The organism is Streptomyces sp. NBC_00464, assembly GCF_036013915.1.
Classification (GTDB): Bacteria; Actinomycetota; Actinomycetes; order Streptomycetales; family Streptomycetaceae; genus Streptomyces.
Window position 1 is genome coordinate 745635 of sequence record NZ_CP107899.1, and the last position, 57671, is coordinate 803305.

The following is a 57671-nucleotide window of genomic DNA, read 5'->3' on the forward strand; positions in this document are numbered from 1 at the left end:
GGTTGGCGCTGACGTTGACGGACGGCTCGAAGCTGAGATAGCCCTCGACGTTCGCGGAGGCCTGCCGGTACGTCTTGCCGTACAGCGCCACCGGGAAGGGGAACTTGACCGCGGCCGAGCCCTCGTAGTCGCTGCTGGTGCTCAGCTTGGTGGCACCGGAGGGGAACGCGGTGTCGTGCGTGGTCCGGCATACGGTGCCGAACCGGTCACCGCGGTTGGGCAGGGTGAGGTCCTTGCCGGCCTCGCCCGCGACGACCTGGACGCCGAACGATCCGATAGTGGCGCAGCGGGAGACCGGGGTGACCGTCAGCTGGTAGGCACCGGCGGGGAGCCGGAGCGCGTACGTACCGTCGGCCGCCGTCGTGGTGGTGGTGTCGGCGGGGGCGCCCGCCACCACGATCTTCGCGCCGGCCTCGGGGCCGGACAGAGTGGTCACGGTGCCGGTGAGCGTGCCGATGGGCGCGAGGGCGAGGGTCAGGTCGCGCGTGGCGGTGGCGTCCTCGATGACGGTGGCGGTCGACTCGGCGGTCGTGTAACCGAACTTGGTGACCTTGACCTTGTAGTCGCCGACCATGAGCTTCGGCAGGCTGTACGTGCCGTCGGCGCGGGTGTCGGCGAGGGCGTTCATCGGTCCGTCGAGTTCCACGGTGGCGCCGGCCAGCGGTGCGCCGTCGGAGGTGACGGTGCCGGTGAGGCCGCCCAGCGGGCCCCGGGGCACGGCTGCGACGGCCTCGTAGGCGTCGAGCCGGCCCTCGCCGTAGACGTTGTTGTTCTCGGCGCTGCCACCGCAGGTGGTGTCGTCCACGTCGTGGGCGGTGCGGTCGAGGAGGCGTTCGGTGGCCGCGACGTCACCCCGGATCGCCGGGGAAGCCGCCCACATCAGGGCGACGGTGGCGGCAGTGTGCGGTGACGCCATCGACGTACCGGACATGACGGCGAATCCGCCACCGGGCGCGGCCGAACGGACGTCGACACCGGGGGCGGCGATGTCAGGCTTGACGGCACCGTCCTCGCCGGTACCGCGGGACGAGAAGTACGCGATGTCGCCGTCACTGTCGAAGGCGCCGGTGGCGTAGCTGTTGGTGTAGGCGCCCGGGGAACCGGCGGTGACGCAGTCGGGACCGTCGTTGCCGTTGGAGAACGCGGGGAAGATCCCCGCGTCGGTCCATGACTGGACCATGTCCTTGTACCAGGTGTCGATGACGCCGGCACCCCAGGAGTTGTTGACGACGTCGGGGGCCAGGTCCGGGCGCGGGTTGTCGCCGTTGCGGTCGGTGGGCGCGAGGATCCACTGGCCGGCGGCCATCAGCGCGTCCTGCGCGCAGCCGATCGGGGTGCACGCCTTGGCGGCGATCCACTGGGCGCCCGGTGCGACACCGATCTTGTTGCCGTCGCGGTCGTCCCCGACCATGGTGCCCATGGTGTGGGTGCCGTGGCCGTGGTCGTCGCAGGGTGCGTCGCCCGGGCAGCTGGCAGTGGCGTCGAACCAGTTGTACTCGTGCTGGTACGTGCCGTCGGCCTTCAGACCGCGGTACTTGTTCATCAGCGTCGAGTGCTGGTAGTCGACGCCGGTGTCGATGTTGGCAACGACCGTGTCGCTTCCGTTGACGCCCAATTCGTCCCAGACCTTGGGCGCGTTGATGCTGTCGAGGTTCCACTCGACGCCGTTGACCGTCGGTTCCTGCTCGGCGGGCAGTTCCTCGGGCAGCTGGAGGAGCTTGTCGGCCGCGATGGAGGCGACCTCCGGGCGGGCGGCGATCTTCTCGGCGAGGGCCTTGTCGCCCGTGATCTTGAGGGTGTTGCTGATCCAGTACGACGTGGCGTGCGCGCCCGCCTTCTTCACCAAGGCCTCGATGCCGGCCTGAGTGGTGGTGGCGTGCTGCTTCTTGGCCGCGATGACGGCCTTGTCCCGGCCCACCCGGGTCTTCGCCCGCTTCGCGGCCGAGGTGTCGGCCTTGGAGCCGAGCTGCACCCAGAAGGTCGTAGTGTCCTTCTTGTCCAGCTGCCGGACGACCTCGGTGTCGGCCTTGCCCAGCAGCTGGGCCGCGGGGGTCGGTGCCGGGTCTGCGGAGGCGGGCACCGCCGCGAGGAGCGGCGCCCCCATGGCCAGGGTGAGCGCGGCGGCCAGAAGGCCTTGCCGTCGCGCGAGTTGCTGTCTCACGTACACACTCTCTTTCCGGAGGGTTCACTCATGCAGGGCCGGGCGGGTACGGACCGGGCCCGGAGGCCGGTCCGCACCGCGCCGGGGTTCGGGGTCAGCCCAGGTCGGGCCGGTGGGTGACGCGGATGGAGTTGACGAGCGGCTGGTCGGAGGGGCTCGCGAACCGCAGGTTGAGCTGTCCGTCGCCGACGTGGACGGTGAACGTCCGGGCCAGTGCGCGATAGGTGCCGCCCGCCTCCAGGGCGATGTCGACGTCCGGGAGTTCCTGGACGCCTTCGGCGAGGACGTCGAACACCCGCTTGCCGGGCTGGGTGCTGCTCAGTTCGGCGAAGCCGAGCTCCACCTGGTAGGTGCCGTCCGGGAGACCGTCGAAGCGGTACTCGTAGGCGCCCTTCGCGGCGCTGGAGTACAGCGCCTGGTCGTCGGTGCCGGCAATGGACTTACGGGTGGTGACGGTGCCGGTGCGGCCGAGGTAGCCGTACGAGCCCTCGGTGTAGGCCCGGTCCGGGGCCCAGAGGTCACCGGCCGAGTCGGCCACCGGTCCCGCGGCGCCGGACCCCGCGTCGATCGCGGTGCGGTAGGCGGGCACGGCGACGGTGACGGGGATGTCGAGGACCGGCGCACGGCCGCTCTCGGAGGCCACCCGCAGGGTGCCGCGCAGGACGGAGCCGGGCGTGGCGCCCGAGGCGTCGAAGGTGACGGTCACCTTCTGCGGGGCGTCGGTGGCGAGCCGGCCGGCGGCGGGGTCGGCCGTCAGCCAGCCGGCACCGTCCTTCTCGGCGACGGTGTAGTCGGCGGCGAGTCCGGAGTCGGTGAGGGTGAAGGTGCGGGTGCGGCGCTCCCCCGCCGGGACGACGAGCTGCCAGCCGTCGTCGGGCGACGCCGTCACCCGGCCGGTACGCAGGGCGCTGTCGCCGCGCGAGACCTCGCCGCCGGAGAGCGTCGCCGTGCGAGTGGCGGCCTCGTAGTGGGGTGCGTCGACGCGGATCCCGTACGCGCCCGCGTCCTTGGCCGGGACCTGCACGAGGTACTGGCCGTCGGCGCCCGAGGTTCCGGTGCCCACCGTCGCCCCGTCGCGGCTGACGGTCACACGGGCGCCGACGAGTGCCTTGCCGTCGTTGGCGTCGGTGACCGTGCCGGCGAGGGACGCGCTCCTCTCGGGCCGGAACGCGAGGGTCATGCCGTCACGCAGGGCGGCCTCGTTGCAGGAGTACTGGAAGGCGTCGGTGCCGTCGTGGTTCTCGGCGCCGACGGTGGCGCTGGAGCCGCGTTCGGCGGCGCCGTCCTCGATGTCCTTGTAGTGGAAGGTGTAGCCGCCGTCCTCGTTCATGACGGCGGCGAAGCTCACGCGCTGGGGCTTGTTGTCGCTCAGGAGCACGTTGCGCCACTCGACGACGAGTTCACGATGCGGCGCGGTGCCCCGGAACGCGGTGTAGACGCCGGAGGAGGAGTCCATCAGGAAGTTGTCCCAGAACGGGTAGAGAGCGCCGTTCGGGGTGCCGGTGAACGGCAGTTCCTCGTTGATGCTGGTCGTGCTGCTCGGGCCGAAGGCGAGGACGCCCTCGACCGTGACGTTGGCCGAGGTGTACGTGTGGCCGTACAGCGCGACGGGGAAGGGCAGTTCGACGGGGGCGCTGCCCGCCGCCCCGCTGAGCGGCAGCTTGGTGTCGCCGGTCGGGTAGGGGGCACCGGCGACGACTTGGCAGGTGGTGCCGTGACCGTCCGTGCGTACGGGCAGGTCGAGGTCCTTGCTGCTCGTGCCGTCCCCGACGGTGATCTGGAACGCCATGGCCTTGGCGCACTTGTCGCCGGGTGTGACGGCCACCTGGTACGTGCCGACGGGCAGGTGGAGCGCGTACGCGCCGTCGTCGCCCGTCGTCATGGAGACGGGTGTGTCGGACACCGCGAGTCCGGCGCCCGCCTCGGGGCCGCCCTTGACGCGTACGGTGCCGGTCACTGCGCCGGTGGGCGCGGTCTTCAGATCGGCGTTCCGGGTCACCGTGCCGTTGGCGACGACGGTGACGGCGGAGGTGTCGGTGAGGTAGCCGTACTGCGAGACGGACACGGTGTAGTCGCCGGCCATCGTCCTGCTGAGCGCGTAGGTGCCGTCGTCGGCGGTGCGGACGCTCGCCTGCATGGGGCCGTCCAGGCGCACGGTCGCCCCGGCGAGGGGCTTGCCGTCCGCGGTGACGGTGCCGGTCAGCGCGCCGAGCGGGCCGCGCGGGGTGGACATCACGGCCGCGTAGGCGTCCAGCTTGCCCTCGCCCCAGACGTTGTTGTTGGCCACGGTCCCACCACAGCTCGGGTCGAACGTGTCGACGGCCGTGCTGTCGAGCAGACGTTCCGTCTCGTCGACGTTGCCGCGGATGTCGGGCGAGGCGGACCACATCAGGGCGACGGTCGCGGCGGTGTGCGGAGCCGCCATCGATGTGCCGTTGAGGGACTGGTATCCACCGCCCGGCCAGGCGGAGCGGATGTCCACGCCCGGTGCGGCCAGATTGGGCTTGATGCCGCTGCCCTCGCCGGCGCCGCGCGAGGAGAAGTCGGCGATGTCGCCGTTGCTGTCGAAGGCGCCGGAGGAGTAGGCGTTGTCGTAGCCGCCGGGCGAGCCGGTCGTCAGACAGTTCGGCCCGGCGTTGCCGTTGGAGAACGAGGCGAAGATTCCCGCGTCGTGCCAGGCCTGGACGGTGGCCTTGTACCAGAGGTCGAGTGTGGTGGTGCCCCAGGAGTTGTTGACGACGTCCGGGGCCAGGTCGGGTCGGGGGTCGGCGCCGGTCCTGTCGGTCGGGGCGAGGATCCACTGTCCGGCGGCGAGCAGCGCGTCGCGCGGGCAGGCGTTGTTCTCACAGGCCTTGGCCGCGATCCAGGTCGCTGCGGGGGCGACACCGACGGCGTTGGCGGTGCCGTCGTCGCCGACCATCGTGCCCATGGTGTGGGTGCCGTGCCCGTCGTTGTCGCACGGGCTGTCCCCCGTACAGTCGTCGGCGGGGTCGAACCAGTTGTAGTTGTGGTCGTACGTGCCGTCGGCACGGTGGCCCCGGTAGCTTCCGGTCAGGGCGGGGTGACGGTAGTCGACTCCGGAGTCGATGTTGGCGACGACGATGCCCTCGCCGTGCTTGCCCAGGTCGTTCCAGACCTTGGGAGCGCCGATCCGGTCGACGTTCCATTCCACGCCCTCGACCGTGTTCACCCGGCCGCCGGTGGTGGCGTGCGGGAGGACGAGCGGTTCGTCCTCCTCGATCGCGGCGACCTCCGGCCGCGCCGCGATCCTGACGGCGAGCGCCTTGTCGGCCGTCACCTTCAGCGTGTTGGCGATCCAGTACGACGTGTGGGGCGCACCGGCCTTCTTGAGAAGGGCGGCAAGGCCGGCCTGGCTCCGGTCGGCCTCGGCCTTCTTCGCCTTGATGACGGCACGGCCGCGGTCGGCCTTGATCTTCACCTTGCGGGCGGCGGAGGTGTCGGCCTGCTCACCGAGCTGGATCCAGAAGGTGGCCCGGTCCTTCGCGGCGAGCTCCTCGCGTACCGCGCTGTCCGTCTTCTGTATGTACGGGCTCGGCTCGGACGGGGCGGCCGCCGCCGCGGGCAGCAACCCCAGCATTGGCAGGCCCATGACACCCACGAGCAGGAGGGCGACGCTGCCGCGTCGCCGTGAGGGAACTTGCCTCAACACGCACTCTCCTTCACAGGAAGTCCACACTGGAGCCGTGGGACGTTCGCAAGGTGGTGACCACAGCAGTATGGGTTCGACACAGCAGGTCACCGGGGTTGCAGAGATGGCGAGTTGGCGACATGACGCGCTCTCGCCAACCGACCGTCCGGACGGTGGGCGGTACGGCCCCGCCCAGACGTCGAGCACCCCCGGACGGGGCCGTCCGGGGGTGCTCGACGGGGCCGGCCGGTTCCGTCACTTCACGGCGTAGGCCCGGGTGATGGTCTGCTGCACCGTGTTGCCGTCGGCGTCCTCGGCGCCGATGCGCAACGAGACGAAGCCAGGGCCCTCGGGGTGGTGGGTGGACACGGTGAACCGGCCGTCGGCACTGCCGGTCACCCCCGCCCTGTGCCAGGTCGTTCCGTCGTCGTACGAGACGTCCGCCGTCAGCGTCCTGGCCCGCACGGGGCCGGCCGTGCCCGGCTCCTCGGTACGCACATCGAAGCTGAACTTCCTTCCTGCGGGAGCACGGTTGAGCAGATCCAGCGGCAGGTCGTAGTAGAGCTGCAGCAGTGGAAGCGGCGTGGTGCCGGAGGCCGGGCGGGCCGAGGTGAAGCGCCACTCCGAGTGTGTTTTCGTGGACATCTTCCAGTACTCGGCGGTGCGGGCACTGTCCATGACCAGGGTGTACTCGGTCGGCTCGGCGTAGGGGGCGGGGAACGATCCGGTGGCCGTGATGCGTTTGGCCAGCACCTCACCGTGCGCGGAGAGCTGGGTGGTGAACTTGTCGGTGACGTAGGAGTACACACCGTCGTGCCCGGCCTCGGAGTCGGTCCAGGGAGTGATGGCCAGGTTCATCTGGGTGGCGCCGCGTACCGGCACGTACTCGGGGTCGTTCTCGGGAACGGCCGGACGGGACACCTGCTTGAGCCAGCCCTCCTCGAGGACCTGCCCGGGGCTGTAGTCGGTCATCGGCCCGCTGTAATGGCTGCCCCATTCCTTGTCCAGATAGACGAGGTGGCGCCAGGTGACGCCGTTCGCCGACACCCACTCGGTGCGGTGGATGGGCGCGGGCAGGGGACGCGGTGTGGTCCAGACCGTGGCGGTGGGGGCACCCGGACGGTAGGCCCAGCGCAGGTCCTGCGCGTCCGGGTGCGCGGTCTGCGCGTGGTAATCGGCCTCAATCCGTGCGGAGTTGCCGCTGTCGACCGTCAGCGTGGTGTCGTCGGGAATCCGACCGTCCCACGGAAAGAGCAGGTCGTACGCGTAACGGCTGGCCGCTTCCGCGGCGATCAGCAGGACCTGGTGTCCGGACGCGGCCTCTGCGGCGAGCTTCTGCCCCGGCCCGGCGTCGAGGGTGAGGGCGGGTATGGCGAGGGTGGCCGTGCCGGCCGACGCGAGATAGCGGCCGGGCTCGCTGGTGTAGAGGAGCACCGCCTTCGCGCCCGCCTTCGCCACTGCAGCGACCTGGTCGGCGAGGGCCGTGTCCGCGGATGCGCGGATCAGGGCGATCCTCCCGGACAGATCCACTCCGGTGAGGTCCGCAGGCGATGCGGTGCCGACCGGGACGACCCTGCGCAGGGAGACGCCGTCGAGCCTCGGGGACCCGGTCACGTACTCAGGACTCCGTACCGTCCCGTGCCCGACCGCTTCGATCCGGATCTCGGGGGTGTACATCACCCACTGGGTGAACAGCGTGAACTGCTCACGGGTGGTCTGCTCGGTCGGCAGCGCGTACACGCGGTCGACGTACTGGTCGAGCTGCGCGATCTGTGTCACCGAGCGGGATCCGCTGGAGCGTTCGTACCCCACCATCAAGCCGCGGTGCTCGGCCGGGGTCGGGGTCTTGACCTTGATCTCCTTCGCGGCCGTGCCGTCGAGGGTGATCGTTCGGTCGCTGTCGACCACCATCTGCGGATCGCCGGCGAGCGTGAAGTCGACGACCTGCTTGCCCGCCTCGTCGAGCCCGGCCAGGAAGCCCATCAGGCTGTAGTTGCCCGGCTGTACGCGGAAGATCGCGTCCCCCTTGGAGTTGAGGGGCAGGGTGGTGAGCGCGCCGGTGTCCAGGTTGTACAGGCTCACGTCGCTGTTGCGGTAGGCGACCTGCCCGGCGTGGTTGACGGCATGCACGGTGAGGACGGCCACCTGGGCCTCCTTCACCAGGCCGAACTCGGTGTGCACGGCAACCGATCCGTCACGCGCGATCGCGGTGAGCGCACCGCTGATCCGGCCACGCGGGCCGGTCCCTGGGGAAGCCGTCAACTGCACCTCGGCGGTGCCGTGGGCGGGAACCGTCACGGTGTCCGCGGAGGCGGCGACCATGCCGGCGGGCAGCGGGGCCCCCAGGCCGTTGTCGCCGCGGACGGACAGGTCGAGGACCTGCGCGGTGTCCCCGTCGTTGCGGTACTCGACGGTGCGGGTCACCGGGTCGTGGTCGACGCCGTACTTGAAGAAGCCGTAGCCGACCGAACCCGTCGCGGTGAGGGTCTGGCGGGTGGCCCTCGCCACGTCCACACGGCCCGCGCCCTGCTCGTAACCGGTCGCCCCGTCCACCGACTTGGAGGTGGACATCAGCGCGTCCTTCAGACGCCGCGGCGACCAGTCCGGATGCTCCTGGACCAGGATCGCGGCAGCACCCGACACGTGCGGCGTGGCCATGGAGGTGCCGCTGAGCGCCGTGTAGTGGTCGTCGACGACCTGCCCCTTGGACGTTCCCGCGGCCCGCGCGGCGACGATCCCGACGCCGGGCGCGGAGATGTCCGGCTTGAGCGTGGTGTTGGCGAGGGGGCCGCGGCTGGAGAAGGACGCGGTGACGTCGTTGTGGTCCACGGCCGCGACGGCCAGGGCGGAGGGCGCGGCGGCGGGGTTGGAGACGGTGTTGGGGGCGGGCCCCTCGTTGCCGGCCGCGATGACGAACAGTGCGCCGGTCTCCTCCGTCAGCCTCTCCACGGCGAGGCTGGAGGGGTCGTCGCCGTTGCCCGGACCGCTGCCCAGGCTCATGCTGATCACCTTGGCACCGGTGTGCGCGGCCCACTCCATGGCGCCGATCACGGCGGACGAAGTGCCCTGGCCGTTCTTGTCGAGCACCTTGCCGATGACGAGCTGCGCGCCCGGAGCGACGCCCTTGTACTTGCCGCCGGAGGCGGCGCCGCTGCCGACGACGGTGTCGGCGACATGAGTGCCGTGGCCGTTGTTGTCGACCACCGATGCGGCGTCGCCCTCGGTGGTGAAGTTACGGGACTCGACGACCTTGCCGCTCAGGTCGGGGTGGGTCGCGTCGATGCCACTGTCGAGCACGGCGACCTTCACGCCCTCGCCGTCGTAGCCGGCCTGCCAGGCGGCCGGGGCACCGATCTGCGGGACACTCCGGTCGAGGGAGGCCGTGACCTTGGCGTCGAGCCAGATCCGGGTCATGCCCCCGTCGAGCGCGGACCGCCTGTTGTTGCCGCCGGGGCGCACCGCCTCGTCCCAGAACGTCCTTGCCTGCTTCTTGTGCGTACGGAGCGCGGCGGCGCCGAGGCTCTTGAGGGTCCTGGTGCGGGCGGTACCGTCGGGCACCGTGGCGCGGGCGGCGCGGGCTCCTGATCCGTACGAGACGATCAGCGGCAGGTCCGCGGCGTGCGCATCGTCGTACCCCTGCTCGACCAGGGCGCTGACGTTGAACAGCTGAGCGTCGACCTGGCCGGCATCGACCAGCTCCCGCGCCTGTTCGGGAATGACGAACAGGCCGTCGGACGATTCGCTGATGAACGCGTTGTGGCGGACGGTGCCGCCCTCGGCGGGGACGAGCATCGCCGAGCGGCGGCCGTCCGGCCACTGGGTCAGACGCACCACATCGCCCGTGACGAGGGTGACCTGATGCTCCGTGGGCTGCGCTGCTGCGCCGGGGCTTTCGGGGACGGACGGGGCGGCCACGCCCGGCGTCTGGCCGAGGCCGCTCACGCTCAGGGCGAGGGCGGCAGCCGCCGCCAGTAGGGGTAACCGTCTGGATCCGGGCACGCGGAGCTCCTTGTCGACACGGGGGAAGTGCAGGGAGACCCCCGGAGCCTCGCCGATGCCCGCGCGCCACGACAAGGCGTTCCGGTGGCGAGTGTGCGACAGCCTGCGCGCTGGCGCCGCCCCGCCATCCGGTGGTGCGACCGGCCGTCACATCCAGTTGTTGCGCATGGCGTACCAACCGAGCTGGAGCCGGGACGTCACCGACGCCAGGTCCATCAGCGCCCGCAGTCTGCGCTGAACGGTGCGGGGCGAGGTGCCCAGTTGCTTGGCGGTGGCCGCGTCCGTGAGGCCGGAAAGCATCAGCTGGAGGATCTGCCGGTCGACCGGCGCGAGTTCGGCGACTTCGCGCAGATACGGACGGGAGTGCCGCCAGGCCGTCGCGAACAGCTCGGTGACCAGCATGGTGAGCGGCTGCCGCAGCAGCACCGCCCGCTCCGGGCTGAGCTGGACCATGGCGACCTCTCCGTCCGCGATGGCCAGTTTCAGCAGGGGGCTGTCGATCACCCGGACCTGCTCACCGCTTCGCACCCGCTCCTCCAGGGCGGCCACCGCCGCCGGTTCAGCGAGGAAGTCCCGGTCGACCAGGAGCTGGTAGGTGACCCCGGGGACCGAGCCGACCCCTGGCGGCTCCTCGTCCGGCGTCGAGGTCAAGGTCCTCGGGACCGGTGTGACGGTGTTCAGTCCGGTCAGGAACGCCTGGAACGTGAGCCGGGCGCCGGTCTCCAGCTCCAGGATCCTGCGCCCCTGGGCCGCCGGGCCGTCGACTGTCTCCACGTACACCAGGCCGTCGTCCGCGGGCCGGTCACGGACCAGGCCGGCCACGGCCGACTCGGCGCGCCGCAGGTCCTCCCCCAACTGCCCGAAGACGGCGTGCAGTCTCTCCTCCGTGACCGCCGCCGCGTCGTCGTGCGCGGGTTCGCGGGCGGGCGGACGAGACGCGTGCTCCGGCACCTCGGTGGTCCTCGCGGGATTTCCGGGATCGAGCGGGGGCTTGGGCGTGGACATGGGCCTCAGTCTCGCCGACGCCCACGGTCGCACGCCGGGGTCCGGAGCCGCTCGGCGGAAGGGAGGAAGGGCCCGTTCACCTTGGGATTACTGGCCGTTGAGGGGGGCGCCACTGTGCGGGAGGTGGCGATGGCGAAAGTACGTCATGTCGTATCCTCGCCACCCCCGCGAACATGAAAGCGGGCCGGCTCCCCCGAAGGCGCCGGCCCGCTCGGGGTCCCGTCTAGCCGAGGGACTTGTTGACCTCGAAGGCCCGGGTGACGGTCTGCTTCACCGAACTGCCGTCACTCGCCGTGACCGTGGCGCGCAGGGTCGCGTACGACGCACCGGTGGGAGCGGTCAGTGCGGCGTGCGGCGGCGTCCCGCCCTTGCCGTCAGCAACCTTGACGGTGTGCCAGGTGGCACCGTCGTCCCAGCTGACCTCCAGCTTGACCGGGGCGACGGCGGCTTCGACGGCACCCGGTGCCCGCTGGACCGTCACGTCCACCCGCGTCGTCGAGAAGCGAGCAGCACCGCCGGACGCGTCGAGACCGTGCGGGGTGAAGCGGACGGCCATCAGCGGCAGGACGGTACCGGCCCCGTCGTCGGTGTCCGAGTCGAACGCCCACTGCGCCTGCACGCGGGTGGACAGGGCGGCGTAGGCCTGGTCACGGGTGAGGTCCGCGTCCAGGGTGTACCGGCCGGAACCGGCCGGGACCGGGGTGGACTTGGCGCTGCCGATGGCACTCCACTGGCTGACCTGCTGCCCGTCCTTGGCGAGCTTGAGCGTTCCCGTCGCGCCCCAGTCGGAGCCGCCGCGGGTACCGTCGCCGTCGACGAACCACGGCGTTCCGGCCCAGACCACGGTGTCGTCGACCCGGTAGGCGGCCACGGCGGGCAGCGCCGGTCCGACCACCGCGGACGCGAAGTCCAGGCGGCGCAGAGCGTGCGGGCCGAAGGACTGCGTCGACGTCACGATCGACTGACGGCCGGCGATCGTGGCCCGGTCGAGCCACTCACCGGCTGTGCGGTAGTCACGCACGATCGAGGGGAAGCGGACCTGCTGGTCGATGAAGAGCGGCAGCAGGGCGTCGTCGTCCGGCGTGGCCCCGGTGGTACCGGCGGCAGGGGCGCCCTGGGCGTTGAAGTGCACGCGGACGTCGGTCAGGTCACGGCGGTGCACCGAGAAGGCGGGCCTGGCCGGCACACCGTCGTTCCAGGTCCGTGCCACGTGGTAGAAGAACGGGCTGGGTGCCTGCGTGGAGGCGTCCTTGGACGCGAACACGGCGAACGTACGGTACTTGGCGTCCGCCTCGGCGAACGGCGTCGCGTACAGGGACTCTCCGGCACGCTCACCAGTGGTGACCACGCTCAGCGTGTACATCCCGGTGCCGGCGGGCAGCGCGAGCGCGGCCTGTACGGCCGTGGCACGGGCGGCCGGGTCGTGGACATCGACGGACACCGGGACGGCGGTGCGGGCGTCGAGGTCGACCGTGGTGTCGTCGAGCGGGGTGACGGAGGTGGCGGCCATGGTGGTGGTGCGCTCCGAACCGGTGCCGCTGTTGATCGTCATGCCGACCCAGTACTGGGCCTCGGGCACGGTCACCGCTGCGGTACCCGCGGTGAGGCGGACCGGGTAGCGGTCGCCGGTCCAGCGGTTGACCAGCAGGGCGGTGCCGGTGGCCGGAGTGCCGTCGCGCTGCTCGGCGTGGAGCGTCACCTGGTGGCTGGGCACGGGGCTGTCGACGCCGAGGATCGTGCGGGTGACGGGCTTGCCGTCCTGCGAGGCGGTGAGGACCGCGGACCACGGGCCGTGCGGCAACAGGGCGGCGCGGGTGGTGACGGTCGCCGTCGCGGTGCCGTGCGCGGGAACGGTGACCTGGTCGCGGTCCACCGAGAACTGCGCGGCGTTGCCCGGCTGGGCGGTGGGCGAGAGCGGCTTCTCGATGGCCAGGTCGAGCGTCGTGGCGCTGTCACCGTTGTTGGTGAAGGTGACGGTGTGCTCGGTGTCCTTGCCGGCGCCGTCGGACCAGCCGGCCGTCGTCGTCACGTTGGCCGGGGCGGCGAGGACCGTCTGCCGGGCGGCGCGGCCCACGTCGACCCGGCCGGTGCCCTGCTGGTAGGCCGAGCGCTTGGTGTTCGGCTCGGCACTGTTCATGAGCGCCGTCTTGATCTGTTCGCCGTTCCAGTCGGGGTGCGCCTGGGCGACGAGTGCGGCGGAGCCCGCCACGTGCGGCGTCGCCATCGACGTACCGCTCTTGGAGGTGTGGCCGCCGCCCATCTTCGCGGCGACGATGCTGACGCCGGGTGCCGTGATGTCGGGCTTGACCGCGTTGTCGCTCGGGCGCGGGCCTCGGCTGGAGAACGCGGCGAGTTCGTCGTCGGCGTCGACCGCGCCCACGGCGAGGGCGGCGTTCGCAATGGCGGGGGCGCCGACCGTGCCGGTGCCGTACTCGCCGTCATTGCCCGCGGCGACGACGAACAGCGTGCCGCTGCTCGCCGACAGGTCATTGATGACCGCGATCGCGGGGTCCGTCTCGTCGGCCGGCCCGCCCAGGCTCATGTTGACGACCTTGGCGTGAACGGTGTTGACCGCCCAGTCGATACCGGCGAGGAGCGCGGAGGTCGGGCAGGATCCGGTGTTGTCGCAGACCTTGCCCACGGCGAGGGAGGCGTCGGGGGCGACACCTCGGTAGGTGCTGTCGACCCCTGCGATCGTGGAGGCCACATGGGTGCCGTGGCCGTTGTCGTCCTCGGCACTGTCGCCGCCGAGGAAGTTGGCCGAGACGCTCACCCGGCCCGCCAGGTCAGGGTGGTCGGAGTCGTAACCGGTGTCGAGCACCGCGACCTTGACGCCCTTGCCGGTGTACCCGTCGCTCCACGCCTGCGGGGCGTTGATCTGGGGGACGCTCTTGTCCAGGGCGACGTGCATCCGGCCGTCCAGCCAGAGCTTGTTCGCACCGCCGGCCAGCGAGCGGCCGGTGCCGGCGGTGAGGCGCTTCCAGGTGGCGGCGGCGTCCGTGCGGCCGTGCGGGTCGAGCGAGGTCAGGCCCAGACGGGGGATCGCCTGGCCGGGGCGGGCCGCGCTGCCGGCCGCCTTGCGGGCCTGCTTCGCCGCACCGGTTCCCTTGGCGTGCTGGACGATCATGCCCACGCCCGCGTCGGCGGTGGTGCCCTTCGTTCCGTAACCGGCCTCCAGCAGCGCCTTGACGTCGAAGAGACGGGGGTCGAGCCGGCCCGCTGCGAGCAGCGGATCGGCGTCCGCGGGGATGACGCTGACGTCGTCCGATCCCACGGAACTGGTGGTGAAGGAGACGTTCTCGCGGCCGGGTGCCGGGGTGACCGTGGCCGAGCTGATGGCGGTGCCGGAACGTTCGACCGTGACGGTGTCACCGGTGGGCAGCGGCACCGTGAAGGTCGCGGGCACGGCAGGCCTGCCCGTGTTGTCCTGGCCGGGCGGGCCGGCCGCCTGCGCGACGGTGACGGGTATGAGCGTCGCTGCCACCAGACCGGCGGCGGCGACGATGGATCTGACCTGCATGAAGGGAACCCCCAAGGTTCACGGAACGGACGCGTCGCATCCTCGCAGCGCCGAGGCCCGTCAACCGGGTTCGCGTGGTGGCGACTTGACGACGCGTCGTAGTCCCGCCACCGCTCCGGAGCACGAAGAAGGGCCGGCCCGTCGTGCGACGGACCGGCCCGGTGGCGTACGGCCGTGCCGCCGTCCTGAGCCGATGTACGTGCGCCGCGGGGCCGTCCCGGAAGGGGGCGGCCCCGCGGCATGTCTCAGCGGACCTCGTAGGCGCGGACCATCGTCTGGCCGACCGACGCGCCCTGCCCGTCGGCGAGCGTGACGCGCAGGTGGACGAAGGTGCCGGCGGGGGCGTCGCCGGGCACGACCGCCCGCCAGGTCCCGTGCGACCGCTTCATCTGTGCCGGGTGCCAGTCGGTGACCGCGGCCGTGGTGGTCTCGTCACCGTAGGCGTACTCGACGCGGGCGTCCTGCAGGACGACCGGACCGTCCGCGCCGTCCACGACCGCGCCGACGCCGATCGTCGTCGCCTCGCCCGCAGGGCGGGAGTTGCGCAGATCGGACGGCAGGTCGAGGATCGGGACAAGCAGGCGCTGGGCGCCCTGGTCGGCGGCGCCGGAGCGGAAGTTCCACTCCGCGCCGTAGGCCAGCCCGGTGCGGTCGATGGCGGTGGCGGGCCGCTGCCACGACTGGCGGAACGTCACGTCGGCCTGCTCCCGGGGCAGCTCGTAGATGCCCGAGACCTGGGCCTGCGGCTCGCCGTTCACGAGCAGCTGACGGGTACCGGTATCGAGCCGGGCGATGGTGGAGTCGTGACCGCCGGCGTCGCCGAACGGGGCGATGGTGAAGGTGAGCCGGTTGCTGTTACGGGTCATCAGCGCGGGGCTGTAGGTGTTGCGCACGGGGCCGTACGGCGACTTGTACCAGTTCGCCGTGGACGCGCCCTGCTGTACCGCGCGCGGGCCGTCGTACGCGGTGCCGCTGTTCGGGCCGAGGTCCCGACGCATCAGCGTGGTCCAGGTCAGGCCCTCGCTGCCGGACGGCGTGAAGTACTCGGTGCGACGCTGCGGGGCGTGCAGCGGCAGCGTCGTGCCGCCGGCCCACACGGCGGCCATGCCGGGCAGACCCACCTTCACATCGGACCAGTACGTCGTGTCGCCCGTGGCCTGCTGCACGTGGTAACGGGCTTCGGTGGCGGCGAGCTTGCTGTCACGGACCCGCTGGATGCCGGGGCGGATCGCGTCCTTCGAGGTGTACGCCAGGTTGTAGACGTATGGGCTGTTCGCGGTCGCGGTGCCGGACCAGCTCACCTTCGCCGAACCCGTCTGTCCGGCCTCCGCCTTCAGTGTGAGGGCGTCGTCCCAGGTGATGGTGGCCTGCGGAACGCCCCCCTCGGGGCCGGTGATCTGGAAGCGGCCCTTGCTGTCGGGGACCGCGGCCAGGACACCGGCGGCTCCGGCCTTCTTGGCGGCGGTGTCCCACAGGTAGGCGTTGCCGCCGCCTGTCCCGGCGTCCACCAGGGCGACCTTGCCCTTCAGGTCCTGGGCGGCGAAGTTGGCGTCCGTGCCCTTGCCGATCGCGACGACCTCGGCAGTGCCCTTGCCGTCGAACTCGGTGGCCTTCTGCACCGGCAGCGGGTCCAGGACCCGTCCGCCGCCCGTGGTGAAACCGGCCTGCGGCGCGGTCTGCCGTACGGAGGCGAGGAAGGTGACCTTGTCGGCGTGCCGGACCGGCTGCGCGTAGATCGCCTTGACGTACGACGGAACGGCGGTGGCATAGCCGGCGAGCATGCGGCCGGTGTCGTCCAGACCGTAGGTCAGTCCGATCGCGAAGCCGTTGGGCCGGCTCGCCCGGTCGGTGTCCCACCCGACCTGTTCGGCGTCGCGGGCATCCAGGGTGACGGTGGTGTCGCCGGAGACGGTGAGCTCCGGCCGGTAGAGCTGGGACACCGATGCCACGCTGCCGATGTCACCCGGCTCGTCCCTGGTCATGATCATTCCACCGAGGGAGTACGTACCGAGCGGTACCCGGATCGTGGTGCTGCCGGCGGTCGGGTAGCCGATCGTGTACCGCCGAGCGCTGTCGCGGTGGTCGTCGAACAGCTGGAACGTCGAGAGCGAGGAGGCCGGGTCGCCGTGCCGGTCCAGGCCCTTGACCGTCAGGTCGGCCGACGGCACCTCCAGGTGCACGCCGAACGGAACGGTGACGCGCACACCGTGCGCGCCCGTGCCGACGAGGCGGCCGGTCAGGGTGCCGTAGTCACCCGCGTCGAGCTTCGCCGCGGGGTCGATGCGCACCGGCACGTCGGCGGTGCCGTTCGCGGGGACGGTGACCCGGGTACGGGCGGCCGAGGCGAAGCCGCGGACGCGGGAGCCGTCGTCGCCGCGGACGTCGCTGACGGCGACGGTGAGCGTGACGTCCTTGTCCGTGACGTTGGTCAGCGTGACCGCACGGTCGACCGCGTCGAGTCCGGCCTGCGGGTACGCGAAGTCGCCCAGCAGCGGATTGGGGTCGCCGACGACGGGCTGGGCGGTCGCCCGGGCCACGTCCATCGGCCCGGCGCCCTGGTCGAGAACGGGTGCGTCGGTGTCCTTCGCGGACGAGGTGAGCAGCGCCTTGAGGCGGGCGGGGGCCAGGCCGGGGTGCTGTTGGAGCAGGAGCGCGGCGCCGCCGGCGACATGCGGGGTGGCCATCGAGGTGCCGGACATCGACTGGTACGCCTGCGCGTCGCGGCCGCCCGCGCGCGCCGCGACGACGTCGACGCCCTGGGAGGCGATGTCGGGCTTGGCGTTGATCCCGTCGGCGGAGGGACCCCGGCTGGAGAAGTACGCCGTCTCGTTCTTGCGGTCGACGGCGCCTACGGTGAGGGCGCTGGGTGCGCAGCCGGGTGTGGAGACGGTGCCGCGCAGCGAGGCGTTGCCCGCCGCGATGACGAACAGGGCCTTGCTTCCCAGGCGCTGGACCGCTTCGACGTCCGGTCCCGCGCAACTGGTGGCGCCATCTGCGCCGAGCGACATGGAGACGACCTGGGCGCCCTGGGCGACGGCCCACTCCATGCCGTCGACGATGCCGCTGAGCGTGCCGGAACCGTCGTCGCCGAGCACCTTGCCGACGAGGAGGTCGGCGCCCGGGGCCATGCCCGCGTACCGGCCGGCGGAGGCGGCGCCCGTTCCGGCGATCGTGGACGCGGTGTGGGTGCCGTGGCCGGTGCGGTCCTGGGCGTCCTGGTTGAGGACGAACACCTTGGTCTGCTTGATCCGGCCCGCGAGGTCGGGGTGGCCGGCGTCCACACCGGTGTCCAGGACCGCGACCTTGACTCCGGACCCGTCGAGCCCCGCCTTGTGCGCGGTGGCGGCTCCGGTGAGGGGGACGGTCGGGGTACCGAGTGCGTCCACGGCGTTCCCCCGGACCTTGGCGTCGAGCCAGATCCTGGTGACGCCGCCGGCCGCACGGGCCGAGTCCTTCGCCGGGGCCAGGTCCTTCCATGCCTCGGCGGCGGACGTCTTGGTGACGGCCAGTCCGGCGCCGCCGATGGAGTCGAGCGCGGCGGTCGTCCTGACGCCGGGGCGGGCGGTGCGCGGCATGCGGCCCCCGGCGTATTCCACGACCACCGGCATGGTGGCGGAGTGGGCGTCGTCGTAGCCGTCGGCGACGAGCCGGCCGATGTCGAAGAGGCGCACGTCGACGAGTCCGGCGTCGATGAGCTTCTCGACGCCCTGCGGGAACACGTACGTGTGGTTGCCGTCCTGCCAGACGGCGGCGGGGTGGTCGGTGCCGTCCACGGGGCGGGGCGATGCCGACAGGACCTGGCCGTCGTGGTCGACCCGGGCGTCGACGACGTCACCGGTGACGAGGGTGACGGTCACGGTGCGCGCGGCGTCGGTGCCGGTCCCGGTCACGGGTGTGGTGGTGGCCGTACCGGCCTGGGCCGCGGGTATGCCGACGCCCAGCAGGGCAACGGCCGCGAGCCCGGCGGCGGTGGACCGCCATGGTCTGCTGCGTCTCACGGGGGACAACTCCTGATCGAAGGGGTGGTGAACCAGAAGCGTCGCCAATTGCCGGTCCTCATGGGCGCGTTCGGGCTGGCGAGAGGCCGCCATGGCGTAATCACGACAGGTCGGCCAGCGCGCACCCGCACGCAGCCGACGTACCGCCGCGGGGGTCCCTGCCCGGAGGTGGGCGGGAGCGGCGAGAATGGGGGGCATGTCGCCCGTCCCAGTAACACCCTCCCAACGGCCCGACGGCTCCGCGCCGGCCGGTCCTGCCCTGCGCGCGTCGCTCGCCGAGTTGCAGGACCATCTGCGGGGCGCGGACGCCGCGCTGACCCGGCTGCTCGGACAGTGGGGATCCGGCGCCGGCGCGAGCGACGAACATATCGTCCGGGTCCTGGAGAGCCGGGAGGAGCAGGCACGGCGCATCTACGACATCGAGTACGCCGCCCGCACCACGTTGTGGGGCTTCCAGTCGGGGGCGAACACGGTGGCACCCGTACCGACGACCCTGCCGGACGGACCGGACGGACCGGACGGTCAGCCGCCGGACGGAAGTGGACCGCCGATGCGCAAGGACGGCAATCCGGATGCTTCCTACCGCATCGTCGTGGACCGCGACTTCCTCTCCGAGCCGGCGGCGCTGCGCGCGCTGGACCTGCGGGTGGAACGGGGCCACCAAGTCCGGGTCGTCGATCAGCCGTTGATCAAACTGCTCATAGCGGACGGCGAGACGGCCATGGTCCAGGTGGAGCCGGGAAGGTCCCTGGAACTGCGGCCACCGCTCGTGGTGCTGGCGATCGAGCTGTTCGAGTCGGTGTGGCGCCGCTCGCGCCCGTATCTGCGCGAGGACGGCGATCTGAGCCCCACCGACCGCCGCATTCTGCAGCTGATGCTGGCCGGGCTGACCGACGCGGCGACGGCCCATCAGCTGGGCACGTCGCCGCGTACGGTGCAGCGCCGGGTGCGGGCGCTGATGGATCTGGCCGCCGTGACGTCACGCGTCCAGCTCGGCTGGTACGCGATGCGCAACAACTGGGTGTGAGTACCCGGCACGGCGGCCCCGCGCCTACATCAGGTCCAGGTAGTCCTCCAGCGACTTGCCGCGCAGGCGCTTGACCGGGTCGGTGTACCGGTCGGCCCTGCTGTTCTGCGCCAGGTAGTTGTCCTTCACCCAGGCGAGGTCCTTCGCGCCGACGGTGCCGTCGTGGTCGATGTCGGCGGCGCGCTCGGCCGTCCCGCGCGCCGCGTACACGGCGGCCGCGTCCCGGACGTCGACGACGTCGTCGCCGTTCACGTCACCTGCGACGAGGGCGGCCGCCGAACTGGCGGTGTTGCCGGCCACACCCCAGGTGCCGTCCAGGCCGAGGTCGATGTCCTCGGTCCAGGTGAAGTGGCCGGGCGCCGTCACCCGGAACCGGTACGGCTTGTCGGACGGGGTCAGCCCGCTGACGGAGATCCGGCCGGTCTTGTCCAGGGCCGCCTCACGGCTGGTGCCGTCGGGTGCGGTGAGGGTCGCCTCGATGCCGTCGGCGGTGTGGTCGCGGACGTTGTCGTACGCGCCTTCCCGGGTCAGCAGGGCCTGGACGGCCGGGCGGGCGACGAAGGTCGACGTCGGGTTGAGCATGCGCACCGCACCGTAGAACTGGATGTTCAGGTTCGTCTTGGTGCCCGCCGTGTCGACGGCCGAGGTGCTGCCCGTGCTCAGGCCGGCGTTCGCCGTCACCGTGCCACCGGTCACCTCGTACGTCACCTTCACCAACGGCATCGAATCGCCGCTGAGGCCCGCACTGTCGGCGACGTCGAAGGAGAGCGTGCTGTACGAGGACGATCCGGCCGACACGTCGGTGCGTCGGATCTCGGACGGGCCGTGTGCCTTCAGTTCGGCGGTCGGTTCGATGGAGACGAGCTTGACGTTCCGGTCGTCGTAGCGGAACTGCGACGTGAACGTCTTCCAGTTCTTCAGCTCGTGCGCGGTCAGCGTGTACGTGACACGGTCACCGGCGCGCGCCGACGCGGTGCTCGCGTCGCCGACCACATAGGGCGTGCCCTTCCTCATGATGTTGACCTGACGGATGCCGCTGATGTTGCCCGCGGCGTCCGTGGGCCACAGCTTGAGCTGCGCGACGGGCGGGCCGACGGGGAGCTTGACCTGCCCGTTCACGGTCCCGTCCGACCCCACGCCGAGGTTGCCTTCGGGCGCGTTCGGGCTGTAGAGCGAGTAGTACAGGCGGTTGTCGCTCTGACCGATGTCGAGGCCCGCATCGCGGATGTCGTCGGCCTGGGCGTCCAGCAGGGTGCCGGTCACAGGGAACGTCGTGGCGTCGGCGGGCTGTTCGACGACGGTGGGGTGGGCCGGGTCCCAGGCTCCGTAGGTGTCCTCGTACGCGGGCAGTTGCGTGTCCACGTACACGTCACGCAGTTCGCTGTCGGTACCGCCGGCAGCGTCCGTTCCGACGATACGGAGCTTGTAGTGGCCGTCGTCGATGAAGCGGCCGCGCGGGTCGAACGGGGTGGCCTTGTCACCGGTCGACGGGAAGTACCAGGGGCCCACCGTCGCCGGACCGTAGAGGACGCCTTCGGTGAGACCGACGGTGTTGATGCCGCCGATGTAGCCGAGGTCCTTGCCGTCGGCGTCGGCGAGGAAGATGTCGATGCTGCGCAGCTGTCCGGCCATCCTCAGGTTGAAGGTGGCCGCACCGCTCCCGACGGCTCCCTGATCGGAACCCCGTCCGGTCGACATGACGGACTTGGTCATGTCGACCTCCTCGAACCCGGACTTCGCGACACGCATGCCGAACGGGACGTGCAGCGCGGGCATCCCGCTGCCGCTTCGCGGGGTCAGCGTGACCGTGCCCTCGTAGTAGCCGGCCGCGGCATCGGCGGGCACCCGCAGGACGGCGGCAACGGACTTCCTGCCGTGGGCTCCGACCTTGATCCGGTCACCGGTGGTCAGGGTGATGTGCGAGGCGTCGGCGTCCGCGGAACTGCCGGAACCGCGGCTGAAGGCGGTGCGCACGTCGTATGTGACGGGCCTGCCGCTGTCGTTGACCACACGCAGGGTGCGCTGGAGGTTCGTGGCGCGGCCCACCGGCAGCACGCCGAGGTCCAACGCGCCGGTGACGGCGTCGACCTCGGTCTGCGAGCCGTCGACCGTGACGTGCGGGGTGGTCTCCGGGACCTGCACGGCGGCGGTGGCGTGCACGGCTGCGTACGGATCGACGGCTCCGGCGCCGGCCTCGAAGACGCTGACGTCGCCGGGCAGTTCGGTCGCCGTGTTCATCAGCGCCGTCTTGATGTCGTCGGGGCTCAGCCCGCGGTCGTGCTGGAGCATCAGCGCGGCGGTGCCGGTGACGTACGGTGCGGCCATCGAGGTTCCGCTGAGGCGGGCGTACGCGTACGTGTAGTCGCCGCCGACCGGGTCGATGATGTCGGCCGGTACGGACGACAGGACGCTGACGCCGGGCGCGGTGACCTCGGGCTTGATGGCGGCGCTGCCGTAGACCGGGCCGCGCGAACTGAAGTCGGCCAGTGTTCCGTCGCCGAGCCGGAAGGTTCCGGCCGGGGTGAACGAGACCTCGGCACCTGCTGCCGTCAGCGCGGCGCCGTCCGCCGCGGTCAACGAGAACGCCGGAACGTAGTTCGGGCTCTCACCGATGTAGTTCGGGATGTGCCCCTCGTCGGCGTTGTTGTTGACGAGGAGAACGGCCGCGGCGCCGTTGTCGTGTGCGCGCCGCACCTTCTCGTCGAGCGGGATGCCGCCACGCAGGACCAGGGCGGCCTTGCCGGTGACGTCCTTGCCGGTGTATCCGGCAGCGGTGCCGGTACCGACATCGACGACCGCGAGGGGGCCGTCCGCCAGCTTGTCGAGGGCGTCGCCGTAGGGCTGGGCGAGCAGCCGGCCCTGCGCCGTCACCGATCCGGCGGTCAGCGTGTACGCGGGCAGCGTCAGCGGTTCGGAGTGGGCGCCGACCGTCAGCGAGAGGGCGGACGCGGCCGGCGTGGCGACGGTGCCCGGCTTCGGGCCGCTGTTTCCGGCGGCGATGACGGTGGTGACGCCCGCGAGGACGAGGTTGTCGGCGGCTATGGACTGCGGGCTGAGCGGGTCGTTGATGGCGGCGCCCAGGGACATGTTGACGACGTCCATGCCGTCGTCGGCCGCCTTGTCCATCGCGGCGATGATGTTGCTGGTGCTGCCGCTGCCGTAGGGGCCGAGGACTCGGTAGGCGTGGACGGAGGCACCGGGGGCGACGCCGTGCGCGGCCCGCGCCTTCGCGTCGGCGCCCTGTCCGGCGATGATGCCGGCGACATGGGTGCCGTGCTCGGTGTAGTACGTGGAACCCTGGTTGGTCTCGGCCTGACCCGAAGCCTTCCAGTCCTCGTACGTGGTCTCCATCGGGTCGGCGTCGTCGTCGACGAAGTCGTAGCCGCCCGCGTACACGCCCTTGAGGTCGGGGTGCCGGTAGTCGATCCCGGTGTCGATGATGCCGACCTTGACGCCCTTGCCGGTGATGCCCTCGGCGTGCAGACGGGCCACGCCGTCGTCGGCGCTGCCGGTCTCCCGGCCGCCCTGTGTGGTGGCCTCGGGGTCGGAGAGCGCCTTCACCGTGCTGTCGGGCCACACCGAGGCGACCTCCGCGTGGTCGAGCAGCTCCGCGACCCGGTCACCGGGCAGGCTGAGGCTGACCCCGTCGAAGCTGTGGGTGTAACTGCGGTGCAGCCGGGGCGCCCGGGACTGCTTGCCGGACTTCCCCGCAGCCGCTCGCTGCTCGGGGAACATGTCCTTCAGCACGTCGCGGAACGCGCCCTGCGCCTCGGTCACCGCGGTGCGCGCGTCCTTCTCGCTGAGGCTGCGCCCCTGGGCGGCGGCGAGGAGGCGGGCGGTCCGCGCGGGAGGCGTCCGCAGTTGCACGATGACGTCCACGGGGTCGGCGGACTTCAGCGCCGCCTTGTCCGTGACGTGCAGTCCGCCGATGTCCAGCGTCGCCATCCGGTGCAGCGCCTCTCGCTCCTGGCCGTCCAGGGAGGCGAGCACACTGCGGGCGCTCGGCGTGGTGCCCGGGTCCGGTGCCGCGACGGCCGCGGGTGCCGCGCCCGCCACAGCGGCAAGGACGGCGGCCGCCATCACCAGGGACAGGCGTCTTTGTTCCGGGACATGGGTCATGTCTGTCTTGCTCCGCTCTGGACTGCGCCGGGGACCTTCGCACGATCATCGGCGCGTGGCGGAACAACAGGGAAGGGCGGCCGGTGGCGGCTTCACGACGTGTCGTCAAACCGCCATCACCGGCGCGGCACCCGAACCGCGAGGGGCTGCCCGCGGAAGGAGCTCCCCCGTGACGGGGAATCTCCGACGCAGGTCACCCGGGACGACCGGGTACAGTGCGCCGGCAGCCCGGTTACTTGAGGAGGGGAAGCGTGACCGACACCAGCGAAGCCCGATCCGCGGACGGTGCGGCGGATCCGACCCGGCAGAGTCGACTGCGCCGCCTGATGCGTTACATCCCGTTGATCGCCCCGGTCCTGCTGTGGGCCGTGCCCTGCTGGGTGCTGCTGCACGCCGGTCAGCACTGGCCGCTCCCCGTGGCGCTGGGCGGCACCGCCCTGTGCGCCCTCGGTCTGGTCGCCATGCCGCTCGCGATGATGCGCGGTCACGGCCGGCGGCAGCAGGACCGGGCGGCGATCATCGGAGACACCCTCCTCGGGGTCGGCTGGGTGCTGTTCACCTGGTCCGTCCTGCTCGGCGTCCTGCTGCGCCTCACCCTGACCGTGGCCGGTGCGGGCGACGGTCAGAGCCGGGCGCGGATCGTCACCTGGGCGGTCCTCGGCGTGGCCGCCGCGCTGCTCGGCTGGGGGTACGCCGAGGCCCGCCGGGTACCACGGGTGCGTCGGCTCGACGTGCAACTCCCGCGTCTGGGCGCGGGATTGGACGGCACCCGCGTCGCCCTCATCACCGACACCCACTACGGCCCGCTCGACCGCGCACACTGGTCGGCGCGGGTCTGCGCGAAGGTCAACACCCTGGAGGCAGACCTGGTCTGCCACACCGGCGACATCGCGGACGGCACGGCCGAACGCCGCCGTGCCCAGGCCGCGCCCCTCGGCACCGTGCAAGCCACCCGGGCCCGGGTCTACGTCACCGGAAACCACGAGTACTACAGCGAGGCCCAGGGCTGGGTCGACCTGATGGACGAGCTGGGCTGGGAGCCGCTGCGCAACCGTCATCTACTGCTCGAACGTGGCGGCGACACCCTTGTGGTCGCCGGCGTGGATGACGTCACCGCCGAGTCCTCCGGCCTGACGGGCCACCGCGCCCACCTCGCCGGCGCCCTGAACGGCGCCGATCCCGACCTGCCTGTGCTGCTCCTGGCCCACCAGCCCAAGTTCGTCGACCGGGCCGCGGCGGGCGGCGTCGACCTCCAGCTCTCCGGCCACACCCACGGCGGCCAGATCTGGCCCTTCCACCACCTCGTCCGCATCGACCAGCCCGCCCTCGCCGGCCTCAGCCGCCACGGCGACCGCACCCTCCTCTACACCAGCCGCGGCACCGGCTTCTGGGGCCCGCCGTTCCGCGTCTTCGCCCCCAGTGAGATCACCCTGCTCGTGCTCCGCTCCCCGCAGCGGCCACCCGCACCGGCCCTGTGACGAGCCCGAGGCCGACAGCCGAAGGCGCCCCCCTCGTGGTGAGTGATCAGCCGGCCTCGACGCCCCGCGCCGACAGAGGCCCCCAGGTGTACCGGACGCGGACGCCCTGATCGCGGAGCCAGGCGGCCTCGCGATGCCGGAGTTCGCGCGCGGACTCCGGGGCGATGGCGCTGGGCCAGCGGACGAGTACCTCGGTGACGTCGCCCGTCTGCGCGAGCTGCCTCACCCGCCGCCACCCTCTGCGCCGGGCCGGGTCGGGCTCACCGTAGGTGTCGGTGACGACCTCGGCGATCGTCAGTCCGCGCTCCCGGGCGAACGCCCTGCCCTCCGTCTGTGCCCGCTGCGCCGCCTCCCCGGGCACGCCGCGGGCTCGGTCTGCGCATACGTACAGCACGACGGGAGGGGCGGTTTCACCGTGGGGGGTCATGGGTGCCTTCTGTAGGGGGATCGAGGAGGAGGGGTTCGTCGCCGCGTGAAGGGGACGCAGCGAGCCCGTGCGGTCACTACGGGGAAGGACGCCGTGTGGGGTGTCGTCCGAGGCCCTCGACATCAGGAGTGGTCCGTCAACTCGGTCCGGACAAAGCCGCCTTCACCCCTTACCGGACGCACGGAGCCCCAGCAGTGCGCGAGTTGCTGCAGACGGAGCCGGTCGCGCACGGTGTCGCGGGCGGATCTCGCACCGGTCCGCAGGGCAGGCAGGCCGAACCAGTGATCCCGGCGCGGCACCGCCCTTGCTAAGGCGGGGAGCGAGGCGCGGGCCGAGGGCATGGACAGGGTCACGGATGTCGCCTTCCAGCGCCTTCCGGAGGGCCGGGCGCGGTGAGGGGATGCGGGCTGCAACTCGTGTGGTGAGAGGCGCATTCCGGGGCAGGCGCCCGGCGACGGGGTGACGCCGACACCATCGGCATCACGCGCCCCCTCCGGGGCCGGATCCTGTGCAAGAAATGTGACTTCACCGCTCACACAACCACTATGCGCGTGATCGGTATCACGCTGCAACCGACTCCCTGATAATTTCAGCAGCACGGGTATCACCCTGGCCCCCACATCAAGTGGGTGTCAGAATGGTTCTGTTGAAGGACCATCAGGAGGTTGGGCGTGAGCGAAGCCCGTTCCGGCACCAGCGCGCCGACAGTCCTGCGCATGATCCTCGGCCGTCGGCTGCAGGACATGCGGATCGGCGCCGGCGCCTCGCTGGAGGATGCGGCCAAGGCTCTGCGCGTGACATCCCTGACGATCCGCCGGCTGGAGAAGGCCGAGGTCGCGCTGAAGCCTCTCTACGTCGAGAAGCTCCTGGAGACCTTCGGCGCGGACCGCCAGGAGATCGACGAGTTCGTCGACCTGGCCGAGCAGGCCAACAAGCCCGGCTGGTGGCACTCCTATCGCGATGCCGTCCCCAGCTGGTTCACCGCCTACGTGAGTCTGGAAACGGGCGCCAAGACCCTCCGCACGTATGAACCCCAGTACGTCACGGGCCTTCTGCAGACCCGCGACTACGCGCACGCCGTGCTGCGCGGCGGCTTGCCGAACGGCAGCGAGGAAGATCTCGCACTCCGAGTGGAACTGCGGCTGCGCCGCCAGAGCCTGCTGGAACGGGACAACGCCCCCACCTTGTGGGTGGTCATGGAGGAAGCCGTTCTGCACCGGACGGTGGGCAGTCCTCAGGTGATGCGAGAGCAGCTCGAACGGCTCCTGGACGTCTCCGAACTCCCGCACGTCAGCCTCGACATCGTGCCCTTCACGGCGGGTGCGCACATCGGGGCGTGCGCCCCGTTCACGTACTTCCGGTTCGAGGAACCCGAGTTGCCGGACATCGTCTACAGCGAAATCCTGTCCGCCGCCGTCTACCTCGACCAGCGCGCGGACGTCGTATCCCATCTGGAGGCACATTCCCGGATGGCGTTGCAGACGTCGTCCGAGGACAGCAGGGCGCTCTTGAACCGCATGCGCAAGGAGTACTCATGACGATCACCGACGGGACCATCTACAACGGCATGCCGGCCGTCGAACTCGGGGAGCAGGGCTGGGAACGCCCCTGGAGCGGGCCGAACGGCGGTCAGTGCGTCGAGACGAAACAACTCAGCGACGGCCGTGTGGCCGTCCGGCAGTCGACCGACCCGGCCGGTCCGGCGCTGATCTACGCGCCGGAGGAGATCGCCGCATTCGTCCGCGGGGTCAAGGAGGGTCTGGCCGATCACCTGGCCGCCGGGTGACGCGGTGACGCGGTGACGCGGTGACGCGCAGAGTAGAAGGGGCAGCGACACCGGTCCCGTACGTGGCTTCCGGGCCGACAGAGACACAGATGAGGGGAAGAACATGACCACCAGGCAGGCCGGCCGGGATCTCGACACGAGCAGGCCGCACTCGGCCCGGATGTACGACTACCTCCTCGGCGGCAAGGACCACTTCGAAGTCGACAAGGAAGCGGCCCTGGCCGCCGCCGAGGCACACCCCGGTCTCTACCTGACCGCCCGCGAGAACCGGGCGTTCATGCAGCGGGCCACTCGTGTGCTGGCGCAGGAGCACGGCATCCGCCAGTGGCTCGACATCGGCACCGGCATCCCGACCGAGCCCAATCTGCACCAGATCGCCCAGTCCGTGGTGCCCGAGGCCCGCGTCGTGTACGCCGACAACGACCCTCTCGTCCTGAAGTACGCCGAACGTCTCATGCGCAGTACGACGCAGGGCCGCACGGCCTACATCGAGGCCGACGCCACCGACCCCGATGCGCTGATGAGTGCCGTGGAGGACTCGGGGGTCCTGGACTTCGACCAGCCCATCGCCCTCTCTCTCAACGCGCTGATGCACTTCATCACCGAGCCGCACGACCCGTACAGCATCGTCCGCCGGCTGCTGGACCCGCTCCCGGCAGGCAGCGCCCTCGCCATGAACCACTGCACGCCTGACTTCGACCCCGAGACCTGGAACCAGGTCGCGGAGGTCTACACCAACTCCGGGACTCCGGTGACCTTCCGTTCGCACGGCGACGTCAGCCGCTTCTTCGACGGGCTCGACCTGATCGCCCCCGGCATCTGCTGCTGCCACCGCTGGCGGGCCGCCCGGCCCGCCCCGGGTGAGCCGGAGATCGCGGACGCCCAGATCAGCCTGCTGGCAGGCGTAGGCATCAAGCGCTAGCGTGTCCGGCCGCGGTCACGGCCGGACCAGCGGATCAGCGCAGTCCGGCGAAGAGATCCGTCTCGGGCACGGCTGCCTCGGTGGCGCCCTTGACGCGTACGAAGGTCTCGATGCCCATCAACTCGCCGAACCTCTCCTTGCCCATCTTGAGGAAGAAGATGTTCTCGCCCTGACTGGCGTGCGCAGCCAGCGCATCGTACTTCTGACCGCTGAACGCGGCGGTGTCCACCCACGTGGTGATCTCGTCGTCGGGCAGGCCGATCTCGGCCAACGCCGCGGCCTCGGCAGGATCCGGCTCCGGCATGTCCTCGTGGAACTCACGCATGATCTCGCCGAATCGCTGCATCCCCGAGCGGGGCATCGTCGTCCAGTACACCTTCGGCGTCAGCCCGGTCATCTCCAGTGCCGCCGTTGTGATGCGGTTGGCCTGAATGTGGTCGGGGTGGCCGTAGAAGCCGTTCTCGTCGTAGGTGACGACCACATCGGGCCGGTACTGCCGCATGAGTTCCGCGAGTCGGGCGGCGCCTTCCTCCACGGGGGTCCGCCAGAAGGATCCGGGGGCGTCGTTGCTCGGCCAGCCCATCATCCCGGAGTCGGCATAGTCCAGCATCTCCAGATCGCTGATCTTCAGGACGTCACAGCTCGCCTTGAGTTCTTGACGGCGCATCGAGGCGACGGCCGCCGGATCGTGCCCGGGATCGCCCGGCTTGACGCCCCCCGTTCCGTCACCGCAACCGCCGTCGGTACACGTCACCAGAACGGTGCGGATGCCTTCCGCCGCGTATCGCGCGAGGACTCCTCCGGTTCCGGTGGCCTCGTCGTCGGGGTGGGCGTGTACTGCCATGAGCGTCAACGGCCGGTCAGTCATGAAACGGTCCTCCTGCAGAAATATCTCTTGGTCCGCGAGCGCGACGGGCGTACCGCGCTCCCGGGGCCCGGCTCCTGGGCGGAGAACGGACGACCGTGTGGCCTCCGTGTTCCCCGCCCGCGCGGCGCCGGTCCCTCGATCGATGCAACGGTGACGGACGGACCGGCTGTTCCCGGCGCAGCGAATCGGCCTTCCATGCCTCGGAATCTCACACGCGAGAGCCTGTGATCACGCGTTCACTCACCTCCGTCACACACCGTCTCTCCACACTTGTACGATTTTGAGTCGACGGGCGAGAGAACGCCGGTCGTGCCCGGACACGCAGCCCCTTACCCGCCCCGACTCTGCGCCGCCGGCCCCCGCGCCCGCCACTCCCTCGTGGGGTGGGCCTGTCCCGGCGCCGGCGGCCCCCGCTCAGAGCTCGCGGGAAATCATGGATCTCCTGCGGCGACTCGGGGAACTCCGCGACGCGGGTGTCATCTCTCCCGGTGAGTTCGAGGCGAAGAAGGCCGACTTCCTGCGAAGGCTCTGAGAGCGACCGGCCGTCAGGAATTCTTCAGGAGGCCGGCCTGCCGGCCAGTGTCCTTTCCCAGAACACTTCGTCGCGCCATGCGCCGTCGGCGTAGAAGTGGTCATGGGCGATGCCCCAGGACCTGAAGCCGTGTTTGCGGAGGATCGACTGGGACGCCAGGTTCTCCAACTGGGTGTGCGCCTCCAGCCGATGGAGGTTCAGCTCGTCCTCGGCGATGCGCAGCGCGAGGCCGACGGCACGGCTCGTGTGCCCGTGCCCCTGGTGGAGAGAGGAGACCCAGTATCCGAGGAATCCCTTCTGGAACGGGCCGCGCAGGATCGAGCTGATGCCGACCTGGCCGATGGCGGTCCCGTCGGAGACCACGACGCCGGGCCATGCGAGCCCCTCGTCATGGGCGGCCAGAAGGGATTCGATGGCCGAGGCCTGCCCGGCGGGCGTGTAGAACTCCGCGGGCCTTGCGGGCAGCCAGCGCGCGTACGCCTGCTTGTCCCGGGAGAGCAGTTCGGCGAGTGCGGGGCCGTCGGAGGGTTCGATCAGGCGAATCGACGTGGTGCTCACAGGTGTTCTGCCCGATCCTCTCGACCAAGGGACTTGACGTACCAGTGGTCTGCTCTGCCGTGACCTTCGTAGGGCGCGGTCTCGTCATATCCGTGCGCCGTGTACAAGGCCCGTGCCTCGGCGAGTCGGGCGTTCGTCTCGCACACGATCCGGGACGCGCCCAGTCTCTGCGCCGCCGCCTCGACAGCCGCCGGCAGGCCGCGCCCCAGGCCCGCCCCGCGCCCTGCCGGACGTACGTACATGCGCTTCAGCTCCGCTGTCACCGGGGCACCGGTCAGCAGCCGCACTCCCGCGCACCCGAGGAGTGCACCGTCGCCGTCGCGAGCTACGAGAAACTCGCCGTGCGGCGGGCCGAGATCGTCGTGCGGGTCGCTGTCGAGCACCTCACGCAGCTCCGCCTCCGTGACCGGGCGCCCCAGCACCCGCGGTCCCATTTCGCTGAAGTACTGCGACATCAGGTCGTCGATCCCCGTGCCGGTGACCGGCTCCGCACCGATGGTCCACGTGGGCATACCCGTCATGGTCCGCGACTTCACCCGTGGTTGTCCATGGCCCCGTGCCGGTGAACGGCTCCGTGGCCGCTCCGGGTCAGGGCGTCGCGGCGGAGACGACGTACACGACGGGCGACATCGGGTCGGTCATGTCGACGGTGATGTCCTGCGTGGGCCGCGGGTCCTTGTTGGTGTGCGTGGTGCCCGCCCACGAGACGCCGTCGCCGAAGTACCAGCCCGCGATCTTCGTGTCGCGTTCACCGACGGTGACCCGACCGGCCTCCAGTGCGGCGCGGCCCGTGCCCACCTGGGTCAGGAACCGGTCGAGACCGTTGGACGTCGTGCGGAACTGCACGTACATCCGGCTGGCCTTCCAGTTGTTGGTCTCGTAGTACTGGACCTCCTTGGCGTCCCCGGGGATCGGGACCTCGAAGATCCGGCGGAGCATGCGTGACGGCCAGCCCTCGCGGAGCCCCTGCGCCGCCGCCTCGGCGGCCTTGTCCTGGCCGGAGCGCCGGCTCTGTCCCGCGGAGATCAGCAGGTAGCCGGCCGGGATGCCGATGAGCAGCACGATGATGGTCGCCGTGATCAGGCGCCGGCGGATGGTCCGGCGGCGCTCCTCGGGCGCCGGTCCCTCGCCGGGCGGCGGGGACTGGCGCGGCACGACGGGGTGCTCGGCTGCGGTCATGGGTGTGGGGATCCCTAGGAAGTGCGGGTGTTGCGCGTGTTACGGATGGTGCTGGCGGCCTGGTCGTAGATCTGGGCGTACCGCTCGTACCGCTCCACGCGTCGGCGGTTGGTACGCCGGAAGCGGCGGGCCACCAGCCTGGCGAGGTCGGCCGCGCCGACCATACCTGCCTCGGGGCCGAGCTGCGCCTTCGCGATCCGGGCCTCGGGGCGGTAGCCGCGGCCGGTGAGGTGCCGTTTGAAGGCGTCCCTGGCCGGTCCGATCAGCAGGTCGTCGGCGGCGCTGACACCGCCTCCGATGACGAAGCAGGAGGGGTCGAGCGCGGCCGCCAGATTGGCGATGCCGACGCCGAGCCACTGACCGATGTCCTGGAGGAGCTCGATGCACATCGCATCGCCCTCGCGGGCGAGTTCGGTGATGAGCGGTCCGGTGATGTCGGGGATGTTGCCCTTGACCCGCTCGATGAGTCCGTGGGCCACCGGGGAGTCCGCGGCAGCCAGTTCCCTGGCCTCCCGGACGAGGGCGTTGCCGGAGCTGTACTGCTCCCAGCAGCCGCGGTTGCCGCAGGGGCAGCGGTGGCCGCCGGGCACCACCTGCATGTGGCCGAACTCACCGGCGACGCCGTACTTGCCGCGCTTGACCTGACCGTCCTCCAGGATCGCGCCGCCGATGCCGGTGCCGAGCGTGATCATGACGAGGTGGTCCTCGCCGCGGCCGGCGCCGAAGCGCCATTCGGCCCAGGCGGCGGTGTTGGCATCGTTGTCCACCATGACCGGGACCACGAGCCGGGAGGCGATGGCGTCGCGCAGGGGCTCGTCGCGCCAGGCCAGGTGCGGGGCGAACAGGACTTTGGAGCGGTCGGCGTCGACCCAGCCGGCCGCCCCGATGCCCACCGCGTGCACGTCGTGGCGGTCGGAGAGATCCAGCACCAGCTCGACGATGGTGTCCTCGACGACCTTGGGGCTCTTGGACTTGTCGGGCGTTTCGGTACGCAGGGTCTCCAGGATGTTGCCGTCGGCGTCGACGACGCCGGCCATCACCTTGGTCCCCCCGATGTCGATGCCGACCGTGGGCACCCGTGGCGCGGTGAGGTGCGAGCGCCGCTCCCTGGTGCCGACGGTCCGCAGGACGGTGGCGCGGGCGGAGCCGCGGTGCGTGAAGTCGCGGTACGTGCTCATCGTCCCTGCGGGGTCTGGGGGGCCGGTTCGTCCTGCATCCGGCGGCGGACGGTGCCCGCCGGATTCGATTCTGCCACTGCCGGCCGGGGTCCGTGCCGCAACCGGTCTGCCGCCGGGTGCCCGGCAGGCCCGGAGACCGGGCCCGCCGGGCGGGCCGGGCCCGCTGTGGACACGGTCACGCGGAGGTGTCGTCCTCGTCCTGACGGCCGACTGTCGGGCCCGGGGTCCGCTCCAGCTCGTGGCTGAGCTCCTCCAGCTCGCTGCCGCCCGCCATCTGCCGGGTCAGCTCGTCCAGCGTGACGCCGTCCTTCGTGTGGCTGCCCGCCATGGCGCCCCGCTTGAGCAGCACGAAACGGTCACCGACGAGGTACGCGTGGTGCGGGTTGTGCGTGATGAGAACCACGCCGAGTCCGGCGTCGCGGGCGGCGGCGACGTACTTGAGCACCACCCCGGACTGCTTGACACCGAGCGCGGCGGTCGGCTCGTCCAGGACGAGGACCTTGGCACCGAAGTGGACGGCCCGCGCGATGGCGACGCACTGGCGCTCGCCGCCGGACAGGGTGCCGATGGGCTGGTCGACGTCGCGCAGGTCGATGCCCATCCGCAACAGCGCGGAGCGGGTCGTCTCCCGCATCAGCCGGACGTCGAGGCGCTTGAAGGGGCCCTTCCCGGTCGTCGGCTCGGAGCCGAGGAAGAAGTTGCGCCAGACCGGCATCAGGGGCACGACGGCGAGGTCCTGGTAGACCGTGGCGATGCCCCGGTCCAGGGCGTCGCGCGGGTTGGCGAGCGTGGTCTCCTCGCCGTCGATGAGGAAGCTCCCGGCGTCGTGCCGGTGCAGCCCCGCGATGATCTTGATCAGGGTGGACTTGCCGGCGCCGTTGTCACCGAGGACGCAGGAGATCTCTCCTGCGTGGACCTCCAGAGAGACGTCCTGGAGTGCCTTGATGTTGCCGTAGTACTTGCTGACGTGGTCGAGCTCGACCAGCGCCCGCCGGTCGGTGTCCGCCGGCCCGCTCGATGCCTGGGGGGCCGTCATTTCGTCGCCTCCGCGCGCTTGCGTACCCATGCGTTGAGCAGGGTGGCCAGGAGCAGCATGGCTCCGAGGAAGAACTTGAACCAGTCCGGGTTCCACTCCGCGTACACGATGCCCTTGCTGGTCATGCCGAAGATGAAGGCACCGACCGCCGAGCCGATCGCGGAGCCGTAGCCGCCGGTGATCAGACAGCCGCCGATGACGGCCGCGATGATGTAGATCAGCTCGTTGCCGACGCCCTCACCGGACTGCACCACGTCGTAGCTGAACAGCAGGTGCTGGCCGGAGATCCAGGCCCCGAAGGCCACCCCGAGGTAGAGCCCGATCTTGGTCCGGATCACCGGGACGCCGACCGCGCGGGCCGCGTCGGCCTCGCCGCCGACGGCGAAGATCCAGTTGCCGAAGCGGGTGCGGATCAGGATCCAGGTGGCGATCGCGACGAGGACGGCCCACCACAGGATGGTGACCTTCAGCTCGACGCCGCCGACCGTCCAGTACGAGGCGAAGAGCTTGCGGGCCGAGTCGAAGCCCTCCATGTTGCCGATGGTCTTCGTCGAGACGGTCCCGCTGATCAGCTTGGTGAATCCCAGGTTGAGACCGGTCAGCATCAGGAACGTACCGAGCGTGATGATGAAGCTCGGGAGTTTGGTACGCGTCAGCATGAAGCCGTTGAACGCGCCGATGGCGAGCGTGACCAGCAGGGAGACGAAGACGCCGACCCAGACGTTGGCCGTCATCTGGTAACTGAACATCGACGAGATCAGCGCGGAGCTGGTGACCATCACGCCCGCGGAGAGGTCGAACTCCCCGCCGATCATCAGCAGCGCCACCGGCGCCGCCATGATGCCGATCGTGGAGGCCGCGTACAGCACCGTGCCGAAGCTGGTGGCGCGCAGGAAGCTGTCGGCGACGATCGCGAAGAAGAGGAAGACCGCCAGCGCGCCGACGACGGATCCCAGCTCGGGCCGGCCGAGCAGCTTGCGCAGCGGTGAGGTGCGCACCAGCCGCTCGTCCGTCACGGCGGAGGACGTACCGGGCCCCGCGGTCATCGGGTTCCCCGGTCGGCGTACTCGGCCAGCTGGGCGGCGTCCTCGGAGGTGATGATCTGCGGACCGGTCAGGACCGGTCGTCCGCCGCCGAGCACGTTGCGGTTGTAGCGGTAGAGCCAGAGCAGGTCGACGGCCTCGTACCCCTGGAGGTAGGGCTGCTGGTCGACGGCGAAGCCGAGGGTCTTGGCCTGGAGATCGGCGGCGACCTTGGCGTTCAGGTCGAAGGTGTCGATCTCGGCCTTGCTGCCGGCGGTCTTCTTCGCCTTGACTGCGGCGTCCGCGAACGGCGCACCGAGCGTGACGACCGCGTCGATGTCCTTGTCCGCCTGGAGCTTCGCCTCGATGGAGGCCTGGACGTCCGGCATGTTGGTGCCCTCGACGTACAGGTTCTGCATCTCGCCGTCGAAGGTCTTCTTCGCCCCGGCGCAGCGCTGCTCGTGGCCGACGTTGCCCTGTTCGTGCAGGATGCACAGGGCCTTCTTGCGGCCGCGTGCGTTGAGCTCGTCACCGACGGCCTCGCCGGCGATCGACTCGTCCTGGCCGATGTGCGTGAGCGCGCCGTACTGCTTGGACTCTGCGGAGCCGGAGTTCACCGTGATCACCGGGATGCCGGCCTTGACGGCCTTGGCGACGACGGTCTTCATGGCGTCGGGCTTGGCGAGCGTGACGATCAGCCCGTCGACCTTCTTGTCGATGGCGGCCTGGACGAGCTGGGCCTGCTGCTGCGCCTCGTCGTTGTGCGAGTACAGGAAGTTGATGTTGTCCTTCTTGGCCGCCATGTCGGCACCCTTCTGGACGATGTCCCAGAAGGTGTCGCCGTCGCCCGAGTGGGTGACCATGGCGAAGGTCCAGCGGGGTGTGTTCACCGCGGACCGGCCCTCGGATGCGGCCTGCGCCGCACGCTCCTCCGCCCGCTTGCCGCCGGTGCTGCTGCATCCCATGAGGGAAGCGCCGAGCACCGCCGCAAGCACGGCGCCCATCGCACGTACCCCTGTCCGAACCCTTGCCACGACGCCGTGCCCTTCTAGTGCTGCTCGCTGTGCTGCTGGTGGAGCCGGGGCCATACGGTCCCGGCCCGGCTGGGCAAGTATCCCCGAGCCCGTGCCGCCGTCGCCCGGAGGGGCGCGGCGCGTGTGTCGGACCGGAGCGTGTACGGCGGCAGGGCGGCCGGGTGCGGCCGTCGTCACCGTACGAGTAGCCGAGAAGCCTGTGACACCGTACGAGAGCCGGGGCCCCGTGTCACCGTACGAGGAGCTGAAAATCGAAGGCGTAGCGCGAGGCGCGGTAGAGGTGGGATCCGAATTCGACCGCCCGCCCGGTGGCGTCGAAGGTGGTGCGCTCCATCGTGAGCAGGGCGGCGCCCTCGCTCTCGCCGAGCCGGCCGGCCTCCTCCGCGGTGGCGAGGCGGGCGCCGACGGTCTGGCGGGCGCTGTGCAGGGTGATGCCGGCGCCGCGCATCATCCGGTAGAGGCCGGTGGCGGCCGGCCGGTCGCCGGAGAGGTCGAGGAGTCCGGCGGGCAGGTGGTTGCGCAGGAGGGCGAGGGGCTCGCCGTCCGCGTGGCGCAGCCGCTCGATGTACTGGACCTCGGTGCCCTCCGTGACGCCCAGTGCCGCGGCGACCGCTGCCGTCGCCGGCTGCGGGGCGTTGGTCAGGACGGTGGTCGAGGGGTGCCGGCCGGCGGTCTCCAGGTCGTCGTAGAGACTGCTGAGTTCGAGCGGGCGCCTGACCTTGCTGTGCAGCACCTGGGTGCCGACGCCGCGGCGGCGGACCAGCAGGCCCTTGTCCACGAGCGACTGGATGGCCTGGCGGACGGTGGGCCGGGACAGCCCGAGGCGGGCGGCGAGGTCGATCTCGTTGCCGAGGAGTCCGCCGGGGGCGAGCCGGCCGTCCTCGATGGCCGCCTCCAGCTGCTGGGCGAGCTGGTAGTAGAGCGGGACGGGGCTGGAGCGGTCCACGTTGAGGTTGAGGACCGAGGCGTCGGCGGTGGATTTCGGCACGTCGGGAGCGTAACCCGCACGTCAACATCTCCGGTAGTTCGGTCGTCCTGTTGTCCGGACAGCTTCACTCCTCGTCCAACCTGCCGAAATCGGCGCCAATTTGTCAGGACATACGGTTGACACCGCTTCGCGGGGACGGCACGTTGGGTGCATGCGCATCGGACTCCTGGGCACCGGCCGGATCGGCTCCTTCCACGCGGGCGTCCTCGCCCGCCATCCCGCGGTGGAGGCACTGGTGGTGGCGGACCCCGACCCGGCCCGCGCGGCCGGCGTCGCCCGCCGGACCGGTGCGCGCGCCGTGGCCACGGCGACGGAGGTGTTCGACGCCGGTGTGGACGCCGTGGTGATCGCCTCCGCCACGTCCGCCCACGCCGAGCTGATCGGCCGGGCCGCCCGCGCCGGGGTGCCCGCCTTCTGCGAGAAGCCCGTCGCCCTGGATCTGGCGGGCACACTCGGGGCGCTCCGCGAGGCGGAGCATGCGCCCAGCGTTCTCCAGCTCGGCTTCATGCGCCGGTTCGACGCCGGGTATGCGGCGGCGCGCGCCGCGGTGCGCGGCGGGGCGCTCGGCCGGCTGCACACCGTACGGACGGTGACGTCCGATCCGGCGCCGCCGCCCGCCGCGTATCTGCCGCTCTCCGGCGGGCTGTTCCGGGACTGTCTGGTCCATGACTTCGACATGGTGCGCTGGGTGACGGGCCGTGAGGTGACGCGGGTGTACGCCACCGGGTCGGACGCCGGGCCCGCGATGTTCCGGGCAGCCGGCGACGTGGACACGGCGGCGGCGCTGCTGACGCTCGACGACGGCACCCTGGTCACCGCGACGGCGACCCGCTGCAACGGCGCCGGTTACGACGTGCGGATGGAGCTCGCGGGTGAGCGCGACCAGATCGCGGTCGGCCTCGACGACCGCACACCGCTCACCTCCGCCGAACCGCAGGGCCCCGCCGCCCCGGCCAAGCCCTGGCCGGGGTTCCTGGAGCGCTTCGCCGCCGCGTACGAGGCCGAACTGGACGCCTTCGTGCGCCTGGTGCGCGGCGAGGCGGCCAATCCGTGCGACGGCCGGGAGGCGCTGCACGCGCTGCGGGTCGCGGAGGCCTGCGAGGTCTCGCGCCGCGAGCGGCGCCCGGTGGAGCTGATGGAGATCCCGTCCGCCTGAACCGGGCGCGCCGCCCCCGGTTCACCAGCTGACCGGCAGCCCCTCCGGGCCCCGGATGAGCATCCCCGTACGCCAGGTCAGCTCCGCCGGATCCAGGTCCAGTGCCAGCCCGGGGCAGCGCTCCAGCAGCGACCTGATGGCCACCGCCGCCTCGATGCGGGCCAGCGGTGCACCCAGGCAGTAGTGGATGCCGTGACCGAAGGCCAGGTGCCCGCGGGCGTCCCGGGTGATGTCGAAGCGGTCCGCCTCCGGGTAGCGGTCCGGATCGCGGTTGGCGTCGGACATCGCGACCAGGACGAGCTCGCCGCCGCCCGGTATCGCTGTGCCGCCGATCTCGATCGCTTCGGTGGTGAAGCGGTACGTGGGCGTCTCGACCGGTCCGGCGAAGCGGAGCATCTCCTCCACGGCGTTGTCGATGAGGCCGAAGTCGGCGCGCAGGGCTGCCAGTTGGTCCGGGTGCGTGAGCAGGGCCAGCACCCCGTTCGAGATCAGGTTCACCGTGGTCTCGTGGCCGGCGACGAGCAGCAGCCAGGCCATGCCCATCAGTTCACCCGCGGAGAGCCGGTCGCCCTCCTCGTCGGCGGTGTGGATCAGCGCGCTCATCAGGTCGTTGCCGGGCTGTTTCCGCTTGTCGTCGAGGAGTCCGGCGAGAAAGCCGGACATCTCGGCGGTCGCGGAGCGGCGTGCCTCGGCGTCGACGGAGGACACCACGATGTTGGACCACTCGCGAAAGGCCCGGCGGTCCAGGAACGGCACTCCGAGCAGTTCACAGATGACGGACATCGGCAGCGGGAAGGACAGGGACTCGACGAGATCGGTCCTGCGGTGCGGGCCCGCCAGCATGGTGTCGAGCAGCTCGTCCGTCATCTGCTGGATGCGTGGCACGAGTTGCTGCATCCGGCGGGCGGTGAACTCGCGGGTCACGAGCTTGCGGAGCCGGGTGTGCACGGGTGCGTCCGAGCTGAGCATGGAGACCCCCGAGGCGACCTGGCTGACGCCGAGGGAGGGCGAGGCGTTGCTCCACTGCTTGGAGAACCGCTGGTCCGCAAGCGCGGCCCGGCCCTCCTCGTACCCGACGACCAGCCAGGCGGGTGTGCCCTCCGGGATCCGGACCCGGTGGACGGGGCCGCGGGCCCGTAAGTCCGCGTAGACGGGGTACGGATCACGGGTGAAGCGCTCACCGAGCGCCCCGAGGTCGAATATGGCTTCGGCGGTCAAGCGGAGCTCCTTGAGGACGAGGCGGCGCTCAGCACGGTGCCCTGGGCGACGGCGCAGAGGGTTTCGGTACGGTCCTCCCCCACGACGGACAGATCGCAACGCGCGACGGCCTGCCGACGCCCGGTGTGGACGACCTCCGCGCGCGCGACGAGCGTGGTGCCGATGGCGGGACGGAGGTACTGGATGGAGAAGCCGCCGGTCAGCACGGCCGGGCCGAGGGTCGTCCCGGCTGCGAAGGTGAGGGCGTTGTCGGCGGCGTAGGCGAGCACACCGCCGTGCAGGAATCCGTTCTGCTGGCGCAGATTCTCGCGGCTGTCGATCTCCAGCGTGGCCGCGCCGTCACCGAAGGCGGTGATCCGTGCGCCGACGAGGGCGCTGAACGGCTGGCTGTCGAGCACCTTCTGCGCCATCCGCAGGTCGAGTCCGGTCATGGCGGGTCCCTTCTGTCTCACCAGCGCACCGGGAGCCGGCGCGCCCCGCGGATCAGCATGCCAGGCAGCCACTCCGGCTCCCCGGCGGCCGGGTCGAGTACGAGCCCGGGGCAGCGCTCCAGCAGCGTACGGATCGCGATGCGGCCCTCCATCCGGGCCAGCGGTGCGCCCATGCAGAAGTGGATCCCGTGCCCGAAGGCCAGGTGCCCCTGGGCCTCGCGGCGGATGTCGAAGCGGTCGGGCCGGGGGTAGCGTCCGGGGTCGCGGTCGGCGCCGGCCAGGGAGACCAGGACCGGGTCACCGGCCCCGATCGTCCGGGAGCCGATCGCGACGGTCTCCCGGGCGAACCTGAAGGTGGCGGTCTCCACCGGCCCCTCATGGCGGAGCATCTCCTCCACCGCACCGTCGAGAAGGCCGAAGTCGGCTCGCAGGGCTTCCAGTTGATCCGGATGGGCGAGCAACGCCCGTACGCCGTTGGAGATCAGGTTGACCGTCGTCTCATGACCCGCGACCAGCAGCAGGAAGGCCATGCCGACCAGTTCGTCGGGCGACAGCGTGTCATCGTCGTCGTACCGGGCGGCGATCAGTGCGCTCAGCAGGTCGTCGCCGGCCGAACAGCGCTTGTCCTCGATGAGTCCGGCGAGATAGGCGCCCATCGCCCGGACGGCGTCGCCCTCCTCCTGGGCTCCGACTGGGGAGACCACGGCGTTCGACATCGCACGGAAGGCGGCCCGGTCCAGGTCGGGTACGCCGATGAGTTCACAGATGACGGTCATCGGCAGCGGGAAGGCGAGCGCGTCGACGAGATCTGCCTGCCCGGCCGGCAGCATCGTGTCGATCAGCCCGTCGGTGATCTGCTGCACCCGGGGGCGCAGCGCCTCGATCCGGCGCGGGGTGAACTCCCGGGCGACCAGCTTGCGCAGGCGGGTGTGGTCCGGCGCGTCCATCTCCAGCATGTTGGCGTTGATCGGGTCGCCGACGACGGCCTGGCCGGGCAGTTTCCGCCAGTCCTTGGCGAATCTCTGGTCGGCGAGGACGGCGCGTCCCTCGTCGTAGCCGACGACGAGCCACACCCGGTCGAAGTCGTCGGTACGGACGATGTGCACCGGTCCTTCGGCGCGCAACCTGGCGTAGTACGGGTACGGATTCGCGGTGAAGTCGGCTGCTCCGCGCAGATCTGCGTCGACATCGGACATGGGCCCGCCCTCCCGGTCAGATCGGTCCGGTCAGCCTAAGCCGACCGGCCCGGCAGGGACGAAGGGTTCAGGACGGGCCGGTGTCGCCGTCGTCGTCGAGGAGGCCCGCGTCATGGACCAGCAGGGCGATCTGGACCCGGTTGTTGAAGTCGAACTTGGCGAGAATGCGTGACACCTGGGTCTTCACCGTGGCCACGCTCAGATAGAGGGCGGCGCCGATCTCCGCGTTGGAGCGGCCCTGCCCCACGGCGACCGCCACCTCACGTTCCCGGTCGGCCAGCAACGCGATGCGCTGCCGCGCCCGTTCGGCGCGGCCCGCCCGCTCCTCGTGGCCGGAACCCGCGGCGCGGGCCATCAGCTGACGGGTGACCGCGGGCGACAGGACGGGATCGCCGGCCGCCACCCGCCGTACGGAGTCCACGATCTGTGCGGGCGGGGTGTCCTTGAGGACGAAGCCGGCGGCTCCGGCGCGGATGGCACGGAGCACCTGCTCATCGGCGTGGAACGTCGTCAGGACGACGATCTCGGGGGCGTCCGGGCGGCTGCGCACCGCCTCGGTGGCGGTCAGCCCGTCCATGACCGGCATCCGGATGTCCATCAGGATCACGTCCGGCCTGAGCCGGTCGACGAGTTCGGCGACCTCGCTGCCGTCGGCCCCCTCCCCCACGATGTCGATGTCGTCGGCGCCTCCGAGCATGAGGGTGAGCCCCGCCCGTACGAGCGGGTCGTCGTCGACGACGAGCAGCCGGACGGGTCGGGGGGCCGGGGGCGCGGGAGTCGGGTCGGTCATGAGGACCACGGTAGCCAGGCCCGTACCGCGAACCCACCGTCCGGTTCGGGTCCGTGGTCGAGGCGGCCGCCTGCGAGGGTGGCCCGTTCGGTCAGGCCGATGAGGCCCTGGCCGGATCCCGGTACGTGCTCGAAGGGTTCGGTGGGGGCCGGATTGCGCACCTCCACGGTGATCCCCTGACCGGGTCCGCCGGTGACCGCGACGGTGGCCTCGGCGCCGGGCGCGTGCTTGCGGGCGTTGGTCAGGCCCTCCTGGGCGATGCGGTAGACCGTGCGGCCGGTGGCGGCGGGGGCGGCGTCCGGGTCGGCGATGCGGTTGTCGAGGGTGACCTTCATGCCGGCCGACCGGGATTCGGCGACGAGGGTGTCCAGCGTGGCGAGGGTGGGCTGCGGCCGGTCGCCGTCGCCGTCGCGGGGGCTGCGCAGGACGCCGATGATCTCGCGGAGGTCCTGGAGCGCCTCGTGCGCACTGTCCCGGATGACTCCGGCGGCGCGGGCGACTTCGGCCGGGGGTGCGTCGGGGCGGAATTCGAGGGCGCCGGCGTGGACACTGAGCAGGGTCAGCCGGTGGGCGAGTACGTCGTGCATCTCGCGGGCGATGTCCTCGCGGGCCAGCCGCTGCGCCCGCTCGGCCCGGAGTCCGGCCTCGGTCTCGGCCCGTCTGGCGCGCTCGCGCAGCGTGACGACGAGCTGGCGCCGGGACCGTACGACCATGCCCCAGCTGAGCACGAGCAGGACCAGCAGTACCCCGATGATGGTGGACGCGATGAACGAGGTGGACGGGTCGGGGCGCAGATACGGCTGTACGGGGGCGACCAGCAGGGCCCCCGCGCCGATGAGGGCGACCGGTCGGAACGGCCGGTGGACCGCCACGCTGAACAGCGCCACCAGCAGGGCTCCCGCCGCGACGGGCTCCACGGTGGACAGCAGGGTCAGGACGACGGCGAGGCCGACCGGCCAGCGTCGCCGCACCCACAGGGCGCAGCAGGCCGCGGCTCCGATCAGCGTGTCGGCCAGGACCACGACGTCGGGGGTGCTTCCGTCGGCTTCGATCGCGGCGAGGGCGGCCATCCCGATGCCCGCCGCGCAGAGGAAGGCCACGATGTCGACGGCCCAGTCCCGCACGGTGCGGCGCGTCCGGCCGCCCCGGTCGCCCGGCAGCTCGGGGTCGGCCATCGCCGAGGGCAGCAGCCAGAGGTATTCGGTACGCGTCATATCGACAAAGCTACGCAGCCGGGGAGCGGCTTCCGGGCGATCCGGGCCGCGCAGCGACCAAAGTCGCGGAAGCGGAGACTTTCGGACCGGCCGCGCAGACTACTGGCCGACGCGGCGCCGGTGCGCGGCCCGCCAGGCTCGTGCCCATGAAGAAACTCTGCGAGACGGTCGGCTTCCTGGTCTTCGTCCAGGGGGCCGCCGGACTGCTCCACGAATGGCTCGACTGGTTCAGCTTCTTCAGCGTGGTGCGGCGGCTGCCGTTCATCGGTGACCACTCGTTGTTCGCGTGCATCGTGCTGGTGGTGGCGGGGGCCGCCGTCATGATCGCGTCGGACTCGATCAAGGAGTGACGCGGCAGGAAGTCGGACGGCAGGAAGTCAGGCGGTCAAGGAGCGACAGGGTCCGCGCTGCGGCGCCCCCACGCCGTTCCGGCCAGCACGAGCACCGCGCCCGCGACACCGAGGACGCCCAGCCGCTCACCGCCGATCGCGATGCCGACGGCGGCGGCCCAGAGCGGTTCCGTACCGAGCAGCAGGCTGACCCGGGACGGTGAGGTGCGGCGTACGGACCACATCTGCACGAAGAACGCGAAGAGCGTGCAGAAGACCGACAGGAACAGCAGCCCGCCCCACTCCCGGACGCCGAACCCGGCGGCGACCGACCACGGCGACTCCCCGGTGCCGGGGGCGGCGGCCAGCAGGGCGAAGACGGCGACGGCGCTGCCGAGCTGGACCGTCGTCAGCGACAGCGAGTCCGCCGACTGGACGGACTTGATGCGCGCCATCAGGAGCACGTGGAGGGTACGGGCGAGTGCGGCGACGAGCATCAGCAGATCGCCCGCCGAGGGGCTGGTGAATCCGCCGCCCTGAGTCAGCAGCACCACCCCGGCGACGGAGAGCCCGGCTGCCGAGAGGAAGGCCCCGGTCGGCCGGGTCCGCGTCACGGCGGCCTCGGCGAGCGGGGTGAAGATCATGGTGAGGCTGATGATGAGCCCGGCGTTGGTCGCCGAGGTGTGCACGATGCCGTACGTCTCCACCAGGAAGATCCCGCTGAGCACCAGGCCGAGCAGCCCCGCGCCCCGCCACTGGGCGGCGCTCAGCGCCCGCAGCCGGGACCGTCCGGCGATCACCAGGACGGGCAGCACGACGGCGAACCGCAGGACCAGGACGGCGATGACCGTCTGCGTCGTGGTGATGCCCTTGGCGGCCAGATAGCTGGAGCCCCAGACCACCGCGACGAGCAGGACGGGCAGATCGGTCAGCCACGCCCGGCGTGGCGGGGCGAGTACGGGCACGGCGACAGAGGACACCCGGATCTCCTGGTTCTCCACAGGACTGATGTGGAGACCTCACTGGCTCGCACGCGGAGCGATCACGCTACCGGGCCTCCTCCTACAATGGCGAGCCCCGGGGCCGGTCCGACGGCAGCCGCCCGCACCTCACGGATTACGGAGTCGCCAGATGGCGGGAGAACGCCAGGACGGAAGGGTCGAACGGGGCAATCGAACCCGGCAGCTGATCCTCGCCCGGGCCGCCGCGGTGGCGTCGGTCGAGGGCCTGGACGGCCTTTCCCTCGGCCGGCTGGCCACCGACCTCCGGCTGAGCAAGAGCGGCGTGTTCGCACTGTTCGGCTCCAAGGAGGAGCTCCAGCTGGCGACGGTGCGGGCCGCCGTCGCGGTGTACGACGAGCATGTCGTGCAGCCGACCCGCGCCACGCCTGCGGGGCTCGGACGGATCCGGCGGATGTACGAGGCCTGGATCGCGTACTCGCAGGGGCGGGTCTTCCCTGGCGGCTGCTTCTTCTACGCGGCCATCGCCGAGTTCGACGCCCGCGAGGGCGCGGTGCACGACGCGCTGGTGGCCGCGCAGGCCGGCTGGGTCACCTTCGTGGAGCGGCGGATCGAGGAAGCGCGGACGCTGGGCGAGATCCGTGAGGACTGCGATGCCGCCCAGCTCGCCTTCGAAATCATCGCGTTCCTGGAGCTGGCCAACGGTGACTCCGTGCTCCGCGACAGCGGCGAGAGCTATCCGAGGGCGGCGCGCGCGATCCTGGGGCGATTGCGGGCGGTGGCGGTGGACGCCTCGTCACTGCCGGCCGCGCCGTAGGGACCGGCACCACCGACGCCGTCCGGACCGGTCCGTCCCCGAAAACAAACAGCACGACCGTTCGTCTAGTTGTACTGTTACGGGCATCCGGCGCGGACGGCCGCGCCCGACCATGGAAGGGGTCACTCGTGCCGCACGCCCTCTGGAGCACGGCATGGCAGGACGGCCCGGTCACCGAACCGCCCGGCCGCGGCACCGATGTGGTCGTCTCCGTCACCGAATTCGTCACTCACCGCCCCTGGACCACCTTCTCCGTCGGGGCGGCCGGTATGCGGCTGCGCCGGACCTGGCCGCACACGCCCGGCGCGGTCGGCATGTGGCTGTGGGCGGACATCAGCCCCCGGATGGACCGCTCGGGATCGATCACGGTCTGGGCCACCCGCGAGGACCTGCTGGGGTTCGTCGCGCGCCCCGACCACCGCCGCATCGTGCAGGCGTACCGGGGCCGGGGCGCACTGCGCTCGGCCACCTGGCACACCCCGTTCACCGGCCGCACCGCGCTGCGCGAGTCCGCCTGGCGCCTGCTCTCCGGCGCCGACCCGTGGCCCGCGTCCGAGTCCTGAGCCCGCTCGGCCCCGCCCACTCGTTCAGGCACACCTCGCGCAAGGAGCCGGACCATGGACATCGTGCAGCTCGACCGGGCCGCAGTGCTGGAATCGATCCGCGTCGTGGAGCGCGCGGGCCCCGGCGACTGGGACCGGCCCACCCCCTGCGACCGCTGGACCCTGCGGCTCCTCGTGGAGCACATGGGCACCCAGCACATCGGCTTCGCCGCCGCCGCGCGGGGCGAGGGGGCCCGCCCGGCCGCCTGGGAACCCCGGCCGGCCGGGGACGATCCGGTCGCTTGGTACCGCGGGACGGCCCACGCCGTCCTGGCCGGCTTCGCTCGACCGGACACTCTGGGAAGGCGGTTCACGCTCCCGGAGATCAACGCGGAGGCGACGTTCGCCGCGACCACCGCGATCGGGTTCCACTTCATCGACTACGTCGTGCACTCCTGGGACGTGGCGGCCGCACTGGGCGTGCCTGCCGCACTCCCACCGGCCGTCGTCGAGGCCGCCCTGCCCATCGCGCTGCGCGTCCCCGGCGGGGCATCACGCGAGAAGCCGGGCGCGGCCTTCAAGCCTGCCCTGGATCCCGGCCGGGACGCGCGAGCCACCGCCGACGCACTCCGGCTCGTACTGTCGGCGCTCGGCCGCTCGGCGGACTGGAGGCCGCCGCAGGACAGCGACCCGTCCGACCGGTGAAGTGACCGGGCTCATCGCGTACTTGGCCGGTGACAAGCCGGCGTACAGCACCGGAAGGGAACTGCTCACGGCCGGTGACCATACGACCTGAGCGTGGCAGGGTGAGGGAACGATGCCGTACCGAGGAGGCCTCATGTCCGCACCGGGTGACGGGGACGACCGTCCGCTGTACGAACAGTTCGGATTCCGGATCGCCCGGCGCGGCTACGACCGCGACCAGGTCGAGGCCTATATCTCCCGGCTCCGCGCCGGCGCCCCGCCGGCCGAGTCCGTGGCGTTCGACCTGGTGCGTCGCGGCTACGAGCGGGGCCGGGTCGACGACGTGATCACCCGGCTGCACCGTGAGGCGGGCCGGGGAGGACAGCCCCAGGCGCACGGGGAGTTCTGAGCGGGGGCGGCGCACCGCCCCCCTCGCGCCCTACGACCGCGGCTGCACCTCGGCCATGCGGGACCAGCCCTCGCCCGGCACCTCGACGTTGATGATCTCGGGCACCTCGGCCACCAGGTCCGCCATCGTCTCCATCGCCGCCTTGAAGTGCGCCGACTGCACGTGGGCCGCGCCGGCTTCGGCGGACGCGAACGCCTCCAGCAGCACGAACTGGTCCGGGTTCTCGACGCTGTAGGACCAGTCGAAGAACACGTTGCCGGGCTCCTGCCGGGTGGCGAGGGTGAAGTCCTCGACGGCCGGCAGCCAGTTGTCACGCTCGGCGGTGCGGACGGTGAACTTGACGGCAATGAAGATCATGGCGACTCCTGTCGGGATGCGCGGGAACCGGGGCCGGGTCCGGCATCCCTACGGTATCGCCGAGTGCGGACAGTCCCCGGCAGGGGTGGTTCAGCCGCCCAGTTCGACGTGGCGGGCGGCCAGGCGCGCGGCTCCCGGTCCGGTCAGCGAGCCGAAGAGGCGCAGCCGCGAGATGCCGCCGTCCGGGTAGATGTCGATGCGGACCTCGGAGGCCCGTACGGCCTCCGGCAGGACGAAGCGGTGGTTGGTGTCGGGCTGCAGCCGGGTCCTGGGCAGCACCTCGCTCCAGTCGCCGCCCTCCGTGCTGCGGGCCGAAAGGCTCGCCCAGCCTGCCGAGTTGCCCTTCAGATATGCGGTGTCGATCTCGACGGCACGGATCTCCGCCTCCTCGACGAGGTGGTAGTGGATCCAGTCGTTGCCCCGGTCACGCCGGCGCCGGGTCTCCCATCCGTCGTCCATCTTGCGGGAGCGGCCGGGCTGGATGGTGTTCGTCGCCGGGGAGTAGAAGCGGTCGGACGCGTCCTCGACCCGGCCGCCGTTCTCCAGCGCGACCAGGTCGAAGGTGCCGAGCGCCGTCAGCCAGGCCGGGTCCGGGGCCACTTCGCCGTGGACCCGGAGCCGGGCTATGCCGCCGTCGGGGTGCTGGTTGACCCGCAGGTGGGTGAAACGCTGCGCCGCATCGACGGCGAACCCGTTGGCCGCGTGGCCTCCGACGGCCGTACGGGGGACGAGCGTCGTCCACTTCACGTCGGGGGCGAGGAGGTCCTCGGGGGACGGCGAGCCCGGCAGCGAGACGGCTTCGACGGAGACCGCCTGCGGGTAGTTGCCGCGGAAGTGCGCGGTGTCGACGACGATGCCGCGTACGACACCGGGTGCGCCGAGACGTACCAGTGCCCAGTCGTGGTCCTCGTCCACCGGGTGGGGCTGTACGGCGCTCACGCCGCGGCGGCGGCGGGTCTCCCAGCCGTCCATGATCTTGCCCTTGTGCCCGAAGTGCTCCGGGTCGAAGTGGGCCGGCTCCGGCTTCAGGAGGTTCTCGCGCTCCGCGAAGAACTCGTCGTTGGCGGCGATGACGCCGGCACCGAGCCGCCGGTCGGCGAGGTCGACGAGGTGGGTGAAGGGGAGGTCGGCGGTGCGGTAGTCGGCGTACGGGTCGCCGCCGCCGTACGGGTTCGCGTCGCCGGTGAAGTGCGCTGTCGCCGTCATGAGTTGTTCCTTGTCTGGAGGCGGCCGGTGGGCTCGGCGAGGGTGCCGTCGACGGCGATCCGTACGCCGCGCAGCCAGGTCGACCTCACTACGCCGTGCAGGGTCCGGCCGGCGTAGGCGGTGACCTGGTTGCGGTGGAAGAGTTCGGCCGGGTCGACGGTGAAGGTGGCGTCGGGTGCCAGCACGGCGAAGTCGGCGTCACGGCCGGCCTCGATCGCGCCCTTGGCGGTCAGTCCGGCCAGTGCGGCGGGGGCGGCCGACATCCAGCGGGCGACGTCGTCGAGCGAGTGGCCGCGCCTGCGGGCCTCGGTCCAGATGGCGGGCAGTCCGAGCTGGAGGGAGGAGATGCCGCCCCAGGCGGAGGCGAAGTCCGGCGTCTTGAGGTCGGTGGTGCAGGGCGAGTGGTCGGAGACGATGCAGTCGATAGTGCCGTCGGCGAGCCCCTGCCACAGCGCGTCCTGGTTGGCGGCCTCGCGGATGGGCGGGCAGCACTTGAACTCGGTGGCTCCGTCGGGGACTTCCTCGGCGGTGAGGGTGAGGAAGTGCGGGCAGGACTCGACGGTGACGCGGATGCCCTCGCGCTTGGCGGCGGCGATCAGCGGCAGCGCGTCGCTGGAGGACAGGTGCAGGACGTGGATGCGGGCGTTCAGCTGCCCGGCAAGGGCGATGAGCCCCTCGATCGCGGTGTTCTCCGCGTCGCGCGGCCGGGAGGCGAGGAAGTCGGCGTACTTCCCGCCACTTCGCTGCGGGGCGGCCGCCAGGTGGTGCGGATCCTCGGCGTGGACGATGAGCAGCCCGCCGAAGCCGGCGATCTCCGCCATCGACCGGGCCAGTTGTTCCTGGTCCAGTTCGGGGAACTCCTCGACGCCGGAGGGCGAGAGGAAGCACTTGAAGCCGAAGACCCCGGCCTCGTACAGCGGGCGCAGATCCTTGACGTTCGAGGGGATGGCACCGCCCCAGAAGCCCGTGTCGACGTGCACCTTCGGGGCCGCCACCTGCTGCTTGACGCGCAGGTGCTCGACCGTGGTGGTCGGCGGGAGGGAGTTGAGCGGCATGTCGAGCAGCGTGGTGATCCCGCCGGCCGCGGCGGCGCGGGTGGCCGTGTAGAACCCTTCCCACTCGGTGCGGCCGGGGTCGTTCACATGGACGTGTGTGTCCACGAGTCCGGGCAGCAGGACGTCGTCACCGAAGTCCTCCACCCGGACGCCGTCCGGTACCGCGGCGTCGTGGGGCAGGACGGCGTCGATCGCCCCGCCCGCGACGTGGACCGCGGCGGGCCGCGTGCCCCCGGGTGTGACGACGCGCGTCGAGCGCAGTACCAGCTTCACGTCCGTACCGGACACCCGTGCTCCCCACTTCATGAATTCAACGAACTGTTGAAGGAGTCTTCACTCGGGATCGCAACCCGTCAAGACCCCATCCTCCGCTCGGACCGCCCAGCCGACCATGCGGGACCGCGACCGAAGATTTCCACAGAGTAAAAGATAAATTTCGAAGAGCGGAATGTAGAATGGTTCGTGCGTGGCGCCGTACGGACCGTCGAACCGGCCCCGGACACCCGGACGAACAAGCCCTGACCGGCCAGGACGGCGCCCCTGGGACAGTGGGCCGATCGGGAAGCGCCCGGTAGGCTGCTGCCTTGCTCTTCCGCTTCGAAAGGACCGTTGACGTGCCGCCGTCCCACGCCAGCACTTCCGACTCCAAGCCCGCCGGTTCCAGCGGCGGTGTGCAGTCACTTGAGCGCGCCTTCGATCTGCTGGAGCGGATGGCCGACGCGGGGGGCGAGGTCGGCCTGAGCGAGCTCTCCGCGAGCAGCGGACTTCCGCTCCCCACCATTCACCGTCTGATGCGCACGCTCGTGGTGTGCGGCTACGTACGCCAGCAGCCCAACCGGCGCTACGCGCTCGGCCCGCGCCTGATCCGGCTCGGCGAATCCGCCTCACGGCTGCTCGGCACCTGGGCCCGCCCGTATCTGGCCCGGCTGGTCGAGGAGACCGGCGAGACGGCCAACATGGCGCTGCTCGACGGCGACGAGATCGTGTACGTGGCGCAGGTGCCGTCCAAGCACTCGATGCGCATGTTCACCGAGGTGGGGCGCCGGGTACTGCCGCACTCCACCGGCGTCGGCAAGGCACTCCTGGCACACACGCCCCCGGACGAGGTGCGGGCCCTGCTCGCACGCACCGGGATGCCGGCCGCCACCGAGAAGACGATCACCACTCCGGACGGCTTCCTGGAGGCGCTGGAGCAGGTCCGCCGGGTGGGCTACGCGGTGGACGACAACGAGCAGGAGATAGGGGTCCGCTGTCTGGCGGTCCCGGTACCCAACTCCCCCACCTCCGCGGCGATTTCGATCTCCGGCCCGGCAGGCCGGGTGACCGAGGCGGCCACCGAGCGCATCGTGCCGATCCTCCAGCAGGCCGCCAAGGAGCTGTCCGAGGCGCTGGCCAGCAGCGGGTCGGCCGGCTGAGCACGGCGAAGAAGAAGATGAAGAAGGGGTGGTCCGGGACTTTCGCTCCCCGGACCACCCCTTCGCCGCGTCCACCCACCTTTCGCCGCGTCCGGCTCCCCGCCGGTCAGGTGAGGGCGGGGGCGGTCAGCCTGCCGTCCTCCATCGTGACGGTCCGGTCCATCCGGTCCAGATGGGTCCGGTCGTGGGTGACCATGACGGTCGCCGTGGACCGCTGCCGGGTCAGCGAGACGAGGAGATCGAGAACCGCCGCTCCCCGTTCGTGGTCCAGCGCGCTGGTCGGCTCGTCGACGAGGAGGACCGCCGGGTCGTTCATCAGGGCCCGCGCGATGTTGATCCGCTGGCGCTGACCGCCCGAGAGCTGGTGGGGCCTGCGGTCGGCCTTGTCGGCGAGGCCGACGGCGTCGAGGAGTTCCAGCGCGCGGGCGCGGGCGGTCCGGGCCGCACCGCCCGCCAGATGCGTCATGACCTGGAGCTGTTCGGCGGCGGTCAGCGACGGCAGCAGATTGGGCTGCTGGAAGACGATGCCGATCCGCTCGCGGCGCAGCGCCGCCTTGTCCGCGCGGCCGAGCCCGGCGGTGTCCGTACCGGCGACGACGACGGCGCCCTCGTCCGGGGTGACCAGGGTCGCCGCCACGGCGAGCAGGCTCGACTTGCCGGAGCCGGAGGGACCGACGACGGCGGTGAGGGTGCCCGCGGGGACATCGAGTGCGACGCGGTCCAGTGCCGTGAGCCGTCCGTCGCCGTCGGGGTAGGTGAGCGTGACGTCGGTGAGCGTGAGGGTCATCGGGCACTCCGGGGTGTGGTGCGCGGGGCAGGGGGCGGGACGGTGGTCATCGGGCGCTCCCGAGCGCGGTGAGCGGGTCGACGGCGGTGATCCGCCGGATGGACAGGGCCGCCCCGACCGCGCCGAGGGCGATCATCACGGCCGCCGGGACGAGGACGGTCGACGCCTCCAGGACGAAGGGCACGGCCCCGCCGCTGACCAGTGCGCCGATGCCGGCGGCGAGCGCGGTGCCCAGTCCCGTACCGATCGCGAGCATCACCACGGCCTGCCCGAGTGCGTCCCGCAGCAGATACGGCGTGGAGGCACCCAGTGCCTTGAGGACGGCGACATCGCCGCTGCGCTGGATCGTCCAGACGGTGAAGAAGGCGCCGATGACCAGGGCGGAGATGGCGAAGAGGAAGCCGCGCATCAGCTGGAGGGAGCCGTTCTCGGCCTGGTAGGAGCCGATGGCGGTGAGGGATCCGTCGAGCGTGAGCGTGCTGGTGCCGGCCGCCCGGTCGCCGGCGGCCAGGTCGGCCCCGTCGGTGGTGGTCAGCGCGATCACGGTGGCGTGCTCCGCGGCGCCCTCGCCGTCGGCCCCGAAGCGCTGCCAGTCCGCGAGTGCCGTCCACACGACCGGCGTATGGCTGTACGAGGCGTCGCCGGCGACCGCGGCCACCGTGACCTCGTCGCCGCCGAGCCGCAGCCGGTCACCGGCGCCGGCCGCCAGGTCCTCGGCTGCCTGCTCGGAGAGCACGACCGTGCCCGGTCCGACCGGAGTGCCCGACGGTGCCAGGCCGCTGCCGGGCTCGACGCCGAACGCCGAGACGGCCGCCGTCCGCTCCCCCGCCACCGCGGCCGCGTTCAGCGTGCGGATGCCGAGCGGCTGCGCCGCCTCGACCCCCGGCCGCTTCTCCCAGCTCCGCCAGGCGCTCTCTCGGACGGTCGAATTGGTGAAGGACACCGACTGGCCGTCGGGCGGGGCGGCGAACGCCAGGTGGTCGGCGTTCAGCCCCGTGACGGCCGAGGTGTTCTCCCGGGCCAGCCCGGCCGTGAGGCCGGACAGCAGACCCACGAGCAGCGTGATCAGCACCACGACCGTGCCCATGAGCGCGAACCGGCCCTTGGCGAACCGAAGATCTCTCCATGCGACGAACATGACTCCAGCCTCGGCAGTACCGGCCCCGGAAACATCGCCCGCGGGCCGGTCCCGACATCAACCTTTCGATTGACCGGCCCCGCGCACCCCGCGTCTACGCTGGACGAATCATGGAAACGCGTGTCCACCCCCCGGTCGCCGCCGCGCTGCGGCTGTGTCTGCACGCCCTGCTGCTGGGGCTTCTCGCGCTCGCCGCGGTGAAGGCCGTGAGCAACGACGCCCCGCACACCGGGGCCGTCATCACGGTCGCGGGCGTGCTGGCCGCGGTGTACGCAGCGGGGGCACTGGCGCCGTCCGTCCAGCCCCGGACCCGGGCGGGGGCGCTCTGGCTCGTGGCACTGGGGGCGCTCTGGCTGGTGCTGCTGGCCCTGTCGCCGGACGCGCTGTGGCTGGCCTTCCCGCTCTACTTCCTCCAGCTGCACCTGTTGCCGATGCCCTGGAGCCTGCCCGCCGTGGTGGTGACGGCCGCGGCCGCCATCACCAGTTTCCTGCTGCACGGCGAGCCGGTCACCGTCGGCACGTTCATCGGCCCGCTGCTCGGGGCGGCGGTCGCGGTCGCCACGGTCCTGGGGTACGACGCGCTGTTCCGCGAGAGCGAGCGGCGCCGCGAGCTCATCGAGGAGCTCGTCTCGACCCGTGCGGAGCTGGCGGAGGCGGAGCGCACCGCCGGGACGCTCGCCGAACGCGAGCGGCTGGCCCGCGAGATCCACGACACCCTCGCACAGGGCCTCTCCAGCATCCAGCTGCTGCTGCGCGCCGCGGAACGCACCCTGCCTGCGGACGCTCCCGCCGCGGCCCATGTCCGCCGGGCCCGCGAGGCCGCGCAGGACAATCTCGCCGAAGCCCGGCGGTTCGTGCGCGCCCTGACCCCGCCGGATCTGGAGAACGGCTCCCTGGCCGCCGCTCTGGAGAGACTTTCGGCCCGCGCCACCACTCCTGCGCTCACGGTGAGTTTCGCGGTCAGCGGCACCCCGGTGGAGCTGCCCACGCCGTACGAGGTGGCGCTGCTGCGTACCGCACAGTCGGCGCTGGCCAACACGGTGCAGCACGCCGACGCGCGGCGGGCGGAGATCACCCTGAGCTTCATGGACACCTCGGTGGCGCTGGACGTGGTCGACGACGGCCACGGCTTCACGGACGGCTCCGCCGCGAGCGCGGGCACGGGGACGGGCGGCTTCGGCCTGCCGGCCATGCGGTCCCGGGCCCGTTCGCTGGGCGGCACGCTGAGTGTCGAATCGGCGCCCGGTCAGGGCACGGCCGTCGCCCTGACCCTGCCGCTGCCGCTGCCCGTCGACCGGACCGGACAGGACGCCGCATGACCGATACCGCTCCGATCCGACTGCTGCTCGCGGACGACCACCCGGTGGTACGGGCGGGGCTGCGGGCCGTCCTGGACACCGAGCCGGACTTCCGCGTCGTCGCCGAGGCGGCCACCGCCGAACGGGCCGTGGCCCTGGCCGCGACCGGCGAGTTCGACGTCGTCCTGATGGACCTTCAGTTCGGTGCGGGTCTGCACGGTTCGGAGGCCACGGCCGCGATCACCGCGGCGCCGGACGCGCCCCGGGTGCTGATCCTGACGACGTACGACAGCGACGCCGACATCCTGGCGGCGGTGGAGGCGGGAGCGGCGGGCTATCTGCTCAAGGACGCCCCGCCGGAGGAGCTGGCCGCCGCGGTCCGCACGGCGGCGGCCGGCCGCTCCGCGCTGGCTCCGGCCGTCGCGCACCGGCTGATGGACCGCATGCGGATGCCGGCCCAGGCGCTCACCAAGCGCGAGCTGGAGGTCCTGCAACTGGTCGGCGAGGGACTGTCGAACCTGCAGATCAGCAAGAAGCTGTTCCTCAGCCAGGCGACGGTGAAGTCCCATCTGGTGCACATCTACGCCAAGCTGGGCGTGGACTCGCGCACCGCGGCGGTGGCGGCGGCGACGGCCCGCAGGCTGATCCGGCGCTGAAGCCGCTGGAGCGGGCCCCCGCTCCGCTCCAGCGGCTTCAAGCCCAGAGGCACTACCGCGGACGCTTCACCGCAGACGCTTCACCGCAGACGTTTCACCGTCGCGGCGGCTCGCCGAACAGATCGACCGCGATCCGTACGTCCCTGAGTGCCGACGCAAGGGCGCTGACCGAGCCGACCGCCCCCGCGATCAGCAGCAGCGACCGGCGGAGCCGGGGAATCTCGGGCGCGCCACCGGCCGCCATCGCGTCCAACGACGCCAGCTCGTCCTCGGCGATCGCGCGGTCCGGGAACTCCGCGGGATGTCCGGCCAGCTCCCGGCGGAGCCGGGAGACGGCCGTACGCAACTCCGTGACTCTCGGGTCCTCACCACTGCTGGTCACCCGCGCCTGCCCCACGCTCTTCAACAAAGCACTCCCCCTCGCACATCTTTGTGCCGGTGTTTCGACCAAGTCCCGAACCGTGGTCAAGTGTCCGGGGGTGCGGGCAAGTTAACGCCATGACAGGTGTCGGGCGCCACTCCGCGGACGGAACTCGGGGTGTCCCGCACATGGACGCGGGCCGGGAGAACGCTCCGGTCCGTGCGGGAACGGCCCGTCCGGTGTATCCAGGCGGCATGACAAGCACACCGCGCACCCCCTCCGCACCCTCCCCGTCCGCCTCCCCCGTCGTCGCCGGACTGCTGCTCGCGGCGGGCGGCGGACGGCGACTCGGCGGGCGCCCGAAGGCCTTGCTGGAGCACCGCGGCCGCCTCCTGGCCGACCACGCGGTGGCCACCCTCCGGGAGGGCGGCTGCGGCCCGGTCCATGTGGTGCTCGGCGCGTCCGCCGACGAGGTGCGGGCCCGCGCCGGACTGTCCGGCTGCACGGTGAGCGTCAACCCGGAGTGGACCGAGGGCATGGGCTCCTCGCTGCGGGCGGGACTCTCCGCCCTCACCGGCACGGACGCGGACGCGGTGGTCGTACTCCTGGTCGACCAGCCGGGTATCGGCGCCGAAGCTGTGTCCCGGGTGCGTGCGGCGTACCGCTCGCGGACGAGCCTGGCGGCGGCCTCGTACGACGGGGAGCGGGGCCATCCGGTGCTCTTCGGGGCCGCGCTCTGGACGGATATCGCGGCGGGGGCGGTGGGCGATCAGGGGGCCCGTGCCTATCTGCGGGCGCACCGCGATGCGATCACGCTCGTCGAGTGTTCGGATGTGGCTCAGGCGTACGACATCGACACGGCGGAGGACCTGGCGCACCTTGAGTGAACGCACTGGCACGCTGCGCCAGCAGCACCCCACTTCTGTCGACCCGGAGAATCTCGACATCAACAAACCATTGAACTTCCACCATGAGGAAACTACTATCCACTGGTCAGAAGCCCTCTGCACCTCAGACGGCGACCACGGCCGTATCCCGGAGCCATGGCACGCCGTGCCATTTCAGGCGACCCGGCGGCCGTGAGACGTCGCCCGCACCGCCCGCTGAAGGAGTGACAGCTCATGTCCGCACCAGCGCCGTCCTCGCTGGCCATCGTCGATGCCGAGCCCCTGCCCCGGCAGGACGAGGTCCTCACCCCCGCGGCCCTCGCGTTCGTGGCCGAGCTGCACCGCCGGTTCACGCCCCGGCGTAACGAGCTGCTCGCCCGGCGCGGTGAGCGCCGCGCCGAGATCGCCCGCACCTCCACGCTGGACTTCCTGCCGGAGACCGCCGCGATCCGCGCGGACGACTCCTGGAAGGTCGCACCGGCGCCGGCGGCGCTGAACGACCGCCGGGTCGAGATCACCGGTCCGACCGACCGCAAGATGACCATCAACGCCCTGAACTCGGGCGCGAAGGTCTGGCTCGCCGACTTCGAGGACGCCTCCGCCCCGACGTGGGAGAACGTCGTCACCGGCCAGCTCAACCTGATGGACGCGTACAACCGCGCCATCGACTTCACCGACCCGAAGTCCGGCAAGTCGTACGCACTGAAGCCCGCCGCCGAGCTCGCGACCGTCGTCACCCGCCCCCGCGGCTGGCACCTGGACGAGCGCCACCTCCAGCTCGACGGCGCCCCCGTGCCCGGCGCGCTGGTCGACTTCGGCCTCTACTTCTTCCACAACGCACAGCGCCTGATCGACCTCGGCAAGGGCCCCTACTTCTACCTCCCCAAGACGGAGTCGCACCTGGAGGCCCGCCTCTGGAACGACATCTTCGTCTTCGCCCAGGACTACGTGGGCATCCCGCAGGGCACCGTCCGCGCCACGGTCCTGATCGAGACGATCACCGCCGCGTACGAGATGGAGGAGATCCTCTACGAGCTCCGCGACCACGCCTCCGGGCTGAACGCGGGCCGCTGGGACTACCTCTTCTCCATCGTCAAGAACTTCCGTGACGGCGGCTCCAAGTTCGTCCTCCCGGACCGCAACGCGGTGACGATGACCGCCCCGTTCATGCGGGCGTACACCGAACTCCTCGTCCGCACCTGCCACAAGCGTGGCGCCCACGCGATCGGCGGCATGGCGGCCTTCATCCCGTCACGCCGGGACGCCGAGGTCAACAAGGTCGCGTTCGAGAAGGTCAAGGCCGACAAGGACCGCGAGGCCGGCGACGGCTTCGACGGCTCCTGGGTCGCCCACCCCGACCTGGTCCCGATCGCCATGGCGTCCTTCGACGCGGTCCTCGGCGAGAAGCCGAACCAGAAGGAGCGCCTGCGCGAGGACGTCTCGGTGGCGGCGGGCGACCTGATCGCCATCGACACCCTGCACGCCAAGCCCACGTACGACGGTCTGCGCAACGCGGTCGCGGTCGGCATCCGCTACATCGAGGCGTGGCTGCGCGGCATGGGCGCGGTCGCCATCTTCAACCTGATGGAGGACGCGGCCACGGCCGAGATCTCGCGCTCGCAGATCTGGCAGTGGATCAACGCGGACGTGGTCTTCGAGAACGGCGAGCACGCCACGGCGGAGCTGGCCCGCAAGGTCGCGGCCGAGGAACTGACCGCAATCCGCGCCGAGATCGGCGACGAGGCCTTCACGTCCGGCAAGTGGCAGCAGGCCCACGACCTCCTGCTCCAGGTCTCCCTGGACCAGGACTACGCGGACTTCCTGACGCTGCCGGCGTACGAGCAGCTGCGCTGAGCCGCGCGTACGAACACGCGGGACGACGACGCCCCACCGCCGGAACGCTCGGCGGTGGGGCGTCGTCGTCCGCGGGGCGGTCAGCCCGGCGGGACGTGGACCCGTCAGGAACGGCGCAGGATCGCCCCGCCCGCGTACCGCGCCGATGCGCCCAGCTCCTCCTCGATCCGGATGAGCTGGTTGTACTTCGCCGTACGGTCGGACCGGGACAGCGATCCGGTCTTGATCTGGCCGCAGCCCGTCGCGACCGCCAGATCCGCGATCGTGGTGTCCTCCGTCTCGCCGGAACGGTGCGACATGACGACGGTCCAGCCCGCGCGCTGCGCGGTGGCGACCGTGGCGAGGGCCTCGGTCAGGGTGCCGATCTGGTTGACCTTGACCAGGACCGAGTTGCCGACGCCGGTACGGATCCCCTCGCGCAGCAGG

Annotated in this window: 47 protein-coding genes (2 of these 47 cut by a window edge); 17 read left to right on the forward strand and 30 right to left on the reverse strand. The window is 71.4% G+C overall.

Going from position 1 to position 57671, the window contains the following annotated elements; all coding sequences use genetic code 11:
* The 6 genes from OG912_RS03210 to OG912_RS03235 form a co-directional block, all read right to left on the reverse strand.
* On the reverse strand, positions 1-2161 hold the 5' portion of the coding sequence (locus OG912_RS03210; RefSeq protein WP_327708068.1) for a S8 family serine peptidase. 1430 nt of this gene lie to the left of the window's left edge; only the first 2161 of its 3591 coding nucleotides appear in the window; its start codon is at positions 2159-2161; its stop codon lies off the left edge, out of view.
* A gap of 94 nt (positions 2162-2255) precedes the next feature.
* A complete protein-coding gene (locus tag OG912_RS03215; RefSeq protein WP_327708069.1) occupies positions 2256-5831 on the reverse strand; it encodes a S8 family serine peptidase in 3576 nt (1191 codons plus the stop codon).
* Between the two features lie 234 nt (positions 5832-6065).
* Positions 6066-9809, reverse strand: a complete 3744-nt coding sequence (locus tag OG912_RS03220) for a S8 family peptidase (protein ID WP_327708070.1) — start codon at positions 9807-9809, stop codon at positions 6066-6068.
* A 147-nt stretch (positions 9810-9956) separates the two neighbouring features.
* Positions 9957-10814, reverse strand: coding sequence for a helix-turn-helix transcriptional regulator (locus tag OG912_RS03225; RefSeq protein ID WP_327708071.1), 858 nt, complete (start codon positions 10812-10814; stop codon positions 9957-9959).
* 223 nt (positions 10815-11037) lie between these two features.
* A complete protein-coding gene (locus OG912_RS03230; protein ID WP_327708072.1) occupies positions 11038-14334 on the reverse strand; it encodes a S8 family serine peptidase in 3297 nt (1098 codons plus the stop codon).
* Between the two features lie 245 nt (positions 14335-14579).
* Positions 14580-18332: a S8 family serine peptidase gene (locus tag OG912_RS03235; RefSeq protein ID WP_327708073.1), complete on the reverse strand. Its 3753-nt coding sequence runs from the start codon at positions 18330-18332 to the stop codon at positions 14580-14582.
* A 280-nt stretch (positions 18333-18612) separates the two neighbouring features.
* Here OG912_RS03235 and OG912_RS03240 point away from each other — a divergent pair, with 280 nt between their 5' ends.
* Positions 18613-19359, forward strand: a complete 747-nt coding sequence (locus OG912_RS03240; protein WP_327708074.1) for a helix-turn-helix transcriptional regulator — start codon at positions 18613-18615, stop codon at positions 19357-19359.
* Positions 19360-19383: 24 nt separating this feature from the next.
* On the opposite strand, the gene OG912_RS03245 is transcribed toward OG912_RS03240, so the two are convergent.
* On the reverse strand, positions 19384-23478 hold the full coding sequence (locus tag OG912_RS03245; protein WP_327708075.1) for a S8 family serine peptidase: 4095 nt from the start codon (positions 23476-23478) through the stop codon (positions 19384-19386).
* Between the two features lie 251 nt (positions 23479-23729).
* Between OG912_RS03245 and OG912_RS03250 the strand changes: the two genes are divergently transcribed.
* Positions 23730-24956, forward strand: a complete 1227-nt coding sequence (locus tag OG912_RS03250; RefSeq protein ID WP_327708076.1) for a metallophosphoesterase — start codon at positions 23730-23732, stop codon at positions 24954-24956.
* Positions 24957-25002: 46 nt separating this feature from the next.
* Here OG912_RS03250 and OG912_RS03255 read toward each other — a convergent pair whose 3' ends face one another.
* Positions 25003-25383, reverse strand: a complete 381-nt coding sequence (locus tag OG912_RS03255; protein WP_327708077.1) for a hypothetical protein — start codon at positions 25381-25383, stop codon at positions 25003-25005.
* Between the two features lie 671 nt (positions 25384-26054).
* On the opposite strand from OG912_RS03255, the gene OG912_RS03260 reads away from it, so the two are divergent.
* The 3 genes from OG912_RS03260 (at position 26055) to OG912_RS03270 (ending at position 28091) form a co-directional block, all read left to right on the forward strand.
* Entirely contained in the window at positions 26055-26921 is an 867-nt protein-coding gene (locus OG912_RS03260) for a helix-turn-helix domain-containing protein (protein ID WP_327708078.1), read from the forward strand.
* Positions 26918-27169 carry a DUF397 domain-containing protein gene (locus OG912_RS03265; protein ID WP_327708079.1) on the forward strand — a complete coding sequence of 84 codons (252 nt, stop codon included), beginning with the start codon at positions 26918-26920 and terminating at the stop codon, positions 27167-27169. Before OG912_RS03260 ends, OG912_RS03265 begins: the two co-directional genes overlap by 4 nt.
* A 103-nt stretch (positions 27170-27272) precedes the next feature.
* Positions 27273-28091, forward strand: a complete 819-nt coding sequence (locus tag OG912_RS03270; RefSeq protein ID WP_326739761.1) for an SAM-dependent methyltransferase — start codon at positions 27273-27275, stop codon at positions 28089-28091.
* Positions 28092-28125: 34 nt separating this feature from the next.
* On the opposite strand, the gene OG912_RS03275 is transcribed toward OG912_RS03270, so the two are convergent.
* A complete protein-coding gene (locus OG912_RS03275; protein WP_327708080.1) occupies positions 28126-28959 on the reverse strand; it encodes a PIG-L family deacetylase in 834 nt (277 codons plus the stop codon).
* Positions 28960-29392: 433 nt separating this feature from the next.
* Between OG912_RS03275 and OG912_RS03280 the strand changes: the two genes are divergently transcribed.
* Complete coding sequence (locus tag OG912_RS03280) at positions 29393-29491, forward strand: SHOCT domain-containing protein (RefSeq protein WP_327708081.1); 99 nt, start codon at positions 29393-29395, stop codon at positions 29489-29491.
* A gap of 24 nt (positions 29492-29515) precedes the next feature.
* Here the strand turns inward: OG912_RS03280 and OG912_RS03285 are convergent, their stop codons facing one another.
* The 8 genes from OG912_RS03285 to OG912_RS03320 all read right to left on the reverse strand — a co-directional run bounded on the left by OG912_RS03285 (position 29516) and on the right by OG912_RS03320 (position 36486).
* Positions 29516-30049, reverse strand: coding sequence for a GNAT family N-acetyltransferase (locus OG912_RS03285; RefSeq protein ID WP_327708082.1), 534 nt, complete (start codon positions 30047-30049; stop codon positions 29516-29518).
* Positions 30046-30561 (reverse strand): GNAT family N-acetyltransferase, encoded by a 516-nt coding sequence (locus tag OG912_RS03290; RefSeq protein ID WP_327708083.1) that lies wholly within the window; start codon positions 30559-30561, stop codon positions 30046-30048. The genes OG912_RS03285 and OG912_RS03290 overlap by 4 nt, the downstream gene beginning before the upstream one ends.
* 76 nt (positions 30562-30637) lie before the next feature.
* Positions 30638-31228: a hypothetical protein gene (locus OG912_RS03295; protein ID WP_327708084.1), complete on the reverse strand. Its 591-nt coding sequence runs from the start codon at positions 31226-31228 to the stop codon at positions 30638-30640.
* Positions 31229-31242: 14 nt separating this feature from the next.
* Positions 31243-32406 (reverse strand): ROK family glucokinase, encoded by a 1164-nt coding sequence (locus OG912_RS03300; RefSeq protein ID WP_123463723.1) that lies wholly within the window; start codon positions 32404-32406, stop codon positions 31243-31245.
* Positions 32407-32581: 175 nt separating this feature from the next.
* Positions 32582-33442: an ATP-binding cassette domain-containing protein gene (locus tag OG912_RS03305; RefSeq protein WP_327708085.1), complete on the reverse strand. Its 861-nt coding sequence runs from the start codon at positions 33440-33442 to the stop codon at positions 32582-32584.
* On the reverse strand, positions 33439-34488 hold the full coding sequence (locus OG912_RS03310) for an ABC transporter permease (protein ID WP_327708086.1): 1050 nt from the start codon (positions 34486-34488) through the stop codon (positions 33439-33441). Before OG912_RS03310 ends, OG912_RS03305 begins: the two co-directional genes overlap by 4 nt.
* Entirely contained in the window at positions 34485-35498 is a 1014-nt protein-coding gene (locus OG912_RS03315; protein ID WP_443060940.1) for a sugar ABC transporter substrate-binding protein, read from the reverse strand. Before OG912_RS03315 ends, OG912_RS03310 begins: the two co-directional genes overlap by 4 nt.
* A 229-nt stretch (positions 35499-35727) precedes the next feature.
* Positions 35728-36486 carry a GntR family transcriptional regulator gene (locus OG912_RS03320; RefSeq protein WP_326739752.1) on the reverse strand — a complete coding sequence of 253 codons (759 nt, stop codon included), beginning with the start codon at positions 36484-36486 and terminating at the stop codon, positions 35728-35730.
* A gap of 151 nt (positions 36487-36637) precedes the next feature.
* Between OG912_RS03320 and OG912_RS03325 the strand changes: the two genes are divergently transcribed.
* On the forward strand, positions 36638-37642 hold the full coding sequence (locus OG912_RS03325) for a Gfo/Idh/MocA family protein (RefSeq protein WP_327708088.1): 1005 nt from the start codon (positions 36638-36640) through the stop codon (positions 37640-37642).
* Positions 37643-37663: 21 nt separating this feature from the next.
* On the opposite strand, the gene OG912_RS03330 is transcribed toward OG912_RS03325, so the two are convergent.
* The 5 genes from OG912_RS03330 to OG912_RS03350 all read right to left on the reverse strand — a co-directional run bounded on the left by OG912_RS03330 (position 37664) and on the right by OG912_RS03350 (position 42491).
* A complete protein-coding gene (locus tag OG912_RS03330) occupies positions 37664-38860 on the reverse strand; it encodes a cytochrome P450 family protein (protein ID WP_327708089.1) in 1197 nt (398 codons plus the stop codon).
* Positions 38857-39291: a PaaI family thioesterase gene (locus OG912_RS03335; protein WP_327708090.1), complete on the reverse strand. Its 435-nt coding sequence runs from the start codon at positions 39289-39291 to the stop codon at positions 38857-38859. Before OG912_RS03335 ends, OG912_RS03330 begins: the two co-directional genes overlap by 4 nt.
* A 17-nt stretch (positions 39292-39308) precedes the next feature.
* On the reverse strand, positions 39309-40487 hold the full coding sequence (locus tag OG912_RS03340; RefSeq protein WP_327708091.1) for a cytochrome P450 family protein: 1179 nt from the start codon (positions 40485-40487) through the stop codon (positions 39309-39311).
* A 67-nt stretch (positions 40488-40554) separates the two neighbouring features.
* Positions 40555-41277, reverse strand: coding sequence for a response regulator transcription factor (locus OG912_RS03345; RefSeq protein WP_327708092.1), 723 nt, complete (start codon positions 41275-41277; stop codon positions 40555-40557).
* Positions 41274-42491, reverse strand: coding sequence for a sensor histidine kinase (locus tag OG912_RS03350; RefSeq protein WP_327708093.1), 1218 nt, complete (start codon positions 42489-42491; stop codon positions 41274-41276). Before OG912_RS03350 ends, OG912_RS03345 begins: the two co-directional genes overlap by 4 nt.
* 146 nt (positions 42492-42637) lie before the next feature.
* Between OG912_RS03350 and OG912_RS03355 the strand changes: the two genes are divergently transcribed.
* Positions 42638-42841: a hypothetical protein gene (locus tag OG912_RS03355; RefSeq protein ID WP_326739745.1), complete on the forward strand. Its 204-nt coding sequence runs from the start codon at positions 42638-42640 to the stop codon at positions 42839-42841.
* Positions 42842-42876: 35 nt separating this feature from the next.
* Here the strand turns inward: OG912_RS03355 and OG912_RS03360 are convergent, their stop codons facing one another.
* A complete protein-coding gene (locus tag OG912_RS03360; protein WP_327708094.1) occupies positions 42877-43800 on the reverse strand; it encodes a DMT family transporter in 924 nt (307 codons plus the stop codon).
* Positions 43801-43951: 151 nt separating this feature from the next.
* On the opposite strand from OG912_RS03360, the gene OG912_RS03365 reads away from it, so the two are divergent.
* From OG912_RS03365 to OG912_RS03380, 4 genes are all read left to right on the forward strand, one after another.
* A complete protein-coding gene (locus OG912_RS03365; RefSeq protein ID WP_327708095.1) occupies positions 43952-44596 on the forward strand; it encodes a TetR/AcrR family transcriptional regulator in 645 nt (214 codons plus the stop codon).
* 128 nt (positions 44597-44724) lie between these two features.
* A complete protein-coding gene (locus OG912_RS03370; RefSeq protein WP_327708096.1) occupies positions 44725-45159 on the forward strand; it encodes a hypothetical protein in 435 nt (144 codons plus the stop codon).
* A gap of 54 nt (positions 45160-45213) precedes the next feature.
* Complete coding sequence (locus OG912_RS03375) at positions 45214-45843, forward strand: TIGR03086 family metal-binding protein (protein WP_327708097.1); 630 nt, start codon at positions 45214-45216, stop codon at positions 45841-45843.
* 133 nt (positions 45844-45976) lie between these two features.
* Positions 45977-46231, forward strand: coding sequence for a hypothetical protein (locus OG912_RS03380; protein ID WP_327708098.1), 255 nt, complete (start codon positions 45977-45979; stop codon positions 46229-46231).
* A 30-nt stretch (positions 46232-46261) separates the two neighbouring features.
* On the opposite strand, the gene OG912_RS03385 is transcribed toward OG912_RS03380, so the two are convergent.
* From OG912_RS03385 to allB, 3 genes are all read right to left on the reverse strand, one after another.
* Positions 46262-46588, reverse strand: a complete 327-nt coding sequence (locus OG912_RS03385) for a putative quinol monooxygenase (RefSeq protein ID WP_327708099.1) — start codon at positions 46586-46588, stop codon at positions 46262-46264.
* Between the two features lie 90 nt (positions 46589-46678).
* Positions 46679-47794, reverse strand: coding sequence for an allantoicase (gene alc / locus OG912_RS03390; RefSeq protein ID WP_327708100.1), 1116 nt, complete (start codon positions 47792-47794; stop codon positions 46679-46681).
* Positions 47791-49137, reverse strand: coding sequence for an allantoinase AllB (allB, locus tag OG912_RS03395; RefSeq protein WP_327713329.1), 1347 nt, complete (start codon positions 49135-49137; stop codon positions 47791-47793). Before allB ends, alc begins: the two co-directional genes overlap by 4 nt.
* Positions 49138-49463: 326 nt before the next feature.
* Between allB and OG912_RS03400 the strand changes: the two genes are divergently transcribed.
* The gene (locus tag OG912_RS03400) at positions 49464-50264 is read left to right on the forward strand and encodes an IclR family transcriptional regulator (protein WP_326739736.1); all 801 of its coding nucleotides are present in this window, start codon (positions 49464-49466) and stop codon (positions 50262-50264) included.
* 106 nt (positions 50265-50370) lie between these two features.
* Here the strand turns inward: OG912_RS03400 and OG912_RS03405 are convergent, their stop codons facing one another.
* Positions 50371-51051: an ABC transporter ATP-binding protein gene (locus OG912_RS03405; protein WP_326739735.1), complete on the reverse strand. Its 681-nt coding sequence runs from the start codon at positions 51049-51051 to the stop codon at positions 50371-50373.
* 46 nt (positions 51052-51097) lie between these two features.
* Positions 51098-52189, reverse strand: a complete 1092-nt coding sequence (locus OG912_RS03410; RefSeq protein WP_327708101.1) for an ABC transporter permease — start codon at positions 52187-52189, stop codon at positions 51098-51100.
* Positions 52190-52299: 110 nt separating this feature from the next.
* Here OG912_RS03410 and OG912_RS03415 point away from each other — a divergent pair, with 110 nt between their 5' ends.
* Both OG912_RS03415 and OG912_RS03420 read left to right on the forward strand, forming a co-directional pair.
* On the forward strand, positions 52300-53508 hold the full coding sequence (locus tag OG912_RS03415; RefSeq protein ID WP_327708102.1) for a sensor histidine kinase: 1209 nt from the start codon (positions 52300-52302) through the stop codon (positions 53506-53508).
* Positions 53505-54143: a response regulator transcription factor gene (locus tag OG912_RS03420; protein ID WP_327708103.1), complete on the forward strand. Its 639-nt coding sequence runs from the start codon at positions 53505-53507 to the stop codon at positions 54141-54143. The genes OG912_RS03415 and OG912_RS03420 overlap by 4 nt, the downstream gene beginning before the upstream one ends.
* Before the next feature lie 94 nt (positions 54144-54237).
* Here the strand turns inward: OG912_RS03420 and OG912_RS03425 are convergent, their stop codons facing one another.
* The gene (locus tag OG912_RS03425; RefSeq protein WP_326739731.1) at positions 54238-54552 is read right to left on the reverse strand and encodes a DUF5955 family protein; all 315 of its coding nucleotides are present in this window, start codon (positions 54550-54552) and stop codon (positions 54238-54240) included.
* A gap of 206 nt (positions 54553-54758) precedes the next feature.
* Between OG912_RS03425 and OG912_RS03430 the strand changes: the two genes are divergently transcribed.
* Both OG912_RS03430 and aceB read left to right on the forward strand, forming a co-directional pair.
* On the forward strand, positions 54759-55391 hold the full coding sequence (locus tag OG912_RS03430) for a nucleotidyltransferase family protein (RefSeq protein WP_327708104.1): 633 nt from the start codon (positions 54759-54761) through the stop codon (positions 55389-55391).
* Positions 55392-55625: 234 nt separating this feature from the next.
* The gene (gene aceB / locus OG912_RS03435; RefSeq protein WP_327708105.1) at positions 55626-57245 is read left to right on the forward strand and encodes a malate synthase A; all 1620 of its coding nucleotides are present in this window, start codon (positions 55626-55628) and stop codon (positions 57243-57245) included.
* A 104-nt stretch (positions 57246-57349) separates the two neighbouring features.
* Here aceB and eno read toward each other — a convergent pair whose 3' ends face one another.
* A protein-coding gene (gene eno / locus OG912_RS03440) for a phosphopyruvate hydratase (RefSeq protein ID WP_327708106.1) crosses the window boundary here: on the reverse strand, positions 57350-57671 show its end. The gene runs 980 nt beyond the window's last position; 322 of the gene's 1302 nt are visible here — the last part of the coding sequence; the start codon falls outside the window, past its right edge; the stop codon is at positions 57350-57352.

Bases quoted from the DNA above. Each gene is read 5' to 3' on its own strand.
- OG912_RS03380 (WP_327708098.1), top strand. From the start codon at position 45,977: ATGTCCGCACCGGGTGACGGGGACGACCGTCCGCTGTACGAACAGTTC.
- OG912_RS03430 (WP_327708104.1), top strand. From the start codon at position 54,759: ATGACAAGCACACCGCGCACCCCCTCCGCACCCTCCCCGTCCGCCTCC.
- OG912_RS03280 (WP_327708081.1), top strand. From the start codon at position 29,393: ATGGATCTCCTGCGGCGACTCGGGGAACTCCGCGACGCGGGTGTCATC.
- OG912_RS03405 (WP_326739735.1), bottom strand. From the start codon at position 51,051: ATGACCCTCACGCTCACCGACGTCACGCTCACCTACCCCGACGGCGAC.
- OG912_RS03355 (WP_326739745.1), top strand. From the start codon at position 42,638: ATGAAGAAACTCTGCGAGACGGTCGGCTTCCTGGTCTTCGTCCAGGGG.
- alc (WP_327708100.1), bottom strand. From the start codon at position 47,794: ATGACGGCGACAGCGCACTTCACCGGCGACGCGAACCCGTACGGCGGC.
- OG912_RS03225 (WP_327708071.1), bottom strand. From the start codon at position 10,814: ATGTCCACGCCCAAGCCCCCGCTCGATCCCGGAAATCCCGCGAGGACC.
- OG912_RS03270 (WP_326739761.1), top strand. From the start codon at position 27,273: ATGACCACCAGGCAGGCCGGCCGGGATCTCGACACGAGCAGGCCGCAC.
- OG912_RS03350 (WP_327708093.1), bottom strand. From the start codon at position 42,491: ATGACGCGTACCGAATACCTCTGGCTGCTGCCCTCGGCGATGGCCGAC.
- OG912_RS03410 (WP_327708101.1), bottom strand. From the start codon at position 52,189: ATGTTCGTCGCATGGAGAGATCTTCGGTTCGCCAAGGGCCGGTTCGCG.
- OG912_RS03255 (WP_327708077.1), bottom strand. From the start codon at position 25,383: ATGACCCCCCACGGTGAAACCGCCCCTCCCGTCGTGCTGTACGTATGC.
- OG912_RS03375 (WP_327708097.1), top strand. From the start codon at position 45,214: ATGGACATCGTGCAGCTCGACCGGGCCGCAGTGCTGGAATCGATCCGC.
- OG912_RS03295 (WP_327708084.1), bottom strand. From the start codon at position 31,228: ATGACCGCAGCCGAGCACCCCGTCGTGCCGCGCCAGTCCCCGCCGCCC.
- OG912_RS03420 (WP_327708103.1), top strand. From the start codon at position 53,505: ATGACCGATACCGCTCCGATCCGACTGCTGCTCGCGGACGACCACCCG.
- OG912_RS03345 (WP_327708092.1), bottom strand. From the start codon at position 41,277: ATGACCGACCCGACTCCCGCGCCCCCGGCCCCCCGACCCGTCCGGCTG.
- OG912_RS03310 (WP_327708086.1), bottom strand. From the start codon at position 34,488: ATGACCGCGGGGCCCGGTACGTCCTCCGCCGTGACGGACGAGCGGCTG.
- OG912_RS03335 (WP_327708090.1), bottom strand. From the start codon at position 39,291: ATGACCGGACTCGACCTGCGGATGGCGCAGAAGGTGCTCGACAGCCAG.
- OG912_RS03230 (WP_327708072.1), bottom strand. From the start codon at position 14,334: ATGCAGGTCAGATCCATCGTCGCCGCCGCCGGTCTGGTGGCAGCGACG.
- OG912_RS03385 (WP_327708099.1), bottom strand. From the start codon at position 46,588: ATGATCTTCATTGCCGTCAAGTTCACCGTCCGCACCGCCGAGCGTGAC.
- OG912_RS03300 (WP_123463723.1), bottom strand. From the start codon at position 32,406: ATGAGCACGTACCGCGACTTCACGCACCGCGGCTCCGCCCGCGCCACC.
- OG912_RS03340 (WP_327708091.1), bottom strand. From the start codon at position 40,487: ATGTCCGATGTCGACGCAGATCTGCGCGGAGCAGCCGACTTCACCGCG.
- OG912_RS03290 (WP_327708083.1), bottom strand. From the start codon at position 30,561: ATGCCCACGTGGACCATCGGTGCGGAGCCGGTCACCGGCACGGGGATC.
- aceB (WP_327708105.1), top strand. From the start codon at position 55,626: ATGTCCGCACCAGCGCCGTCCTCGCTGGCCATCGTCGATGCCGAGCCC.
- OG912_RS03305 (WP_327708085.1), bottom strand. From the start codon at position 33,442: ATGACGGCCCCCCAGGCATCGAGCGGGCCGGCGGACACCGACCGGCGG.
- OG912_RS03325 (WP_327708088.1), top strand. From the start codon at position 36,638: ATGCGCATCGGACTCCTGGGCACCGGCCGGATCGGCTCCTTCCACGCG.
- OG912_RS03245 (WP_327708075.1), bottom strand. From the start codon at position 23,478: ATGACCCATGTCCCGGAACAAAGACGCCTGTCCCTGGTGATGGCGGCC.
- OG912_RS03415 (WP_327708102.1), top strand. From the start codon at position 52,300: ATGGAAACGCGTGTCCACCCCCCGGTCGCCGCCGCGCTGCGGCTGTGT.
- OG912_RS03365 (WP_327708095.1), top strand. From the start codon at position 43,952: ATGGCGGGAGAACGCCAGGACGGAAGGGTCGAACGGGGCAATCGAACC.
- OG912_RS03275 (WP_327708080.1), bottom strand. From the start codon at position 28,959: ATGACTGACCGGCCGTTGACGCTCATGGCAGTACACGCCCACCCCGAC.
- OG912_RS03265 (WP_327708079.1), top strand. From the start codon at position 26,918: ATGACGATCACCGACGGGACCATCTACAACGGCATGCCGGCCGTCGAA.